Annotated in this window: 46 protein-coding genes and 2 pseudogenes; 26 read left to right on the plus strand and 22 right to left on the minus strand. The window is 72.5% G+C overall.

Translation table 11 applies throughout. The features are described from left to right. Positions 1-18: 18 nt before the first annotated feature. From IG88_RS0104215 to IG88_RS0104275, 13 genes and pseudogenes are all read left to right on the plus strand, one after another. On the plus strand, positions 19-1344 hold the full coding sequence (locus IG88_RS0104215) for a DUF6716 putative glycosyltransferase (protein ID WP_031035071.1): 1326 nt from the start codon (positions 19-21) through the stop codon (positions 1342-1344). A gap of 32 nt (positions 1345-1376) precedes the next feature. Further along, on the plus strand, positions 1377-2633 hold the full coding sequence (locus IG88_RS0104220) for an N-acylneuraminate cytidylyltransferase (RefSeq protein ID WP_031035074.1): 1257 nt from the start codon (positions 1377-1379) through the stop codon (positions 2631-2633). A 13-nt stretch (positions 2634-2646) separates the two neighbouring features. Further along, the gene (locus tag IG88_RS0104225; RefSeq protein WP_031035076.1) at positions 2647-3585 is read left to right on the plus strand and encodes an N-acetylneuraminate synthase family protein; all 939 of its coding nucleotides are present in this window, start codon (positions 2647-2649) and stop codon (positions 3583-3585) included. Positions 3586-3628: 43 nt separating this feature from the next. Beyond that, complete coding sequence (locus IG88_RS0104230; RefSeq protein WP_031035079.1) at positions 3629-4696, plus strand: hypothetical protein; 1068 nt, start codon at positions 3629-3631, stop codon at positions 4694-4696. Between the two features lie 287 nt (positions 4697-4983). Next, entirely contained in the window at positions 4984-6216 is a 1233-nt protein-coding gene (locus IG88_RS0104235; RefSeq protein ID WP_031035081.1) for a M20 family metallopeptidase, read from the plus strand. 195 nt (positions 6217-6411) lie between these two features. Then, a pseudogene (locus IG88_RS38315) lies at positions 6412-7184 on the plus strand (BMP family lipoprotein). 307 nt (positions 7185-7491) lie between these two features. Then, positions 7492-8294 (plus strand): annotated as a pseudogene (locus IG88_RS38320) (BMP family lipoprotein). Between the two features lie 228 nt (positions 8295-8522). Continuing rightward, positions 8523-10136: an ABC transporter ATP-binding protein gene (locus IG88_RS0104250; protein ID WP_031035083.1), complete on the plus strand. Its 1614-nt coding sequence runs from the start codon at positions 8523-8525 to the stop codon at positions 10134-10136. After that, a complete protein-coding gene (locus IG88_RS0104255; protein WP_031035086.1) occupies positions 10136-11260 on the plus strand; it encodes an ABC transporter permease in 1125 nt (374 codons plus the stop codon). Before IG88_RS0104250 ends, IG88_RS0104255 begins: the two co-directional genes overlap by 1 nt. Beyond that, on the plus strand, positions 11257-12531 hold the full coding sequence (locus IG88_RS0104260) for an ABC transporter permease (protein WP_031035088.1): 1275 nt from the start codon (positions 11257-11259) through the stop codon (positions 12529-12531). The genes IG88_RS0104255 and IG88_RS0104260 overlap by 4 nt, the downstream gene beginning before the upstream one ends. After that, the gene (locus tag IG88_RS0104265; RefSeq protein WP_031035091.1) at positions 12528-12920 is read left to right on the plus strand and encodes a cytidine deaminase; all 393 of its coding nucleotides are present in this window, start codon (positions 12528-12530) and stop codon (positions 12918-12920) included. Before IG88_RS0104260 ends, IG88_RS0104265 begins: the two co-directional genes overlap by 4 nt. A gap of 24 nt (positions 12921-12944) precedes the next feature. Beyond that, on the plus strand, positions 12945-14228 hold the full coding sequence (locus IG88_RS0104270; protein ID WP_031035093.1) for a thymidine phosphorylase: 1284 nt from the start codon (positions 12945-12947) through the stop codon (positions 14226-14228). Positions 14229-14325: 97 nt separating this feature from the next. After that, entirely contained in the window at positions 14326-14910 is a 585-nt protein-coding gene (locus IG88_RS0104275) for a Uma2 family endonuclease (protein WP_031035095.1), read from the plus strand. 1 nt (position 14911) lies between these two features. On the opposite strand, the gene IG88_RS0104280 is transcribed toward IG88_RS0104275, so the two are convergent. Continuing rightward, positions 14912-15832 carry an AEC family transporter gene (locus IG88_RS0104280; protein ID WP_031035098.1) on the minus strand — a complete coding sequence of 307 codons (921 nt, stop codon included), beginning with the start codon at positions 15830-15832 and terminating at the stop codon, positions 14912-14914. A 134-nt stretch (positions 15833-15966) separates the two neighbouring features. Here IG88_RS0104280 and IG88_RS0104285 point away from each other — a divergent pair, with 134 nt between their 5' ends. Next, complete coding sequence (locus IG88_RS0104285) at positions 15967-16353, plus strand: STAS domain-containing protein (RefSeq protein ID WP_078861393.1); 387 nt, start codon at positions 15967-15969, stop codon at positions 16351-16353. Here IG88_RS0104285 and IG88_RS0104290 read toward each other — a convergent pair. Next, positions 16246-17250, minus strand: a complete 1005-nt coding sequence (locus IG88_RS0104290) for a sigma-70 family RNA polymerase sigma factor (RefSeq protein WP_031035102.1) — start codon at positions 17248-17250, stop codon at positions 16246-16248. The two genes, IG88_RS0104285 and IG88_RS0104290, sit on opposite strands and share 108 nt — an antisense overlap. A 127-nt stretch (positions 17251-17377) precedes the next feature. Next, on the minus strand, positions 17378-18685 hold the full coding sequence (locus IG88_RS0104295; RefSeq protein WP_031035104.1) for an MFS transporter: 1308 nt from the start codon (positions 18683-18685) through the stop codon (positions 17378-17380). A 63-nt stretch (positions 18686-18748) separates the two neighbouring features. On the opposite strand from IG88_RS0104295, the gene IG88_RS0104300 reads away from it, so the two are divergent. Further along, positions 18749-19702, plus strand: coding sequence for a LysR family transcriptional regulator (locus tag IG88_RS0104300; RefSeq protein ID WP_031035106.1), 954 nt, complete (start codon positions 18749-18751; stop codon positions 19700-19702). Between the two features lie 24 nt (positions 19703-19726). Here IG88_RS0104300 and IG88_RS0104305 read toward each other — a convergent pair whose 3' ends face one another. Next, positions 19727-20488, minus strand: coding sequence for an alpha/beta hydrolase (locus tag IG88_RS0104305; protein WP_031035108.1), 762 nt, complete (start codon positions 20486-20488; stop codon positions 19727-19729). Positions 20489-20634: 146 nt separating this feature from the next. Between IG88_RS0104305 and IG88_RS0104310 the strand changes: the two genes are divergently transcribed. Together IG88_RS0104310 and IG88_RS0104315 are read left to right on the plus strand one after the other, a co-directional pair. After that, the gene (locus IG88_RS0104310; protein ID WP_031035110.1) at positions 20635-21804 is read left to right on the plus strand and encodes an adenosine deaminase; all 1170 of its coding nucleotides are present in this window, start codon (positions 20635-20637) and stop codon (positions 21802-21804) included. A gap of 141 nt (positions 21805-21945) precedes the next feature. Further along, positions 21946-22314 (plus strand): hypothetical protein, encoded by a 369-nt coding sequence (locus IG88_RS0104315; RefSeq protein ID WP_031035112.1) that lies wholly within the window; start codon positions 21946-21948, stop codon positions 22312-22314. Between the two features lie 82 nt (positions 22315-22396). Here the strand turns inward: IG88_RS0104315 and IG88_RS0104320 are convergent, their stop codons facing one another. The 5 genes from IG88_RS0104320 to afsQ1 all read right to left on the minus strand — a co-directional run bounded on the left by IG88_RS0104320 (position 22397) and on the right by afsQ1 (position 26213). Then, the gene (locus IG88_RS0104320; RefSeq protein WP_030400387.1) at positions 22397-22600 is read right to left on the minus strand and encodes a PspC domain-containing protein; all 204 of its coding nucleotides are present in this window, start codon (positions 22598-22600) and stop codon (positions 22397-22399) included. A 95-nt stretch (positions 22601-22695) separates the two neighbouring features. Beyond that, entirely contained in the window at positions 22696-23247 is a 552-nt protein-coding gene (locus IG88_RS0104325; RefSeq protein WP_031035114.1) for a VanZ family protein, read from the minus strand. An 88-nt stretch (positions 23248-23335) separates the two neighbouring features. Then, a complete protein-coding gene (locus tag IG88_RS0104330; protein WP_031035116.1) occupies positions 23336-23947 on the minus strand; it encodes a hypothetical protein in 612 nt (203 codons plus the stop codon). Continuing rightward, on the minus strand, positions 23947-25539 hold the full coding sequence (locus IG88_RS0104335) for a sensor histidine kinase (RefSeq protein ID WP_031035117.1): 1593 nt from the start codon (positions 25537-25539) through the stop codon (positions 23947-23949). Before IG88_RS0104335 ends, IG88_RS0104330 begins: the two co-directional genes overlap by 1 nt. Beyond that, the gene (afsQ1, locus tag IG88_RS0104340; RefSeq protein WP_003974066.1) at positions 25536-26213 is read right to left on the minus strand and encodes a two-component system response regulator AfsQ1; all 678 of its coding nucleotides are present in this window, start codon (positions 26211-26213) and stop codon (positions 25536-25538) included. Before afsQ1 ends, IG88_RS0104335 begins: the two co-directional genes overlap by 4 nt. Positions 26214-26421: 208 nt before the next feature. On the opposite strand from afsQ1, the gene IG88_RS0104345 reads away from it, so the two are divergent. Then, on the plus strand, positions 26422-27162 hold the full coding sequence (locus tag IG88_RS0104345) for a SigE family RNA polymerase sigma factor (protein WP_031035120.1): 741 nt from the start codon (positions 26422-26424) through the stop codon (positions 27160-27162). A gap of 201 nt (positions 27163-27363) precedes the next feature. Here IG88_RS0104345 and IG88_RS0104350 read toward each other — a convergent pair whose 3' ends face one another. Further along, positions 27364-27966 carry a uridine kinase gene (locus tag IG88_RS0104350; RefSeq protein WP_031035122.1) on the minus strand — a complete coding sequence of 201 codons (603 nt, stop codon included), beginning with the start codon at positions 27964-27966 and terminating at the stop codon, positions 27364-27366. A gap of 192 nt (positions 27967-28158) precedes the next feature. Between IG88_RS0104350 and IG88_RS0104355 the strand changes: the two genes are divergently transcribed. Continuing rightward, a complete protein-coding gene (locus IG88_RS0104355; RefSeq protein ID WP_031035124.1) occupies positions 28159-28569 on the plus strand; it encodes a hypothetical protein in 411 nt (136 codons plus the stop codon). 181 nt (positions 28570-28750) lie between these two features. Further along, positions 28751-30757, plus strand: coding sequence for a bifunctional serine/threonine-protein kinase/glutamate ABC transporter substrate-binding protein (locus IG88_RS0104360; RefSeq protein WP_031035126.1), 2007 nt, complete (start codon positions 28751-28753; stop codon positions 30755-30757). 118 nt (positions 30758-30875) lie between these two features. On the opposite strand, the gene IG88_RS0104365 is transcribed toward IG88_RS0104360, so the two are convergent. The 3 genes from IG88_RS0104365 to deoC are packed head-to-tail and all read right to left on the minus strand — an operon-like array spanning position 30876 to position 34268. Further along, positions 30876-31772 carry an aldehyde dehydrogenase family protein gene (locus IG88_RS0104365; protein WP_031035128.1) on the minus strand — a complete coding sequence of 299 codons (897 nt, stop codon included), beginning with the start codon at positions 31770-31772 and terminating at the stop codon, positions 30876-30878. Next, positions 31765-33279: an aldehyde dehydrogenase family protein gene (locus IG88_RS0104370; protein WP_234331996.1), complete on the minus strand. Its 1515-nt coding sequence runs from the start codon at positions 33277-33279 to the stop codon at positions 31765-31767. Before IG88_RS0104370 ends, IG88_RS0104365 begins: the two co-directional genes overlap by 8 nt. A 5-nt stretch (positions 33280-33284) precedes the next feature. Continuing rightward, the gene (gene deoC / locus IG88_RS0104375) at positions 33285-34268 is read right to left on the minus strand and encodes a deoxyribose-phosphate aldolase (RefSeq protein WP_031035133.1); all 984 of its coding nucleotides are present in this window, start codon (positions 34266-34268) and stop codon (positions 33285-33287) included. 161 nt (positions 34269-34429) lie between these two features. Between deoC and IG88_RS0104380 the strand changes: the two genes are divergently transcribed. After that, the gene (locus IG88_RS0104380) at positions 34430-35110 is read left to right on the plus strand and encodes a PH domain-containing protein (RefSeq protein ID WP_031035135.1); all 681 of its coding nucleotides are present in this window, start codon (positions 34430-34432) and stop codon (positions 35108-35110) included. Between the two features lie 105 nt (positions 35111-35215). Here the strand turns inward: IG88_RS0104380 and IG88_RS0104385 are convergent, their stop codons facing one another. The 3 genes from IG88_RS0104385 to IG88_RS0104395 form a co-directional block, all read right to left on the minus strand. Further along, positions 35216-36874 carry a phospho-sugar mutase gene (locus IG88_RS0104385; RefSeq protein WP_107452029.1) on the minus strand — a complete coding sequence of 553 codons (1659 nt, stop codon included), beginning with the start codon at positions 36872-36874 and terminating at the stop codon, positions 35216-35218. Positions 36875-37202: 328 nt separating this feature from the next. Next, positions 37203-38027, minus strand: coding sequence for a purine-nucleoside phosphorylase (locus IG88_RS0104390; protein ID WP_030400902.1), 825 nt, complete (start codon positions 38025-38027; stop codon positions 37203-37205). Between the two features lie 94 nt (positions 38028-38121). After that, positions 38122-38559, minus strand: a complete 438-nt coding sequence (locus IG88_RS0104395) for a gamma-glutamylcyclotransferase (RefSeq protein ID WP_030400901.1) — start codon at positions 38557-38559, stop codon at positions 38122-38124. Positions 38560-38631: 72 nt separating this feature from the next. On the opposite strand from IG88_RS0104395, the gene IG88_RS0104400 reads away from it, so the two are divergent. Together IG88_RS0104400 and IG88_RS0104405 are read left to right on the plus strand one after the other, a co-directional pair. After that, positions 38632-40080, plus strand: coding sequence for an NAD(P)H-quinone dehydrogenase (locus tag IG88_RS0104400; RefSeq protein ID WP_031035139.1), 1449 nt, complete (start codon positions 38632-38634; stop codon positions 40078-40080). A 179-nt stretch (positions 40081-40259) separates the two neighbouring features. Next, a complete protein-coding gene (locus tag IG88_RS0104405; protein ID WP_063760576.1) occupies positions 40260-41246 on the plus strand; it encodes a DeoR/GlpR family DNA-binding transcription regulator in 987 nt (328 codons plus the stop codon). Between the two features lie 85 nt (positions 41247-41331). Here the strand turns inward: IG88_RS0104405 and IG88_RS0104410 are convergent, their stop codons facing one another. Next, positions 41332-43104, minus strand: a complete 1773-nt coding sequence (locus IG88_RS0104410) for an acetyl/propionyl/methylcrotonyl-CoA carboxylase subunit alpha (RefSeq protein ID WP_031035144.1) — start codon at positions 43102-43104, stop codon at positions 41332-41334. A gap of 374 nt (positions 43105-43478) precedes the next feature. Here IG88_RS0104410 and IG88_RS0104415 point away from each other — a divergent pair, with 374 nt between their 5' ends. Beyond that, on the plus strand, positions 43479-43961 hold the full coding sequence (locus IG88_RS0104415) for a hypothetical protein (RefSeq protein ID WP_037835254.1): 483 nt from the start codon (positions 43479-43481) through the stop codon (positions 43959-43961). On the opposite strand, the gene IG88_RS0104420 is transcribed toward IG88_RS0104415, so the two are convergent. The 4 genes from IG88_RS0104420 to IG88_RS0104435 form a co-directional block, all read right to left on the minus strand. After that, positions 43930-44550, minus strand: coding sequence for a nucleoside triphosphate pyrophosphatase (locus tag IG88_RS0104420; protein WP_031035148.1), 621 nt, complete (start codon positions 44548-44550; stop codon positions 43930-43932). The genes IG88_RS0104415 and IG88_RS0104420 overlap by 32 nt on opposite strands. Positions 44551-44582: 32 nt before the next feature. Then, the gene (mmpB, locus tag IG88_RS44910; protein WP_037835257.1) at positions 44583-44711 is read right to left on the minus strand and encodes a morphogenic membrane protein MmpB; all 129 of its coding nucleotides are present in this window, start codon (positions 44709-44711) and stop codon (positions 44583-44585) included. Positions 44712-44882: 171 nt separating this feature from the next. Beyond that, positions 44883-45089 (minus strand): acyl-CoA carboxylase subunit epsilon, encoded by a 207-nt coding sequence (locus IG88_RS0104430; protein ID WP_031035150.1) that lies wholly within the window; start codon positions 45087-45089, stop codon positions 44883-44885. Positions 45090-45098: 9 nt separating this feature from the next. Beyond that, positions 45099-46691: an acyl-CoA carboxylase subunit beta gene (locus IG88_RS0104435; RefSeq protein ID WP_031035153.1), complete on the minus strand. Its 1593-nt coding sequence runs from the start codon at positions 46689-46691 to the stop codon at positions 45099-45101. 110 nt (positions 46692-46801) lie between these two features. Between IG88_RS0104435 and IG88_RS0104440 the strand changes: the two genes are divergently transcribed. Both IG88_RS0104440 and IG88_RS0104445 read left to right on the plus strand, forming a co-directional pair. Then, positions 46802-47677: a biotin--[acetyl-CoA-carboxylase] ligase gene (locus IG88_RS0104440; RefSeq protein ID WP_031035155.1), complete on the plus strand. Its 876-nt coding sequence runs from the start codon at positions 46802-46804 to the stop codon at positions 47675-47677. Positions 47678-47792: 115 nt separating this feature from the next. Continuing rightward, a complete protein-coding gene (locus IG88_RS0104445) occupies positions 47793-48938 on the plus strand; it encodes an adenylate/guanylate cyclase domain-containing protein (RefSeq protein WP_031035157.1) in 1146 nt (381 codons plus the stop codon). A 288-nt stretch (positions 48939-49226) separates the two neighbouring features. Here IG88_RS0104445 and IG88_RS42320 read toward each other — a convergent pair whose 3' ends face one another. After that, on the minus strand, positions 49227-49961 hold the full coding sequence (locus IG88_RS42320; RefSeq protein WP_051851747.1) for a hypothetical protein: 735 nt from the start codon (positions 49959-49961) through the stop codon (positions 49227-49229). Positions 49962-50065 lie beyond the last annotated feature (104 nt).

A 50065-nucleotide genomic window follows, 5' to 3' on the forward strand; every position in this document is an offset into this window, starting at 1 on the left:
CTTTTTAACGTCTACGGCGTGCCAGCAAGTGCAAAGAATTCCCTGCGGGTCGCCGTTCTGGCGGACTCCGACACCCGGTGGAAATGGGGCGCGCTCACCGCGAGCCGCCTCGGCCCCGGGGACACGGAGATCCACCTCGACGGCTACCTCCTGCGCGGCCGCGCCACCCCCACCGCCCGCCAGCTCCGGGAGGTCGGGGTCGACGCGGACTCGCTCCGCGAGGTGACCGCCGGCGAGTTCCTGCGCGCCATGGCGGGCGCCGGGGACGGGAAGCCGTACGACGTCCTGGTCCTCGCCCTGGTCGGCGGGGGCGTCCAGGCGATGCTGCACGGGCTCGGCCGCCTCTGGCGCGACCGCGCCGAGCGGCCCGTGGTCGTCACCGGCTACGTCGGCGTCGTCTACGAGAAGCTCGCCGACGGCCTGCTGCTGCGCCACGGCGCCGACCTCGTCCTCGCCAACTCCCGCCAGGACGCGGAGCGCTTCCGCGCGGTGTACGAAGGGGTCGGTGCCGACGCCTCGGCGGTGACGGAGGTCGCGCTGCCGTTCCTCGGCGGAGCCGCCCACACCGGTGAGCACGACCCGTACACGGTCGTCTTCGCCGCCCAGCCCTCCGTCCCGGACCGCCGCGAGGACCGCGCCTACCTCCTCGAGAGGCTGATCCGGCACGCCCGCCTCCACCCCGGGCGGGAGGTCCTGCTCAAGCTGCGCTCCAGGCCCGGCGAGCACACCACGCACATCGAGGAACTGCCGTACCAGAAGCTGGTGCAGCGGGCCGACCCGCCGCCCAACTTCCGCCTGGTCTACGGGCACATGGGCGAGGTTCTCGACCGCACCGACCTGCTGGTCACCGTCAGCTCGACGGCGGCCCTGGAATCCCTGCACCGCCGCATCCCCACCGCCGTCCTGACCGACCTCGGGGTGCGCGAGGCGCTCGGCAACCACCACTTCGTGGGCTCCGGCTGCCTCGTCTCCTGGGACCGGCTCGACGCGGGCCACCGCCCGGAGCCCGACCCGGAGTGGGTCGCCCGGCAGGGCGTGGCGGCCGACGGCGGCTACGACACCGCCTTCGACGCGGCCCGCACGCGCATCGCCGCGCTCCTCGCCCGGCCCGGCGGACTGCCCCCGCTCGCCCCCTACTACACGCCGGCCACCGCCCCCGGCTACCTGCCCGGCATCCTCGCCCGCCACCACCTCGCCCCGGACGGCAGCCCGCTGCCCGGTGCGCCCGCCGCCGACCGCGGCCCCGGCCCGGTGCGGCAGATCGTGCGCCGCGCGGCCCGCGGCGCCTACCGGCACGGCGTCCAGCGGGTCGCCCCGGTGATCCGGCGGATGGGGGAGCTGTGACCGGCCCGAACCGTCTCCAAGGAGTACCGCCCATGTCCCCACCGGAAGCGGGCCGGAGCGCCGACGTGCGCCGCGTGCTCGCCGTGATCCCCGCGCGCGGCGGCTCCAAGGGAGTGCCCGCGAAGAACCTCGCCCCCGTCGGCGGCGTCCCCCTGGTGGTCCGCGCGGTGCGCGAATGCCGGGCCGCCCGCCACGTGACGGACGTCGTCGTCTCCACCGACGACCGGGCCATCGCCGCCGCGGCCCGCGAGGCCGGCGCCGAGGTCGTCCTGCGGCCCGCCGCCATCGCCGGGGACACGGCCACCTCCGAGGCCGCCGTCCTGCACGCCATGGACACCCACGAGGCCCTGCACGGCACCGCCGTCGACGTGGTGCTGCTGGTCCAGTGCACCAGCCCCTTCCTGGTCCGCGAGGACATCGACAGGACGGCCCGCGCGGTCGCCGAGGACGGCGCGGACACCGCCGTCACCGTCGCCCCCTTCCACGGCTTCGTCTGGCGGGACGGCGACGCCCCGGCCGACGGCGGCCACGGCGTCAACCACGACAAGGCGTACCGCCCCCGGCGCCAGGACCGCCCCCAGGACCTGCTGGAGACCGGCGCCGCCTACGCCATGGCCGCGCCCGGCTTCCGCGAGCACCGGCACCGCTTCTTCGGCCGCACCGAACTGGTCCGCACCGACCCGGCGCGCGTCCTGGAGATCGACGACCCGCACGACCTGGCCCGCGCCCGCGCCCTGGCCCCGCTCCTCGACGCGGCGCGGCCCGGCGCCCTGCCGACCGCCGACGACGTCGACGCGGTCGTCCTCGACTTCGACGGCACCCAGACCGACGACCGGGTGCTGATCGACTCCGAGGGACGGGAGTTCGTCTCCGTGCACCGCGGCGACGGGCTCGGCATCGCCGCCCTGCGCCGCAGCGGCCTCGCGATGCTGATCCTGTCCACGGAGGTGAACCCGGTCGTCGCCGCCCGCGCGCGCAAGCTCAAGCTGCCCGTGCTGCACGGCATCGACCGCAAGGACCTCGCCCTCAAGCAGTGGTGCGAGGAACAGGGCATCGCGCCCGAACGCGTCCTCTACGTCGGCAACGACGTCAACGACCTCCCGTGCTTCGCCCTCGTCGGCTGGCCCGTGGCGGTCGCCGGCGCCCACGACGCCGTACGCGGCGCGGCCCGCGCGGTCACCACCGTGCCCGGCGGCGAAGGCGCCGTACGGGAGATCGCGACCTGGCTCCTGGGCCCGTCGCTCGACGTCCCCGCAGCCTCCACCCCCACCCCCACCCCGTCCACGTAAGGAACCCCCAGTCATGAGCACCGACTCCCGCATCCGCACCTTCGGCACCCGCGAGGCCGGACCCGGCCGCCCCGTCTACATCACCGGCGAGATCGGCATCAACCACAACGGCGACCTCGAGAACGCCTTCAAGCTGATCGACGTGGCCGCCGAGGCCGGCTGCGACGCCGTCAAGTTCCAGAAGCGCACCCCGGAGATCTGCACCCCGCGCGACCAGTGGGACATCGAGCGGGACACCCCCTGGGGCCGGATGACGTACATCGACTACCGCCACCGCGTGGAGTTCGGCGAGGACGAGTACCGGCAGATCGACGACTACTGCAGGTTCAAGAACATCGACTGGTTCGCCTCCCCGTGGGACACCGAGGCCGTCGCCTTCCTGGAGAAGTTCGACGTCCCCGCCCACAAGGTCGCCTCCGCCTCCCTGACCGACGACGAGCTGCTGCGCGAACTGCGCGCGACCGGCCGCACGGTCATCCTCTCCACCGGCATGTCCACCCCGAAGCAGATCCGCCACGCGGTCGAGGTCCTCGGCAGCGACAACATCCTCATGTGCCACGCCACCTCGACCTACCCGGCGCAGGCCGAGGAGCTGAACCTGCGGGTCATCAACACCCTCCAGCAGGAGTACCCGAACGTCCCGATCGGCTACTCCGGCCACGAGACCGGCCTGCAGACCACGCTGGCCGCCGTCGCCCTCGGCGCCACCTTCGTCGAACGCCACATCACCCTCGACCGCGCCATGTGGGGCTCCGACCAGGCCGCCTCCGTCGAGCCGCAGGGCCTGACCCGTCTGGTGCGCGACATCCGCACCATCGAGGCCTCCCTCGGCGACGGCGTCAAGAAGGTCTACGACTCGGAGCTGGGCCCGATGAAGAAGCTGCGCCGCGTCACCGGCGTCGTCGCCGAGGCGGAGATCGCCGCCGCCGCGGGCGAGCCCGTCTCCGTCTGACCACCGCCCACCGAGTCACTCACGACGGGACGGTCCCCCACCGATGAGCCCCCGCGCCGGGAACGCCGGCCCCCGCACTCTCGCCTTCGTCGAGAGCCCGGTACAACTGCTGAACGTGCTGGAGTGGGCGCACACCCGCGCACCCGGCGCGGAGCTCACCCTCGTGGTCCTCTCGCCCGTCGACCCGATGACCCGCGGCCAACTGCGCCGCATGGCGGAACTGGCCCGCCAGGAGGGCCACGAGATCCGCTGGGAGGAGGCACGCGGCGGTGCCACCGCCCCCTTCCGCACGGTCGGCGGCCTGACGGCCCTGCTGCGCCGGGCGGAGCGGATCGTGCTGGGCGACCCGTTCTCCCGCTACGTGCAACTGCTCCTCACCATCACCCGCGCCCACGACCTCGTCGTCGTCGACGACGGCACGGCCACCATGGAGTTCGTCACCCAGCTCGCCCACGGCGAACGCCTGGTGCGCTGGCACCGCAAGGGCAGCCGCCCCGGCCCGCGCGACCTGCTGTTCGCCCCCGTCTCCCGCTCCGCCCGCCACCGCCTCACCCCGGCCCCGGACCGGCAGGTCTCGGTCTTCTCCTCGATGCCCATCGAGGACGTCCCCGACGGCGTCACCGTCACGGCGAACGACTTCACCTGGACCAGGGCCCGCTTCGGTCCGCCCCGCATCACCAAGGGCGCCGACATGGTCGGCACCTCCCTGGTGGAGACCGGCGTCGTCGACGCCGACCGCTACGTGGCCGCCGTACGCGGCCTGGCGCACGGACACGGGGCCGCCCGCTACTTCGCCCACCGCCGCGAGAGCGCCGAGAAGCTGCACCGGCTGGCCGTGGAGACCGGCCTGCAGATCGTCCGCCCCGACCTCCCCCTGGAGCTGATCGCCCGCCGGGGCCCGATCGGCCGCACCGTCCTCAGCTTCCCCTCCACCGTGGTCCACACCCTCCCGCTGGCCCTGGCCGGCACCGAGGTCCGCGTCGCCGTCTGCGACATCGACCCCGCCTGGCTCACCGCATCGGCCTCACCGAGGGCCGGCGGTTTCCTGAACGGCGTCACCCACTCCGCACGCGACGTGCACCGGCTGTCGGCGGTGGCGGGGGCGGGGTAGACGGGAGCGCCATCGGGTCCCCGCCGGGCCGGGTCCGGGCGGGCGCGGCGGGTCCCGCACGCGGACGGCTCCGGCGTGGCCCAGCCGTGGCGTGGTATGCGTGAGGGGAGCAAGTACACAGCAAGGACGGGACCGGGTGCCGAGGCCGAAAACGGGTGAGGATACCCACCCCCGTTGAGAGCCATGCGCCGAGCGGCCAACTTTCTTCCCCTGACGGGCTGAAATTTTGTTGATCGAGGGGCAGTTGACTACTGCGGCGTCCTACCCTTCAGAGGGTGAACGTGTTGATGTCCCCAGAGTCCGAGGCCGACACTCCCGGTGAAGCCGTGCTGCCCGGCACCGTTCCGGACGCGCTGCGTGCGGAGCTCGTGGCCTTCCGCCGCGACCTCCACATGCACCCCGAGCTGGGCAACCAGGAGTTCCGCACCACCGCCGCGATCAAGGAACGGCTGGAGCGGGCCGGTCTGAAACCGCGCGTGCTGCCCATCGGCACCGGGCTCGTCTGCGACATCGGCACCGACTCGGGACAGTGGTCCGGCGGGCCGCGCATGCTGGCCCTGCGGGCCGACATCGACGCCCTGCCCATCCCCGACAGCAAGACCGACTGCGCCTACCGCTCCCAGGTGCCCGACCGCGCCCACGCCTGCGGGCACGACGTGCACACCACCGTCGTCCTCGGCACCGGCCTGGTCCTCGCGGCCCTGCACGAACAGGGCCTGCTGCCCCGTCCCGTGCGGCTGGTCTTCCAGCCGGCCGAGGAGGTGCTGCCCGGCGGCGCCGCCGACGCCATCGAGGGCGGCGCGCTGGAGGGGGTGCGGCGCATCCTCGCCGTGCACTGCGACCCCCGCGTGGACGCCGGGAAGATCGGGCTCAGGGTCGGCCCGATCACCTCCGCCTGCGACCGCATGGAGATCGCCCTGAACGGCCCCGGCGGTCACACGGCCCGCCCGCACCTCACCACCGACCTGGTCACCGCGGCCGCCCGCGTCGCCACCGACGTGCCCGCGCTCGTCGCCCGGCGGGTGGACAGCCGCAGCGGGCTCGCGCTGACCTGGGGACGCATCGAGTCCGGTCACGCGCCGAACGTCATCCCGCAGCACGCCGAACTCGCCGGGACCGTGCGCTGCCTCGACCTCGACGCCTGGCGGCAGGCGCCCGACCTGGTCATGGGCGCCATCGACGAGATCGCCAACCTCTACCGGGCCAAGTCCGAGATCACCTACGTCCGCGGCGTCCCCCCGGTCGTCAACGAGGTCACCAGCACCGAGCTGCTCCAGGCCGCCATGGCCGCCCGGCGCGGCACCGACGCCGTCGAGAGCACCGAGCAGAGCCTCGGCGGCGAGGACTTCTCCTGGTACCTGGAGCACGTGCCCGGCGCCATGGCCCGCCTCGGCGTCCGCCCGCCCGGTGAACGCACGGTCCGCGACCTCCACCAGGGCGACTTCGACGTGGACGAGCACGCCATCACGGTCGGCGTGGAACTGTTCACCGCGGCGGCGCTCATCGACGCCGTGCAGTAGGCGGCGCGGCGGGCGGCGCGGGAGCGGATGCGGGGGTAAGTCCCCCTTCGATCCGGTCGTTAACAGGGGGGTAACCGGCCAGCGGCACGAATGGATAACGGCGCCGCACAACCCCGTTCCCAGGAGTTTCTACGCGCGTTAATGTGCGCCGAACCGAGCGCCCGCTGCGGGGCTTTGGAGAATGGGGAACTTCAGATGCGTCGGATATCGAGACTCACCCGCGTCGCGGTGGGGGTCGCCTCGCTCGCCCTCGCCGCCACGGCCTGCGGCGGCACCAGCAGCGAGGGCGGCGACGGCGGCGGTGACGACAAGGGCCTCGCCATCGCGTACGACGTCGGCGGCAAGGGCGACCAGTCCTTCAACGACGCGGCGTACGCCGGTCTGGAGAAGGCCAAGCAGGAGTTCGGCTACAAGACCGCCGACATCGAGCCCACCGACGGCGAGACCGACGCCGACAAGGAACAGCGCCTGACCTCCCTGGCCAAGCAGGGCTACAACCCCGTGATCGGCGTCGGCTTCGCCTACGGCCCGGCGATGAAGGCGGTCGCCGCCAAGTACCCGGACACCACCTTCGGCATCGTCGACTCCGTGGTCGAGGGCAAGAACGTGGCCTCCCTCGTCTTCGCCGAGAACGAGGCCTCCTACCTGGCCGGTGTCGCCGCCGCCAAGGCCACCAAGACCAAGACGGTCGGTTTCGTGGGCGGTGTGGACGTCCCGCTGATCCACAAGTTCCAGGCCGGTTACGAGCAGGGCGTCAAGGACACCGACCCGGCGCGGTCTTCGCGCTGGCCAAGTCCGTCGAGGACGACAAGCCGCTCACCGGCACCCACACCTTCGACCTGAAGTCCGACGGCGTGGGCCTGTCCGACAGCAACCCGGCGTTCGCCGGGATCGCGGGTGCCAAGGAGGCCGTGGAGAAGGCCAAGACGGGCATCGTCGACGGCTCCATCAAGGTCGCCACCGAGTAACCGCGGCCACGCCACGCAACCGGCGAAGCGGACGGGCGCCCCCGGGCACCCGTCCGCTTCGCCACATCGCGGCCCGGGGGCCCGCCGCGTCCCCGCGCACCGCCTCCGGCCCGTCCCGGCGTCACCCTCCGCCACCCTCCGTTCGCTTCCGGCAAGCCCCGCGCCCCCGTTCGTCCCGCCTTGCTCACGGGCGGATAACAAGGTGGACAGAAGGGGTTTTCAGGCAGGTCTACGCGCGTTAATCTGCGGCGGAAGCCAGCGCCGCAGCCGAACCGTCCCCGGCGCTTGTACGACAGGAGCACCAGACATGCGCCGGATTTCCCGGATCACGGTCGCAGGCGCAGCGACCGCCTCCCTGGCCCTCGCCCTCGCCGCCTGCGGTGGCACCTCGACCGACTCCGGCTCGGAGTCCAAGGGTGACAAGGGCCTCGCCATCGCGTACGACGTCGGCGGCAAGGGCGACCAGTCCTTCAACGACGCCGCGTACGCCGGTCTGGAGCAGGCCAAGAAGGAGTTCGGCTACGACACGGCCGACGTCGAGCCCACCGACGGCGAGACCGACGCCGACAAGGAGCAGCGCCTGACCTCCCTGGCCAAGCAGGGCTACAACCCGGTCGTCGGCGTCGGCTACGCGTACGCCGCCGCCATGAAGAAGGTGGCGGAGAAGTACCCGGACACCACCTTCGGCATCGTCGACGACGCCACGATCGAGGCGAAGAACGTCGCGGACCTGGTCTTCAACGAGCAGGAGGCCTCCTACCTGGCCGGTGTCGCCGCCGCCAAGAGCACCAAGACCAAGACGGTCGGTTTCGTGGGCGGTGTGGACGTCCCGCTGATCCACAAGTTCCAGGCCGGTTACGAGCAGGGCGTCAAGGACACCGACCCACTTCGGCCACCAAGGACGTCGCCAAGGCCGTGTACAGCCTCGCGAAGTCGGTCGAGGACGGCAAGCCGGAGACCGGTATCGTTCGGGGCGACCTGAAGTCCGGCGAGGTCGGTCTCTCGGACTCCAACCCGAAGTTCGCGGACGACGCCGAGCTCCAGGCAGCCATCAAGTCGGCCAAGGAGAAGATCATCAGCGGCGAGATCAAGGTCAAGGACACCCCCTGACACCCGCACCACCTCGCACCGCGTGCAACCGCGCCGGCCCAGCCGCTCGGCGGGGTACGGGGAGAGCGCCCTCCGGGGCGTGTCTCCCCGTACCCCGTCGTGTCGACGTGCCGCCGCCGCTTTGAGATGCCGTAGGGGCGCTACGCGCGTAGACGGCCCCCGTCCCCAGGAGAGTGCGCCATCAACGCGTCCAGCAGCCCTCCGGCCGGAGCGGCGGTCAACGAACCGGTGACCGCCGTCGAACTCGCCGGGATCACCAAGCGCTTCCCCGGCGTCGTGGCCAACCACGACATCCACCTCACCGTCCGCAAGGGCACCGTCCACGCCCTCGTCGGCGAGAACGGCGCCGGCAAGTCGACGCTGATGAAGATCCTCTACGGCATGCAGAAGCCGGACGAGGGCACCATCGCGATCGACGGCGAGAAGGTCTCCTTCTCCTCGCCCGCCGACGCCATCGCCCGCGGCATAGGCATGGTCCACCAGCACTTCATGCTCGCCGACAACCTCACGGTCCTCGAGAACGTGGTCCTCGGCAGCGAGAAGCTCCACGGCATCGGCTCCCGGGCCCGCCGGAAGATCAAGGAGATCTCCGAGCGGTACGGCCTCGGCGTGCGCCCCGACGTCCTGGTCGAGGAACTCGGCGTCGCCGCCCGCCAGCGCGTGGAGATCCTCAAGGTCCTCTACCGCGGCGCCCGCACGCTGATCCTGGACGAGCCCACGGCCGTCCTGGTGCCGCAGGAGGTGGACGCCCTCTTCGACAACCTGCGCGAGCTGAAGGCCGAGGGCCTCTCCGTCATCTTCATCTCCCACAAGCTGGGCGAGGTCCTCTCGGTCGCCGACGACATCACCGTCATCCGCCGCGGCACCACCGTCGGCACCGCCGTCCCCGCCGAGACCACGCCCCGTCAGCTCGCCGAGCTGATGGTGGGCAGCGAGCTGCCGACGCCTGAGACGTCGGAGTCCACGGTCACCGACCGCGCGGTCCTCACCGTCGAGTCGCTGCGGCTGGCCGCGCCGGGCGGCAAGGCCCTGCTCGACGACATCTCCTTCACCATCCACGCCGGTGAAGTCCTCGGCATCGCCGGTGTCGAGGGCAACGGGCAGACCGAACTGGTCGACGCGCTCATCGGCCTGCGCCACGCCGACTCCGGCACCATCCGCTTCCTCGACCAGGACATCACCGCGCTGCCCACCCGCAAGCGCCGCGAGCAGGGCGTCGGCTACATCCCCGAGGACCGCCACCGCCACGGACTGCTCCTGGAGGCCCCCCTCTGGGAGAACCGCATCCTCGGCCACGTCACCGAGAAGCCCAACAGCAAGGGCGTCTGGCTGGACCTGAAGAACGCCCAGCAGGACACCCGCCGCATCGTCGAGACGTACGACGTCCGCACCCCCGGCATCGACGTCACCGCCGCCTCCCTGTCCGGCGGCAACCAGCAGAAGCTGATCGTCGGCCGCGAGATGAGCCACGACCCGCGCTTCCTCATCGCCGCCCACCCCACCCGAGGTGTGGACGTCGGTGCGCAGGCCGCGATCTGGGACCACATCCGCGAGGCCCGCCGCGAGGGCCTGGCCGTGCTGCTGATCTCCGCCGACCTGGACGAGCTGATCGGCCTGTCCGACACCCTCCGCGTGATCTACGACGGCCGGCTGGTCGCGGACGCCGACCCGGCCACCATCACCCCCGAGGCCCTCGGCTCGGCGATGACCGGCGCCGCCTCCGGACACCTGGAAGACGAAGAGACCCCCGAGACCCCGGCCGACGCGGCCGGCTCCGCGAAGTCCGCGGCGCCCCCCGCGCCCTCCGCGTCCCCCGAGTCTCCGGAAGACGAGGCCCGCTGATGAAGAAGTTCGACAAGGAGCGCGTGCTCCTCGCGGTGGCCGGACCGGTCATCGCGCTCGCCGTGGCCTTCGTGCTCAGCGCGATCGTCCTGGTCGCCTCGGGCAAGAGCCCGGTCGAACCGTTCGCGCTGATGTTCGAGCAGGCGGGTTTCTCGGACATCCAGGTCCTGATCGTCAACCAGGCGTCGATGTACTACATCGCGGCCCTCGCGGTGGCCATCGGCTTCCGGATGAACCTGTTCAACATCGGCGTCGACGGCCAGTACCAGCTCGCCGCCATGACGGCCGCGATCGTCGGCGCCCACGCCGACCTGCCGGCCGCCCTCCAGGTCCCGCTGCTGCTGCTGACCGCCGTCCTCACCGGCGCGTTCTGGTCCGGCATCGCCGGCGTCCTGAAGATCACCCGCGGCGTCAGCGAAGTCGTCGCGACGATCATGCTCAACTCCATCGCCACCGCCGTCATCGGCTACCTCTGGCTGCCCGACGTCTTCGGCGTCAAGATCGGCAACAACAACACCACCGGCGAGATGCACGAGTCCGGCTGGATCCCCGGCATCGACATGGGCGCCTCCGGCGAGATCTACGGCCTGGTGATCCTCGCCGTCCTCCTCGGCATCGGCTACTGGCTCGTCCTCAACCGCACCCGCTTCGGCTTCGACCTGCGCGCCTCCGGCGCCTCCGAGTCCGCCGCCGCGGCCAGCGGTGTGGACCCCAAGCGCATGGTGCTCACCGCGATGCTCCTCTCCGGCGGCCTCGCCGGCCTCGCGGGCCTGCCCATCCTGATGGGCGACACGCACACCTACAGCCTCAACTTCCCCACCGGCATCGGCTTCCTCGGCATCGGCATCGCCCTGCTCGGCCGCAACAGCCCGGTCGGCATCGCCTTCGCCGCCCTGCTGTGGGCCTGGCTCGACAAGGCCTCGCCCGAGCTGGACTTCCACGGCTACGACAAGGAGATCGCGGTCATCATGCAGGGCCTGATCGTCCTCTCGGTCGTCGTCTCCTACGAGGCCGTCCGTGAGTGGGGCCTGCGCCGCCAGCAGCGCCGGGTCGGCGCGGAGCTGGCCGCCGGTCACGTCCTGGGCGCCACCGACAACCCGAAGAAGGAGGTGGCCGGCCGATGACCGCTCCGACCACAGCGACCGACGTCAACCAGCCCTCGCTGCAGCCCACGGCGCCGACCGGCCGCCGCGTGTCGCTGCCCGTCCTGATGCTGGTCATCGCCGGAGCCCTGGCGCTGACCTCGATCGTCCGCCTGATCACCGGCGCCAACGGCATCACCAACGTCAGCCAGATGTCCACCGCGCTCCAGCTCGCCGTGCCGATCGGCCTCGCGGGCCTGGGCGGACTGTGGGCCGAGCGCGCGGGCGTCGTCAACATCGGCCTCGAGGGCATGATGATCCTCGGCACCTGGTTCGGTGCCTGGGCCGGATTCCAGTGGGGTCCGTGGACCGGCGTCCTCGTCGGCATCGTCGGCGGCTGCCTGGGCGGCCTGCTGCACGCCATCGTGACGATCACCTTCAACGTCAACCACATCGTCTCCGGCGTGGCCATCAACATCCTCGCCCTCGGCGCCACCCGCTACCTCGCCCCGCTCGCCTTCGAGGGCCACCAGGGCGGCTCGGCCAAGCAGTCCCCGCCCGTCGACTCCCTCGGGCACTTCTCGATCCCGGGGCTGTCGGACTGGCTGGAGAGCCTCAACAACCAGCACTGGTTCTTCGTCTCGGACATCGCCGGGCTGCTCGGCGGCCTGGTCACCAACGTCTCCTGGCTGACCCTGCTCGCGGTCGCCCTGATCCCCGCCACCTGGTGGATCCTGTGGCGCACCCCGTTCGGCCTGCGGCTGCGCTCCTGCGGCGAGAACCCGGTCGCGGCCGAGTCCCTCGGCGTCAACGTCTACAAGTACAAGTACCTCGCCGTGATCATCTCCGGCGGTCTGGCCGGCCTCGGCGGCGTCTTCCTCTCCATCGTGGCCAACCCCTTCTACCTGGAGGGCCAGACCAGCGGCCGCGGCTACATCGGCCTCGCCGCGATGATCTTCGGCAACTGGATGCCGGGCGGCCTCGCCATCGGCGCCGGTCTCTTCGGCTACACCGACAGCCTCAACCTGCGCGGCGGCTCGGCCAACGTGCACGCCCTGCTGCTGCTCGGCGCGCTGCTGCTCCTCGTCGGCGCCATCTGGCTGGCGGTCCGCAAGAAGTACGTCAAGGCCGCGATCACCTTCGTCGTCGGCGCCCTCGTCTTCGCCTGGTACGCCGGCACCAACGAGGTCCCCAACCAGGTCGTCTCCGCCACGCCGTACGTCGTCACGCTCGTCGTCCTCGCCCTGTCCGCGCAACGGCTGCGGATGCCCAAGGCGGACGGCATGCAGTACCGGAAGGGACAGGGCAAATGACGGACGTCGACTGGGGGGCGCTGCGCACGGCGGCCCGGGAGGCGATGGCCCGGGCCTACGCCCCTTACTCCGGGTACGCCGTGGGCGCCGCGGCCCTGGTCGACGACGGCCGCACCGTCACCGGCTGCAACGTGGAGAACGCCAGCTACGGCATCGGCCTGTGCGCCGAGTGCGGGCTGGTCTCCCAACTGCGGCTGACCGGCGGGGGCCGGCTGACGCACTTCGTCTGCGTGGACGGCGGGGGCGAGGTACTCGTCCCGTGCGGCCGCTGCCGGCAGCTCCTGTTCGAGTTCGGCGGCCCCGAGATGCTGCTGGAGACCCCGGAGGGGGTCCTGCCCCTGTCCCGGATGCTCCCGCAGGCATTCGGCCCCGACCACCTCACCAAGTAGCAACTCTCGTTAGGACAGCCAGACATGGCCATGGACGTCATCTCCGTCATCCGCACCAAGCGGGACCGCGGCGAACTCAGCGGGGAGCAGATCGACTGGGTCATCGACGCGTACACCCGCGGCGAGGTGGCCGACGAGCAGATGTCCTCGCTCGCGATGGCGATCCTGCTCAACGGCATGAACCGCGGCGAGATCGCCCGCTGGACGGCCGCGATGATCGCCTCGGGCGAGCGCATGGACTTCTCGTCCCTGTCCCGCCCGACCGCCGACAAGCACTCCACGGGCGGCGTCGGCGACAAGATCACGCTGCCGCTGGCCCCCCTGGTGGCGGCGTGCGGCGCGGCCGTCCCGCAGCTCTCCGGCCGCGGCCTCGGCCACACCGGCGGCACGCTCGACAAGCTGGAGTCGATCCCCGGCTGGCGCGCCCTGCTCTCCAACGAGGAGATGCTGGACGTCCTGGACGGGGTGGGCGCCGTGATCTGCGCGGCCGGTGACGGCCTGGCCCCCGCCGACAAGAAGCTCTACGCCCTGCGGGACGTCACCGGCACGGTCGAGGCGATCCCGCTGATCGCCTCCTCCATCATGTCCAAGAAGATCGCCGAGGGCACCGGCTCGCTGGTCCTGGACGTGAAGGTGGGCTCCGGCGCCTTCATGAAGACGATCGAGGACGCCCGCGAGCTGGCCGCCACGATGGTCGGCCTCGGCACCGACCACGGCGTGAAGACGGTCGCGCTGCTCACCGACATGGCCACCCCCCTCGGCCGTACCGCGGGCAACGCCCTGGAGGTCCGCGAGTCGGTCGAGGTCCTGGCCGGCGGCGGCCCCGCGGACGTGGTCGAGCTGACCCTCGCCCTGGCCCGCGAGATGCTCGACGCGGCGGGCATCGAGGACGCCGACCCGGCCAAGGCGCTGGCCGACGGTTCCGCGATGGACGTCTGGCGCCGCATGATCGCGGCCCAGGGCGGCGACCCGGACGCGCCGCTGCCCACCTCGAAGGAACAGCACGTGGTGAAGGCCGGTGCCTCCGGCGTCCTGACCCGCCTCGACGCCTACGACATCGGCGTCGCCGCCTGGCGCCTGGGCGCGGGCCGCGCCCGCAAGGAGGACCCGGTGCAGGCCGCCGCGGGCGTCGAACTCCACGCCAAGCCCGGCGACACGGTCACCGAGGGCCAGCCCCTCCTCACCCTCCACACCGACACCCCGGACCGCTTCGCGTACGCGCTCGCGGCGGTGGAGGGCGCGTACGACGTCGCCCCGGCCGGCACGGACTTCACCGCCTCGCCGGTGGTGCGGGAACGTATCGCCTGACCTGGGGTTTCGTCTTTCGGGTGAACGGGATCGGTAGACCAGTGCCGGTCCCGTTCGGCATGCTGGGATCGGTGACGCACCGATGGGAGAACCCGCCGTGAGCGCACTCACCGTGAGCGAGGAGCCCGACCAGAACTGGGGCGACCTCGTCCGGTTCTGGGAGGAGATGGATTGGCCCGAGGGCAGCAAGGTGGAGATCATCGAGGGGATCATCACCGTGTCACCAGCTCCGGGACTGCCTCACAACGGCATCACCGGTCGAATTCAGCGCCGTTTGTACTCGGTGATCCCTGACCGATGGGGGATCTACCAGACCCTCGCGCTCTCGGTGCCGTCCCGCCTCGGGATGCTCATCCCGGATCTCGTGGTGACGCAGTTGCCGGACCACACGGAGTCCGACACCCACATCCCCGCCGCTCTCGCGGAACTCGTCGTCGAGGTCACCTCCAAGTCCAACGCCCGGCACGACCGCATCAGCAAGCCCGCCGCCTACGCCACCGCGGGGATCCCCCTCTACCTCCTCGTCGACCGCTGGGCACCCGGCGGCCCCACCGCGACGCTGTACGGCGAACCGAAGGGTGACGTCTACCGGGTGCTGGGCGCCGCGAAGTTCGGCGCCCCCCTCACCCTCCCCGCACCCTTCGACCTGACCATCGACACCAGCGAGTTCCCCGAGGCCTGACTCAGCCGAGGACCGTCGCCACCCCCACCAGCACCGGCACGGACACCACCGTCGACACCAGGATCGCGTCGCGGGCCAGGCGTTCGCCGACCCCGTAGGTCGACGCGTACGTGTACAGGTTCTGCGCCGCCGGCAGCGCCGACGTCACCACCACGTCGAGGAGTTGGGCGCCCCGCAGACCGAAGACACCCGACGCCAGCGCCCAGGCCACCGCCGGCTGGCCCACCGCCTTCAGGGCGACCGCGAGCAGCACCGGCCGCCGTTCCTCGCCCCGCAGCGGCATCGTGGAGCCGCACAGCCCGATGCCGAAGGCCAGCAGCACCGCCGGGACCGACATGTTGCCGATCAGGGTGATCGGGTCCATGACCGCGCCCGGAACCTCGAAGCCGCTCGCGGCCACCGCGACCCCGGCGAGCGAACCCAGCGCGATCGGATTGCGCAGCGGCGTCAGCACCCGCCGCCACAGGGGGCCCTGCGCACCCCCGCGCGACAGGTCCAGGATCGTCACCGCCACCGGCGTCACCAGCACCAGTTGGAACAGCAGCACCGGCGCCACCAGCGAGGCGTCGCCCAGGACGTACACGGCGATCGGGATGCCGAGGTTGCCGGAGTTGACGTAGCCGGAGCAGAGCGCCCCGATCGTCGTACGGCCCACGCCCCAACCGCGTACGACGCCCACCGCGACGAACGCACCGGCCACCGCCACCGTGGACAGGGCCGTCACCAGGAGCCGGGCGGAGAAGACCACCGACAGGTCGGCCGTCGCGAGGGTCGTGAACAGCAGGGCCGGTGACGCCACGTGGAAGGCGAGCTTGGTCAGCACCTCCCGGCCCTGGGGACCGAGGTGGCCGCGCAGACCGAGCAGATAGCCCACCCCGATCACCACCGCGATGACCGCGAACCCGGTCAGCACCCCCTGCACGGCACCTCCTCGCGGACGGCGAGGCGGGTACCGGGCGGCGCGGCGGGGACGGGAGAGGGTATGTGGGGCATACAGCGAACCCTCTGGTGCAGGGCACGCCCAGGTCAATGTGATCCCCGACGGCCTCGGCACCGATGACTTCCCGGCCCGTGCCGGGTCTACCGCACGTGGACGCCGTGACACCCGCCGTACTCGTGCTGCCGGGGCCCGTCTCCCGAGGGGAGACGCCCCGGTTCTGCGACGAGGTGCGCGCGCTGCTGGAAACCACCCGGGCCGGGGTGGTCGTCTGCGACGTCGGCGGCCTCGGACCGCCGGGGCTCGCCGTCGTCGACCTGCTGGCCCGCCTGGAGCTGACCGCCCGGCGGGCCGGGGGCCGGATCCGGCTGCGCGACCCCGATCCGGCCCTGCACGCCCTACTGGACCTCGTCGGCCTCCGCTTCGAGACGGAGCGGCAGGCCGAACAGCGGGAACCACCGCTTGGTGTCGAGGAAGCAGTGGAACCCGGTGATGCGGCCGTCTGAGATCTCCAGCACCTGGACCGCCCACGGCGCGAAGCCGCCCGCCTCCGGGTCGGGCTTGTAGTGCGCGAAGGCCGGCAGCCCGTTGGCCTCCACCCGCACCAGGCGGGAGCCCGCGCACGCGGCGCCGAGCGTGGTCATGAAGCCGGTGATGTCCGCCGGACCGGCCAGCCACAGGTCGAACGGCGGCATCGTCATGACCGCGTCCTCGTGCAGCAGCGCCGTCAGCGCCGTCATGTCGTACCCCTCGAAGGCCGCGACATAGCGCTCCAGGAGCTTCTGCTGCTCCTCGTCCAGCGGGTCCGACACCGCCGCGTCGGCTCCCCGGTCCGCCCGCTCGGCGAGGGTGGCGCGGGCGCGCTGCAGGGCGCTGTTGACGGAGGCGACCGACGTGCCGAGCAGCTCGGCCACTTCGCTCGCCCGCCACGCGAGCACCTCGCGCAGGATCAGCACCGCCCGCTGCTTGGGCGGCAACTGCTGCAGGGCCGCCATGAAGGCGAGCCGCACGGACTCCTTGGCGACCGCGGCCTCGGCCGGGTCCGAGGTCTGCGGCAGCACGCGCGCGTCCGGCATCGGCTCCAGCCAGGTGTGGTCCGGGCGGGGGGACAGGGCGGCCTGGGCGAGCGGTGTCGACTCCGTCAGGTCCATCGGGCGCGCCCGCTTGTTGCCCGCGCTCAGCATGTCCAGGCAGACGTTGGTCGCGATCCGGTACAGCCACGAGCGCAGGCTGGAGCGGCCCTCGAACTTGTCGTAGCTCCGCCAGGCGCGCACCAGGGTGTCCTGCACCGCGTCCTCGGCCTCGAAGGAGGAGCCGAGCATGCGGTAGCAGTACCCCGTCAGCTCGGGCCGGTGCTTCTCCAGCGCGGAGTCCAGCTCCGTGGTCACGGTGCCGTTGGTCATCGTCCACCCACCCCTGTGGCGTCCCGTCGTGCGCGTCTTCGCGCCTCGCACTCCGGAAGCTACCGCAGGGGACTGACATTGGCCTGTGCAGTGAAGGAAGGCGCAGGTCAGGGAGGGGTGCGAAGTCTCAGCGGGAGAGGCCGAGCGCCTTCACCGGGGCCTTGCCGGTCTGCCGGCGGGCGGCCAGCGAGCCGGAGACCGTGATCACCACGACCCCCAGCACGGCGAGGGCCCCCACCGCGACCGTCCCGGCCCAGCCGGCGGAGTGGAAGGCCACCGCGCCGACCGTGCTGCCCGCGCTGGAGCCCACGTAGTAGGCGGACTGGTACAGCGCGGAGGCCTGGGCGCGCCCGTGCCGGGCGGTCCTGCCGACCGCCGAGGAGGCCACCGCGTGCCCGGCGAAGAAGCCCGCCGTGATCAGTACCAGGCCGAGCAGGACCAGGGGCAGCGAGGGCGCCAGGGACAGCAGCAGGCCCGCCGCCGTCGTGCCCGCGCCCAGGTACAGCGCCCCGCGGCGGCCGAGGCGGCCCACCAGGCGGCCCGCCGTCGACGCCGAGACCGTGCCGACCAGGTAGACCAGGAAGATCGAGCCGATGAGTCCCTGCGGGAGGGAGAAGGGCGCCTCGGTCAGGCGGTAGCCGATCACCGTGTAGACGCCGCCGAACACCGTCATGAACAGCGCGCCGATCGCGTACAGCCGGCGCAGCAGCGGGTCGGCGAGGTGGTCGCGGACGGTGCGGACCAGGACCCGCGGGCGCAGCGAGCCCGGCGTGAAGTGCTTCGGCGCCGGGAGCAGCAGCCGGAAGGCCACCGCGCACGCCACCGCGACGAGGCCGATCACCCCGACCGCGACCCGCCAGCCCCACTCCTGGGCGACCCAGCCGGTGATGACCCGGCCGCTCATCCCGCCCACGCTGTTGCCCGCCACGAACAGGCCGATCGCGGTGACCAGCGCCCGCGGCCGCACCTCCTCGGCGAGGTACGCCGTCGCCGAGGCCGGCAGCCCGGCGAGCGCCGCGCCCTGCACCGCCCGCAGCGCGACCAGCGCCGGCAGCGAGGGCGCGAAGGGCACCAGCAGCCCGACGGTCACCGCGAGGGCCAGCGAGGCCGTCATGACCGTACGCCGTCCGAACCGCTCCGACAGCGCGCTCATCGGCAGCACGAACACCGCGAGGCCCCCGGTCGCGGCGGCCACCGTCCAGCTCGCGTCGCTCGCCGTGACGCCCAGGTCGCCCGAGATCAGGGGCAGCAGGGCCTGGGTGGAGTAGAGGAGCGCGAAGGTCGCGACACCGGCGAGGAACAGCGCGAGGCTCATCCGGCGGTAGCCGGGGCCGCCCGGCGCCATGCGCGTGTCGGAGGGGGCGGGGTCGTCGGGGGCGGTGACTGCGGGCGCGGCGTCCACGCTGGTGGACGCCCCGGTATCGGCGGGAGTCATGCCCCGAAGGTACGAAGCCCCTTACTCATCCGTCCAATGCATGGAATGGGCATAATCGTTCCCATGGTGCATCAGCAAAGCTCACGGTCCCGCCTGTCACCGTCCGGTGACACGGAAGACATCGTCGCGCTGCTCGCGCCCCGCCTCGCGCACTTCGCCGGCGTGGCCCGCACCGAGCACGTCACCCGCGCCGCCCAGGAGATGAACGTCCCGCAGTCGACCCTCTCGCGCGCCCTGGTGCGCCTCGAAGAGGACCTCGGCGTCGACCTGTTCGTGCGCCGCGGCCGCACCCTCGCGCTGACCGTCGCCGGGCGCACCTTCCTCGGCTCCGTCGAACGCGCCCTCGCCGAGGTCGAGCGCGCCGCCGACGAGGTGCGCGCCGACGCCGACCCGGCCACCGGCAAGGTCGCCTTCGGCTTCCTGCACACCATGGGCGCCGAGACCGTCCCCGGCCTGCTGCACGCCTTCCGCGCCGACCATCCCCGCGTCCGCTTCAGCCTCGTGCAGAACTACGGCGAGGCCATGCTGGAGCGGCTGCGCGCGGGGGAACTGGACCTGTGCCTGACCTCCCCGGTCCCCGACGCCCCCGACCTGGTCGCCCGCCGCCTCGACGAGCAGAAGCTGCGCCTGGTCGTGCCGGCCGACCACGCGCTGGCCGGGCGCAGGCGCATCCGCCTCGCCGAGGCGGCCGACGAGACCTTCGTGACCCTGGAGCCCGGGTACGGCCTGCGCCGCATCACCGACGCCCTGTGCAAGGAGGCCGGGTTCCGGCCCAGGGTGGCCTTCGAGGGGGAGGAGGCGGAGACGCTGCGCGGCCTGGTCGCCGCCGGGCTCGGCGTCGCCCTGCTGCCGCCGCCCGCCGTGCCCCGCCCCGGCGTGGCCGAACTGACGGTCACGGCCCCGCGCGCCGCCCGCGAGATCGGCGTGGCCTGGCTGGCGGGACGCACGGACACGCCACCCGTCGCGGCGTTCAAGAGGTTCCTGCTGTCGCGGCGGGGGAACCTGCTCCCGTCCTGATCCCCCCGGCCACCGGGCACGGGGCTACCGCCGCAGCGACTTCCCGAACCCCGCCGCGAGCGGCATCCGCAGCCCCAGCGGCGGGGGAGCGGCCAGGGCGTCCTCCACCGGACGGGAGAAGGACTGCCCGAACAGCGCGCCCATCACGAAGTCCTCGGCCAGCGAGGCCACTTCGTCCCGGTACTGGCGCAGTCCGTGCCCGTCGGAGTGCACCTCGAACCGGCACACGGAACGGTTCGCCTTCTTCGCCCGGGAGGCGAGCCGGAACGACAACTCCGGGTCGCTGTGCCCGTCGTTCGTGCCGTGCACGATCAGCACCTGCCGCCCGGCGAGCTGCTTCACCGGTTCGGGTGGCGCGGCCATGTCGTCCTCCGGCAGCCAAGGGGCGATCGCCAGCACCGAGTTGACGGCCTCGTGCCCGGCCGCCCGCAGTGCCGCCCGGCCGCCCATGCCGATGCCGAGCAGGCACAGCGGCACGTCGCCGTAGCGCCGTACCGCTTCGTCCGCGGCCCATTCGGCGTCCCGGGCGAGATGCGCCGCGGCGCCGTTCCAGCCGCGGTAGCGGTAGTGCACGGCATGGGTGGCCAGTCCCTCCTCCCGCCCCGCGCGCGCCAGTCTGCGTCCCAACGCCCGTACGGACGCGGCCGCGAGCAGCGCGGAGGGCCTGCGGTCGGAGACCTCCTCGCCGCCGGGGAGCAGCAGCACCGCACCGCTCACCCCCGTCCCCACCGGACCGGGTGCCCGTCCCAGCCGGGCCCGACGGACCGGCGTCGCTTGCTGTGCCATGACAGAACATTCTCAGAAGACCGGGTGTACGGAACCCGTCCAGGCCATCACCGTTACATATCGGCCGGTCCGTGAGGCCCGGCGTCCGCTCCACGCGTCCGGCCGTTCGCCCGGTGCTCTACGCGCGTAGGAGTTAGAGTGCGGAAATGACGAGCCAGAGCACCGCGAAGACCAGTGCGAGGACGCCGACGCCGGACCACGTCCGCCGCGCGCCGAAGGTTCTGCTGCACGACCACCTCGACGGCGGGCTGCGTCCCGGCACCGTCGTCGAACTCGCCCGCGAGACCGGCTACCCGGACCTCCCGGAGAGCGACGCCGGCCGGCTCGGCACCTGGTTCCGGCAGGCCGCCGACTCCGGGTCCCTGGAGCGGTACCTGGAGACCTTCTCCCACACCGTCGGCGTCATGCAGACCCGCGACGCCCTGGTCCGGGTCGCCGCCGAGTGCGCCGAGGACCTCGCCGAGGACGGCGTGGTCTACGCCGAGGTGCGCTACGCCCCCGAGCAGCACCTGGAACGGGGGCTGACCCTGGAGGAGGTCGTCGAGGCCGTCAACGAGGGCTTCCGGGAAGGGGAGCGGCGCGCGCGGGAGAACGGCCACCGCATCCGGGTCGGCGCCCTGCTCACCGCGATGCGGCACGCCGCCCGCTCGCTGGAGATCGCGGAACTCGCCAACCGCTACCGCGACCTCGGCGTCGTCGGCTTCGACATCGCGGGCGCCGAGGCCGGCTACCCGCCCACCCGGCACCTGGACGCCTTCGAGTACCTGAAGCGGGAGAACAACCACTTCACCATCCACGCCGGCGAGGCCTTCGGGCTGCCGTCCATCTGGCAGGCACTCCAGTGGTGCGGCGCCGACCGGCTCGGGCACGGGGTGCGCATCATCGACGACATCCAGGTCCACGAGGACGGCTCGGTCGAGCTCGGCCGCCTCGCCTCCTACGTCCGGGACAAGCGGATCCCGCTGGAGCTGTGCCCCAGTTCCAACCTCCAGACCGGCGCCGCCGACTCCTACGCCGAGCACCCCATCGGGCTGCTGCGCCGGCTCCACTTCCGGGTCACCGTCAACACGGACAACCGGCTGATGTCCCACACCAGCATGAGCCGCGAATTCGAGCACCTTGTCGAGGCGTTCGGTTACACGCTCGACGACATGCAGTGGTTCTCCGTCAATGCGATGAAATCAGCGTTCATTCCTTTCGATGAACGACTGGCCATGATCAATGACGTCATCAAGCCCGGATATGCCGAGCTGAAGTCCGAATGGCTGTTCCAGCAAACCGCCTCCACCAGCGGCGATGCGGCGGGCGAGGGCTGACCGGGCGGGGACGGTAATACAGAAGCGCGGCCGGGTTTTCACAATCCGTACGCATTTCGATGTTTGCCGCCGGGGGTGGGGCATGTTTAACGTCGGGCCACCGCTCACATCCCCGTCACCCCATTACGAGGACGCATTTCCATGAAGCAGTCTGCTGCCAAGACCCTCGGTGTCGCCGCCCTCGGTGCCGCCTTCGCCGCCGCCGGTGCCGGCGCGGCCACCGCGGCCCCCGAGCTCCCGGACGCCGCGCAGACGGTGGACTCCGTCGCCCGCACCCTCCCCGCGGAGACCGTCTCCCAGGTCGCGCCCGGCGCGGGCAACGTGCTGGAGCAGGGCCGCAAGGTCTCCCACACCGGTCTGACCGTCGCGCAGCCGGTCGCCGAGCAGCTCGTCGCCGAGCAGGTCGCCGAGGGCCCGACCAAGCCGGTCGCCAAGCTGCTCGGCGGAGTGCCGCTGAAGGGCCTGCCCACCCAGGGCCTGCCGGTCAACGGCCTGCCGATCGGCGGCTGACCCGCCCCCCCCCGCACGCCCCGACGGGGCGCACCCGGACACCGGGTGCGCCCCGTCGGCGTACCAGAGGGGAGGTACGTCCTCACCAGGCCGTGCGGGCGGCCTTCTCCTCGGACGGGAGCAGGATCCACAGGGCCAGGTAGAGCAGGAACTGGGGACCGGGCAGCAGGCAGGAGACCAGGAAGATCACCCGCATCGTGCCGTTGGAGGTGCCGAAGCGCCGGGCCAGCGCGGCGCACACTCCGCCGATCATGCGGCCGTGGGTGGGGCGGGCGAGGCTGGACATCGCGGCTCCTTCGTGAGCGAGTGGGCGGGGCTGCCCTCCGGCTTCCCCTTCATCTGCCCTCCACGCTACGGAGACGAACGGCGCAAAGCGTCGCTCTACGGGGCGATACCGACCCTGGGAATCGTCGGGGTCCGACCCTGAGCCGGCTCCTCCTGGGGTACGTCCTGCCGCCCCTCCAGCCGGTACCGGCGACGGAGGCGGGCCCGGCCCGCGGGGACGACGGCGAGGTGCGCGAGAGCCGCGCCCACCGTGCTCAGCAGCACCGAGTCGATGTCGACGACCTGGCCGGGCACCCCGGTCTGCAGCAGTTCGACGCCCAGCGACAGCAGGGTGACCGCGGCCAGCGTGCGCAGCAGGGAGGCCAGCGGCGAGACGGCCGCCCGCCCGCCGGCCATCGGCAGCAGGACGCCCAGCGGCGCCAGCAGCGCCAGGCCGCCGCCGAGCGAACGCGCCGCCTCGGCCCCGCCCAGCGCCAGGTCCGCACGGATCCCGGCGAAGGGTTCGAGGTTCGGGGGCAGCACCCAGGGGACGTCCAGCGGACGCAGCGCGTACCAGGCGACGAACGCGAGATGTGCGACGAGGAGAACGCTTCCTGTCACACGGATGCGGAGCGCGACGCTGCCGCCGGGGAACCCATGACGCTGCACGCCCCCCTAGACGCGACCCGCGCGGCGCGTGGTTCCGGACCGTGCCCCGAAGGGATGAGTCCTGCGCCACACGGCCCCCGCCCGCGCCTCAGCCGGCCCGGACCTCCTCGGCCGGCGGTTCGTTGCTGCCGGGCCGGGAACGGACCTCGTCCGTGCAGGTGTAGCGGCGGACGGACCGGTCGGCGGGGCCGGCCAGGACCACGGAACCGTCGCCCTCGGCCGCGGCGGAGTCGGAGAAGGTGCACACGAGCTGCGCGAGGGCGTACGAGGTGAGGTCGTCGGGGTCGGTGCTCAGCCGCAGCGTGTCCTCCGGGTCGCCGGAGCGCGGTCCCGTCACGGTGATCCCGCGGCGCACGTCCGAGGTGTACCCGGCCTCCTTCTCCGCGGCCGACGGCTGCTTCGCCAGCTCGTTCACCAGCCCCTGGGCCACCAGTGCCCGCCGCCCCGCGTCCGACGCGCCGTCCGGCACCCGCACCGTGCGGTCCACGGCCACCAGCGAGGAGCCGCACAGCAGGAACACCCGCGCCGGCAGCCCGGCGGCCGCCCGCGTGGCCACGTCCGGCTCGGAGAGCGAACAGCGCACCCGTGAGGGCGCGGGACCGTAGTCCGTGGGCACCTCGGTGGCGCGGATGCCGCACCCGGTCAGCAGCACGGCCAGTGCCACGAGCCCGGTCGTGGCCGACAGCCGGCGTACGGTCATCAGACCTGTCCCTTCGCGTCCTTGCCCTGGTCGTCGCCGCCCGCGCGGTCCTCCCCGGCGGGCGGGGACGGGTCCTGCGGCAGCCTCAGCGTGAACACCGCGCCGCCCTCGGGGGAGTTCTCCGCGGTGATCTCACCGCCGTGGATGTGCGCGTTCTCCATGGCGATGGACAGGCCCAGCCCGCTGCCCTCGGAGCGCGGCCGGGAGGCGCTCGCCTTGTAGAAGCGGTCGAAGACGTGCGGCAGGACGTCCTCGGGGATCCCGGGCCCGTTGTCCCGCACCCGGATGACGATCTCGTCGTCGGCCCGCGTCACCGACACCCTGACCGGCGACCCGCCGTGCTTGAGGGCGTTGCCGATCAGGTTGGCGAGGATGACGTCCAGACGGCGCGGGTCGAGCCGGGCGTGGATGCCGCGCTCGGCCTCCAGCTCCACGGCGTCCAGCCAGGCCCGGGCGTCGATGCAGGCGGTGATCTGGTCGGCGACGTCGACGTCGTCCAGGACCAGGCGGGCGGTGCCCGCGTCGAAGCGGGTGACCTCCATCAGGTTCTCCACCAGGTCGTTCAGCCGCCGTGTCTCGCTCACCACCAGCCGTACGGCCGGCTCGACCATCGGGTCGAAGCTCCCGCCGCCGTCCTCGCCCGCGAACTCCAGCTCCTCCTCCAGCACCTCCGTCACCGCGGTGAGCGCCGTCAGCGGGGTGCGCAGCTCGTGGCTCATGTCGGCGACGAAGCGCCGGGAGGCCTGCTCGCGGCCCGCCATGTCCGCGACCCGCTTCTCCAGGTTCTCGGCGGCGTTGTTGAACGTGCGGGACAGGTCGGCCAGTTCGTCGGTGCCGGAGACCCGCAGCCGGGTGTCCAGCTTCCCCTCGCCCAGCCGCCGCGCCGCGACCCCGAGCCGGTGCACGGGCTTGAGCACGGTCGTCGCCAGGGCCTGCGCGAGCAGCGCGGAGCCGAGCAGGGCGAGCGCCGTGGCGATCCCCAGCGACCAGGCGAGCGAGTTCAGGTCCTTCGCCTCCGGCTCCAGCGACTTGAGCATGTAGCCGGTCGGCCCGCCGCCGATCACCCGGGTGCCGGCTATGAGGTACGGGGTGCCGTCGTCGGTGATCCGCTGCCAGTACAGGTGGTACGGGTGCTTGTTGGCCGAGGTGAGCTTCTGCTCCTTGTTCACCGCCGCGCGCAGCGACTGGGGCACGTCGGACAGCGCGAAGCCGCCGAGGCCGCCCGAACTGCCGTACACCGTCTTGCCGTCGGCGCCCCGGGCGACCAGCAGCACCGCGAACCGCTGGCTGCTGTTGGCCATCTGGCCCGCGGTGTGCTGCAACTCGTCCTGCGTGGGGTGCTCGGGCAGCGCGCCGGCCCGGCTCTGCATCTCCTGCTCGAAGTCGCCCAGCACGGCGTCCTGGGTGCGGGTGAGCACCGCCTCGCGGTTCAGCCAGTAGGCGATGCCGGACGCGGACACGGCCGCGGTGAGCGCGACCAGACCGAAGACGAGGACCAGTCGCAGGCGCAGGCTGGTGAAGCGCAGCCAGGACCAGACTCCCTTGCGAGCCGCGGCCAGGCCGCGCGAACCCCCCTGGTGTTCCTTGGTCACTGAGGCGGATCCAGCCGGTAGCCGACACCCCGCACGGTACGGATCAGGGTCGGGGACGACGGAACGTCCTCGACCTTGGCGCGCAGCCGCTGCACGCACGCGTCCACCAGCCGGGAGTCACCGAGGTAGTCGTGCTCCCACACCAGCCGCAGCAACTGCTGCCGGGACAGCGCCTGTCCGGGCCGCCGGCTCAGCTCCAGCAGCAGCCGCAGCTCGGTCGGCGTGAGCTGGAGGTCCTCGCCGTTCTTCGTCACGGTCATCGCCGAGCGGTCGATGACCAGGCTGCCGAAGCTCGCCGAGTCCGTCGACTCCCGCTCCCCGCGCCGCAGTACGGCACGGATCCGGGCGTCGAGGACCCGGCCCTGGACGGGTTTGACGACGTAGTCGTCGGCGCCCGACTCGAGACCGACGACCACGTCGATGTCGTCGTTGCGCGCGGTCAGCAGAATGATCGGCAACTGGTCGGTGCGCCGGATGCGACGGCACACCTCGAAGCCGTCGATGCCGGGCAGCATCACGTCCAGCACGATCAGGTCCGGCCGCTGCTCGCGCAGCAGTTTCAGACCGTCCTCACCACTGGCAGCGGTGGCCACCCGGTGGCCCTGGCGGGTCAGGGAGAGCTCCAGGGCCGTGCGGATGGCGTCGTCGTCCTCGATCAGCAACAGGGAAGGCACGCGCTCATTCTGGCCCATGAGGGGGTGGGTGTTCGACCTGCGGGTGCGGATGGGGTCCCACCACGGCGCCGGACTCTGTGAAGGAACGGTGGTGCGACCGTGACGGACCCCTGTGACAGCTCTGTGACAGTCGGCGGACACGGCCATGAAGTGACCCGGGCAGGCTTTTCGTCACAGGCAACCGGCAGTCCACGACGGGGGGCGCGAGATGAACACGCTGAAGGGCACCAACACCAGCGCAGTGGTCACGCGTCTGCACGACGTGCACGCACACCGGGGCCCGGAGAAGTCCGGTGCCGTGAGCGGGCGGGGGTGCGCTCGCGGCACCGGGCGTCAGCACACCGCGTACATGACGGTGGTTGACGCGAACACGGGGGAAGCGGGGAAGACGGGGAGCGCGGCGGGCCGGGGGGAGCGCCGTTCCCTGTCGGAGGCGGAGTTCACCGCGTACGTGCAGGAGCGCCGCTCCTCCCTGTACGCGACCGCCTACCATCTGACCGGCGACCGCTTCGAGGCCGAGGACCTGCTGCAGAGCGCGCTGTTCTCGACCTACCGGGCGTGGGACCGGATCACCGACAAGGCGGCGGTCGGCGGATACCTCCGCCGCACCATGACCAACCTGCACATCAGCGCCTGGCGGCGCCGCAAGCTCAACGAGTACCCGACCGAGGAACTGCCGGAGACGCCCGGCGACACGGACGCGATGCGCGGCACCGAACTGCGCACGGTCCTGTGGCAGGCGCTGGCCCGGCTCCCCGAACTCCAGCGCACCATGCTGGTCCTGCGCTACTACGAGGGCCGGACCGACCCGGAGATCGCGGACATCCTCGGCATCAGCGTCGGCACGGTGAAGTCCAGCATCTGGCGGTCGCTCCGCCGGCTGCGCGAGGACGACGTCCTCAGCTTCGGCCGTGACCGTGAGGACGCCTTCGGCGAACTGGTCGCCTGAGGGCAGGGGGCGGGGGCCCCGTGAAAAAAAATCCGGTCCGGGGTGTATCAGGGGGTGGGGACCGGACTCTTACTCACGGGGAAGCACCACGGGGGAACGACGGGGGACACGGGGGACGGGGATCACGGGGGATCCACGGGGGAGTGGAAAGGGAGCGGGACTGGAGGGCCGGGGGGTCCGTCCAGTCCCGCTTCCGTGTGTTCAGGCCGCCGTACGGCTGGTGGCGCACCGGCCCGCCGCCGCGGCGGCCAGGCGTCCCATCGCCTCGTCCCGGTCGCACACGTGGGCGCCCAGGGCCGACTGCCGGGCGACGACCGACCGCTCCTGCCGCATCAGCCGCCAGCCCCTGCGCAGCAGGAACGGCACGGACTTGCGGCCCTCGCGCAGGTCCCGCAGGAAGCGCCGGCGGAAGGTGGTCACGGGACCCCGGCTCAGGCACAGCGCGTCGGCCAGTACGCCCAGTTCGCGGCAGCGGTCCACCAGTTCCGCGGCGAAGATGCCCTCGGCGAGGAACAGCGGCGTCCGCCCGATGTCGACCGCCTCCTGGCCGGTGCGGGCGCTGAGCGAGATGTCGTAGACGGGCACGTCGGTACGGCCCGTGCGGCACAGCTCCCCGATGGCGGCGAGCGCCGCGTCCGCGTCCCACGACGCCGGGTGGTCCCAGTCGATGTCGGAACTGAGCGGCACGGTCGGCAGCGTCGGGTCGGTGCCCTCCTTGTAGAAGTCGTCGAGGCGCAGCACCGGGAGGCCGGAGTGCGCGGCGAGGAGGGACTTGCCGGAGCCGGAGGGGCCGCAGAGCAGCACGACTCGCGTCGGTATGGGCGGATGGGAGCTCACGGGACACCAGTCTGAGGCATCCGGGGGCTCTCGTACGACCCCGCGGGTGGACTTTGCAGCACGCGTCACATCCCGAGGGCGCCGCGCGGTGACCTGATGACGGTGCGCACTGTTGTCAGGGCAGTCCGTAGCAATCCACACCAAGAGGTGGCAGCAGCGATGGCCCGACACGCGTCCCCCCGCACCACGCACGCACAGCGCGCCCTGATCGCCCTCGCGACCGCCGGAACCGCCCTGGCCGCAGGGTCGGCCACGGCCTCCGCGGCGGACGGCGGCGGCGAAACGATCGCGGGCCTGGCCCACACCCGCCCCACGTCCCTGGGCAACATCGACCCGCAGGCGGGTCTGGCGGCCGTCACCGGCACCGTCGGCTACGTCACCGGCCCGGTCGCCGACCTCAAGCCCAACCCGCTGGCCGGCACCGGCGTCGACCCGCTGGACAACGGCGTCGGCACCAAGGTCGCCGACTTCCGGCCGCTGACCTCCACGGCCCTGACGGGGCCGGTCGCGCAGGCCCCGTCGGTCGGCAGCGTGCCGGTGGTGGGGCAGGTGACGGAGCTGCTGCGCTGAGGCAGCGCGTGCGCGTCGGGCCGCGGTCTCCGCGAGGGGCCGCGGCCCGGCTGTGCCGCCGTGCCGCCAGGGCACCGGCGTGCCGCGCCGGTTCGCCGCGGCCGCTCGCCCCGAGGACTCCGCGGGGAGGCCGTCTAATCTGTGTGCTTCACGAATCGGGTAAGAGGTGCAAGGGGGCCGTGTGCACGACGACGACGGATTCAGCGGGGCCGGCGGCGGTACTGGCGGTCGGCCCGAGGACCGGCGGCCGGCCGACCCCACCGTGATCGAGGGCCGCTACGAGCTGCTGGAACCCATCGGCAGCGGCGGCATGGGCGAGGTCTGGAGGGCCCACGACCGGCGGCTGCGCCGGTTCGTCGCCGTGAAGGGGCTCCTCGACCGCAGGGCCACGACGCCGGACACGCAGAAGGCGGCGATGCAGCGGGCCCGCCGTGAGGCGGAGGCACTCGCCAAGATCGAGCACCAGAACGTGGTCACGGTCCACGACCAGATCGAGACCGCCGACCAGGTCTGGATCGTGATGAAGCTGCTGGAAGGACGGTCGCTGGCCGACCTGTTGCGCCGTGACGGGGTCCTCGGCGTGCCCAGGGCCGCGGACATCGGTCTCCAGATGGCCCAGGGCCTCAGGGCGGTGCACGAGGCGTCGGTGCTGCACCGCGACGTCAAGCCGGGCAACGTCCTGGTGCGGGACGGCGGCCAGGTGGTCCTGGTGGACTTCGGCATCGCCACCTTCGAGGGCGCCGACCGGGTCACCCGGTACGGCGGAGTCATCGGCACGCCCCCCTACCTGGCGCCCGAACTCTTCGCCCCCGCGAGTCCCGGCCCCACGCCCGCCTCCGACCTGTGGGCGCTGGGCGTCACCCTCTACGAGATGGTCGAGGGACGCCTGCCCTTCGGCGGCGGCGAGGTCTGGGAGGTGCAGGCCCGCATCCAGCAGTCGCCGGACCCGGTGCTCCGCTACGCCGGTCCCCTCGGACCCGTCATCCAGGGGCTGTTGGCCACGGACCCCGCCGGCCGCCTGGACGCCGCCACGGCCGAGGCGATGCTCCGGGAGGTCCTCGCGGACCCGGGCACACCGGTCCCCACCCGGGCCGCCACCCCCGTACCTCCGCCCGAGCCCCGGCCCACGCCGGCAGCGGCCGTACCGGCACCCGCTGCCTCCGCCCCGGCCGTCCCCTCCGAGCCCGCGCCCGCGCCCGCATCCGGACCGGCCGTGGCGCCGGCGGCGTCGGACGCAGGGCGCCGCGGGCGGTTCCGTGCCTGGAAGGTGGCGGCGGCCGCGGCGTGCGTCGTGCTGCTGGCCGGCGGCGGCTGGCTCCTCTCCCAGGGCGACTCCGGGGGCAAGCAGGACGACGCCTCCGGCGAACAGGGCGGCGGACCCGCCGGGGGTGACCCGGCGAAGGCGTGGGAGCAGTGGAAGGACGCCAAGAAACGGCTGGCGATCGGCGCCAAGGAGGATCAGCCCGGACTGAGCTTCTACAACAAGGACACCGGCGTGTGGAGCGGGTTCGACATCGACATCGCCTACGCCCTCGCCGGAAGACTGGGCTACGACCGGGACCAGGTCGACTTCTACGGCGTGACCACGGCCAACCGGGCGAGCAAGCTGAAGAACGGCGAAGTGGACCTGGTCATCGCCTCGTACAGCATGACTCCCGAGCGCGAGAAGAAGGACGGCATCCGTTTCGTCGGCCCCTACTACAACGCGGGCAGCAGCCTCCTCGTGCGCAAGAACTCCGCGAAGTACGAGCTCAACGAAGCAGCCGACGTGGAGGAGAAGCAGGTCGAGGTGTGCACGGCCCGGGACTCCACGTACGCGGCCCGGTTGCAGAAGGAGGGGTACACCACCGGGAAATGGCAGCCCGACACCTACAAGGAGTGCGTGGAACGGCTGCTGGACAAGCGCTCGAGCGTGTACGCGGTCGCCTCGGACGACGTTCTCCTCGCGGGGTACGCCCAGAACGACCCGGCGCATCTGAAGCTGCTGCCCAGCGGCGCGGGCACGGAACCCTACGGGGTGGCGATGCGGAAGGGCGACCCTCTCCTGAAGAGCAAGGTGTGCTCGGGGCTCCAGGAGATCCTGGCCGGAAAGGAGTGGTCGGAGATGTACATGAAGGACCTGTCCCCGCTGACGGGACGGAAGACCGCGCCGAGAAAGCCCGAGCTGACGCCGTGCTCTGGTGAGTGAGCGGAGCCGGCGGCCTGGCGGGCCCGCGGTTCCTCCGGACGGAGAGGAACCGCGGGCCCGCGGGGGAGGCGGTCAGTAACCCCGCGGGGCAGGTGGTCAGCAACCCCGCGGGAGGCGGTCAGTAGGACGAACCCGACGCGCCCAGCGCGCCCGTCGGGTGCCAGACCGTCTTCGTCTCCAGGAACGCCGTCATGCGCTCGGTGCCCGGGGTCGCCGACCAGTCGACCTCGTCCACAGGCTGTGGACGCAGGACGCGCTTCAGGTTGTCCGCCGCCGCGGTCTCCAGCTCCTTGGCCAGCGCCTCGTCGGCGCCCGCCAGGTCGATCGCGTTGACGTCCTGGTGCGCGGCGAGCGGGGCGGCGATCTCCGCCGTACGGCCGGAGAGGACGTTGACCACGCCGCCGGGGAGGTCGGAGGTGGCCAGGACCTCGCCCAGGGAGAGGGCGGGCAGGGGCGACTTCTCCGAGGCCACCACGACCGCCGTGTTGCCCGTCGCGACGACCGGGGCGACCACCGAGACCAGGCCCAGGAAGGACGACTCCTGCGGGGCCAGGACGGCGACGACGCCGGTCGGCTCCGGGGAGGAGAGGTTGAAGAACGGGCCCGCGACCGGGTTGCCGCCGCCGACCACCTGGGCGATCTTGTCGGTCCAGCCCGCGTACCAGACCCAGCGGTCGATCGCGGCGTCCACCTGTGCCGCCGCCTTCGGCTTCGACAGGCCCTCCGCGTCGGCCACCTCCGCGACGTACTGGTCGCGCCGGCCCTCCAGCATCTCGGCGATGCGGTAGAGGACCTGGCCACGGTTGTACGCCGTCGCGCCGGACCAGCCGCCGAACGCCTTGCGCGCGGCGACCACCGCGTCCCGGGCGTCCTTGCGGGAGGAGAGCGGCGCGTTCGCCAGCCACTTGCCCTTTGCGTCGGTCACCTCGTACACCCGGCCGCTCTCGGAACGCGGGAACTTCCCGCCGACGTACAGCTTGTAGGTCTTCAGTACGGAAAGTCGTGCGTCAGACATCGAGGTACGCCTCCAGGCCGTGGCGGCCGCCCTCGCGGCCGAAGCCCGACTCCTTGTACCCGCCGAACGGCGAGGTCGGGTCGAACTTGTTGAACGTGTTGGACCAGATCACACCCGCGCGGAGCTTGTTCGCGACCGCCAGGATGCGCGAGCCCTTCTCCGTCCAGATGCCCGCCGACAGGCCGTACGGCGTGTTGTTGGCCTTGGCGACCGCCTCGTCCGGCGTGCGGAAGGTCAGCACGGACAGGACCGGGCCGAAGATCTCGTCGCGGGCGATGGTGTGTGCCTGGGTGACGTTCGTGAAGAGCGTCGGGGCGAACCAGTAGCCGTTCTCCGGGAGTTCGCAGGCCGGGGACCAGCGCTCGGCGCCCTCCGCCTCGCCCTGGTCGGCGAGGGCGGTGATCCGGGCCAGTTGCTCGGCGGAGTTGATCGCGCCGATGTCGGTGTTCTTGTCCAGCGGGTCGCCCAGGCGGAGGGTGGTGAGCCTGCGCTTGAGGGAGTCGAGGAGTTCGTCGTGGACCGACTCCTGCACCAGGAGGCGGGAGCCCGCGCAGCAGACCTGGCCCTGGTTGAAGAAGATGCCGTTGACGATGCCCTCGACGGCCTGGTCGATCGGGGCGTCGTCGAAGACGATGTTGGCGCCCTTGCCGCCCAGCTCCAGGGTGAGCTTCTTGCGGGTGCCCGCCACGGTGCGCGCGATCTGCTTCCCCACGGCCGTGGAGCCGGTGAAGGCGACCTTGTTCACGTCCGGGTGGGCGGTCAGCGCGGCTCCGGCGCGGCCGTCGCCGGTGACGATGTTGACGACGCCCTTGGGGAGCCCGGCCTGGCGGCAGATGTCCGCGAAGAACAGGGCGGAGAGGGGGGTCGTCTCGGCGGGCTTCAGGACCACCGTGTTGCCAGTGGCCAGGGCCGGGGCGATCTTCCACGCCAGCATCAGGAGCGGGAAGTTCCACGGGATGACCTGGCCCGCGACGCCCAGCGGGCGCGGGTTCGGGCCGTAGCCGGCGTGGTCGAGCTTGTCGGCCCAGCCCGCGTAGTAGAAGAAGTGCGCCGCCACCAGGGGGAGGTCCGCGTCGCGGGTCTCCCTGATCGGCTTGCCGTTGTCGAGGGTTTCCAGAACGGCCAGTTCGCGGCTGCGTTCCTGGATGATGCGGGCGATGCGGAAGAGGTACTTCGCGCGCTCCGCGCCGGGCAGCGCCGACCACTTCTCGAACGCCCTGCGGGCGGCCTGCACGGCGCGGTCGACGTCCGCCTCGCCGGCCTCGGCGACCTCGGAGAGGACCTCCTCGGTGGACGGCGAGACGGTCTTGAAGACCTTGCCGTCGGCCGCCTCGGCGAACTCGCCGTCGATGAACAGGCCGTAGGAGGGGGCGATGTCGACGACCGCGCGGGACTCGGGGGCCGGGGCGTAGTCGAAGGCGGACGCGGACGCGGGCGTGGGCGCGGGCGCGGGCGTGTGCGTGTGCGTCGACGCGGGGGTGGTTGCGGGTTCGGGTGCGGGTGCCATGGGGATCAGTCCACCGTCACGTAGTCGGGGCCGGAGTAACGGCCTGTGGCCAGCTTCTGGCGCTGCATCAGCAGGTCGTTCAGCAGCGAGGAGGCGCCGAAGCGGAACCAGTGGTTGTCCAGCCAGTCCGCGCCCGCGGTCTCGTTGACCAGGACCAGGAACTTGATCGCGTCCTTCGCGGTGCGGATGCCGCCGGCCGGCTTCACACCGACCTGGACACCGGTCTGCGCGCGGAAGTCGCGGACCGCCTCCAGCATCAGGAGGGTGTTGGCGGGCGTCGCGTTGACCGCCACCTTGCCGGTCGAGGTCTTGATGAAGTCCGCCCCGGCCAGCATGCCGAGCCAGCTCGCGCGGCGGATGTTGTCGTACGTCGACAGCTCGCCGGTCTCGAAGATCACCTTCAGGCGGGCCGACGTGCCGCAGGCCTCGCGCACGGCGACGATCTCGTCGTACACCTTCATGTAGTCGCCCGCGAGGAAGGCCCCGCGGTCGATGACCATGTCGACCTCGTCCGCGCCCGCCGTCACGGCCTCGCGCACGTCGGCCAGCTTGACGGCGAGCGAGGCCCGGCCGGCCGGGAACGCCGTGGCCACCGAGGCGACCTTCACGCCGGACCCGGCGACGGCCTTCTTCGCGGTGGGCACCATGTCGGGGTACACGCAGACGGCGGCGGTGGCGGGTGCCGTGCGGTCGGTCGGGTCGGGACGGACCGCCTTCGCGCCGAGCGCCCGGACCTTGCCCGGGGTGTCCGCGCCTTCCAGCGTCGTCAGGTCGACCATCGAGACGGCCAGGTCGAGGGCGTAGGCCTTCGCGGTGGTCTTGATGGAACGGGTGCCGAGCGAGGCGGCGCGCGCCTCCAGGCCGACCGCGTCGACGCCGGGCAGGCCGTGGAGGAAGCGGCGCAGCGTGCTGTCGGACGCGGTGAGGTCGGCGAGTCCGTGTGCGGGGCCGTTCGCGGGGCCCTGTGCGGCGGGTGCAGTGGTGGGCATGGTCACCAGGTGAGCATATCTACGCGCGTAGCGGTCTGTACAGCCCTTGGGGTGGGTTGGGGGTGGTGTGGGGTGGGGGTGCGTTGTGGTGGGTGGGGTGCTGGAGGTGCGGTGATGGTGCGGTGTCGGGGTCGGTTGGGCTTTCGGGCACAATCGGCTGCATGACGACCCCCGAGCCGCAGTCGCCCTCGCCGCAGCCGTCGGCACCCGTGTTCAAGGACCGGGTCTACCGCTCGCCCGCAGGTATCGCCGGAGGCGTGCTGGTGCTCGCCCTCGCGCTGTGGCTCGGCATCGACGCCCTGGTCGCGGGCGAGGGGAACACCCGCTGGAAGGCGCTCGCGGCGCTGGTCTTCCTCGTGCCGCTCGTCGCCGCCTACACCGTGCGGCCCGCCGTCTTCGCGAACGAGGACCGGCTGCGGGTGCGCAATCCGTTCCGCGTGATCGTGCTCCCCTGGGCGGAGGTGGCCTCCTTCCGGTCCGCCTACTCCAACGAGGTCTTCGCCGAGGGCGGCGCCAAGTACCAGCTCTGGTCCATTCCCGTCTCGCTGCGGGGGCGCAAGAAGGCCGCGCGGCAGGAGGACCGGCGGGCGGCCGGTGGTGCCGGGCGCAGGCGCGGGGGTCTGTTCGGGGGCGCGGGGCAGTTCGGGTCCGACGCCGCCGTGACGGACGGGCCCGTGCGGGCCCAGGGCGACAAGACCATGGACGAGCTGCGTGAACTGTGGGAGGCGCGGAAGGACGCGGCGAGCTCCAAGGGCGAGGTGACCGTGCGGTGGGCCTACGAGATCGTCGTGCCGGTGCTCGCCGGAGCGGTGGCGCTGGCGGTGCTGCTCGGGGTGGGGTGACGGTCCGCTTCTCCGCGTGTGCGGGTTGCGGGGTGCGGGTCGCGGGGTGCGGGTTGCGGGTTGCGGTGAGTTCGTCCGGGGGCCCTTCGCGGGCCCCCGGTGGTGTCAGATGCCGGCTGCTGTCGACAGGTCCTGCTTGAGGGCCGTCAGGAGGTCCGTCGCCTTCGTGCGGGCCGCCGGGAGGTCGGCGTGCGCGGCGACCGGGACGACCACCTCCAGGTAGCACTTCAGCTTGGGCTCCGTACCGCTCGGGCGGACGATCACCCGGGCACCCTCGAGCGTGTAGCGCAGGCCGTCCGTGGGCGGCAGCGTGTCCGTGCCCCGGGTGAGGTCCTCGGCCCTGGTCACGGGGAGGCCCGCCAGGGTCGTCGGGGGCTGTTCGCGCAGGCGGTGCATCGCGGCGGCGATGAGGGAGAGGTCCTCCACGCGGACCGAGAGCTGGTCGGTGGCGTGCAGGCCGTGCTCCACGGCGATGTCGTCCAGGAGGTCGAGGAGCGTGCGACCCTCCGTCTTGAGGACCGAGGCCAGTTCCGTGATCAGGAGGGCCGCGGTGATGCCGTCCTTGTCGCGGACGCCTTCCGGGTCGACGCAGTAGCCGAGCGCCTCCTCGTAGCCGTAGCGGATGTTCTCCACGCGGGCGATCCACTTGAAGCCGGTGAGGGTTTCGACGTGGGGGACGCCGGCCTTCGCGGCGATGCGGCCGAGGAGGGAGGACGACACGATCGACTCCGCGAACGTGCCCTGTGCTCCGCGGGTGACCAGGTGGGCGGCGAGGAGGGCGCCCACCTCGTCGCCGCGGAGCATGCGCCAGCCTGCGGCGACGGTGGGATCGGGTACGGCCACCGCCAGGCGGTCGGCGTCCGGGTCGTTGGCGATGACCAGGTCGGGGGCGGGGGTCGTGGCGCGGGCCTGCGCGAAGGCGAGGTCCATCGCGCCGGGCTCCTCCGGGTTGGGGAAGGCGACGGTGGGGAAGTCCGGGTCGGGGTCGGCCTGCTCGGTGACGAGGACCGGCCGCGGGAAGCCGGCGCGTTCGAAGGCGGCGCGGAGGGTGTCCTTGCCGACGCCGTGCATCGCGGTGTAGACGGTGCGGGCGGTGCGGGGGGAGTCCTCGGCGAGGACGGCGTCCGTGCGGGCGAGGTAGGCGTCGAGGACGTCGTCGGTCAGCGTCTGCCAGCCGGTCGCGGGGCGGGGGACGTCGTGGAGGGTGCGTACGGCGTCGATCTCCGCGGCGATCTCTGCGTCGGCCGGGGGCACGATCTGGGAGCCGTCGCCCAGGTACACCTTGTAGCCGTTGTCGCGGGGCGGGTTGTGGCTGGCGGTGACCTCCACGCCGGCGACGGCGCCGAGGTGGCGGATCGCGAAGGCGAGGACGGGGGTGGGGAGGGGGCGGGGGAGCACGGCGGCCCTCAGGCCGGCGCCGGTCATCACGGCGGCGGTGTCGCGGGCGAAGTCCTCGGACTTGTGGCGGGCGTCGTAGCCGACGACGACCAGGCCGTCGGTGTGGCCCTGCTTCTTCAGGTACGCGGCGAGGCCGGCGGCGGCGCGGATGACGACCGAGCGGTTCATGCGCAGGGGGCCGGCGCCGAGTTCGCCGCGGAGGCCCGCGGTGCCGAACTGGAGGGTGCCGGAGAAGCGGGCGGTGAGCTGGGCGTGGTCCTCGGCGTCGATGAGGCGGGCGAGTTCGGCGCGGGTGTCCGGGTCGGGGTCCTCGGCCAGCCATGCCCTGGCTCGTGCGAGGAGGTCGTCGTCGGTTGCGTCTTGCACGTCGGTCAGCCTCTCGGGGGTCGGTGTGGTGTGGGGTGCGGGGTGCGGGGTGACTGCGGCGCCTATGGGGGGTGCCTGCGGCGCCTGTGCGGGTTGGGTGGGGGTGCGCGTAGCGCGGTGCGGTGGGTTGTGGGTCGGGGTCGCGCCGGGGGGTGTCCGTCCTCGGAACGGCGCGGAATCGGTCGGCCACAGATGTGAACTCCGTTGACGCGCCAACCGCTGCGGGCGGACACCCCCCGAACGCGCGGCACCCCGCCGGCGCCGGGCTCGCAACCCCGCTCCGCGCCCGCACCGGGGCACCCCGCGACGCCGGACCAGCGCGGCGTCGCTACAGGCGGCCCAGGACCTGGGTCAGCAGCGTTCCCATGCGGGCGGCGGAGTCGCGGCCCGCCTGGAGGACCTCCTCGTGGTTGAGGGGCTCGCCCGTCATGCCCGCGGCCAGGTTGGTGACCAGGGAGATGCCCAGCACCTCCGCGCCGGCCTCGCGGGCCGCGATCGCCTCCAGGACCGTGGACATGCCCACCAGGTCGGCGCCGATGACGCGGGCCATGCGGATCTCGGCCGGGGTCTCGTAGTGCGGGCCGGGGAACTGGGCGTAGACACCCTCCTCCAGCGTGGGGTCGACCTCCTTGCACAGCGCGCGCAGGCGCGGGGAGTAGAGGTCGGTGAGGTCGACGAAGTTGGCGCCGACGATGGGGGAGGTGGCGGTGAGGTTGATGTGGTCGCTGATCAGGACCGGCTGGCCGGGGCGCATGCCCTCGCGCAGGCCGCCGCAGCCGTTGGTCAGGATGATCGTCTTGGCGCCGGCGGCGACGGCGGTGCGGACGCCGTGGGAGACGGCGGCCACGCCGTGGCCCTCGTAGTAATGGGTGCGGCCCAGGAAGACCAGCGCGCGCTTGTCGCCGATGGAGTACGAGCGGATCTTGCCGCCGTGCCCCTCCACCGCCGGCTTGGGGAAGCCCGGCAGGTCGGTGACCTGGAGATCGGCCTCGGGGGCGCCCAGGGCGTCCACGGCCGGTGCCCAGCCGGAGCCCATCACGAGGGCGACGTCGTGGGTCTCGGCGCCGGTGAGTTCACGCAGGCGGGCCGCGGCGGCGTCGGCGGCGGCGTAGGGGTCGCCCTGGATGTCGTCCGGAAGAAGAGATGCGTTCACGCCGATGAGGGTAGCCGGTTTGCGGCTACGCGCGTAGATGTCGGAGGTCACGGGATGGTGGTTTTTGGGTTGGAGGTTTCGCCAGGCGGTGCCCTCAGCAGGGGCGCTTGCGCAGTTCCATGACGTAGTCGTGGGGGGCGCCCGCCGATTCGGCGGCGTCCGCGATCTCGCCCAGGTAGCGGGCCGAGGGCAGGCCGCCCTCGTAGGCGTTCAGGACGTAGGTCCAGGCACCCTCCTCGCCGTCGAGGGTGTGGGCGCGGACGCGGGTGCGGCGGTAGATGTCCAGGCCGACGCCCTCCCAGCGGTCGAGGGAGTCCTCGTCCATGGGCGCGATGTCGTAGAGGGAGACGAAGACCTGGGAGATCGGGTCCTCGACGAGGGTCGCCAGGGCGCCCTCCCAGCCCATGTGCTCGCCCCCGAAGGTCAGCCGCCACCCGTTCAGCCAGCCGGTGGCGCGCAGCGGCGAGTGGGGGGCGCGGCGGGTCATCAGCCGCGCGTCGAGGTTGCCGGCGTAGGCGGCGTAGAGCGACATGAGGGGAAGGGTACGTGGCGCCGTGGGCGCAGGGGTGGCCCCGGGCGGCCGGTCGTTGAAGGGTGCGGGACAATGGAGTACGTGACTCGGATCGTGATCATTGGCGGCGGACCCGGCGGATACGAAGCGGCGCTGGTGGCCGCTCAGCTCGGCGCGGAGGTGACCGTCGTCGACTGCGACGGTCTGGGCGGGGCGTCGGTGCTGACCGACTGCGTGCCGTCCAAGACCCTCATCGCCACGGCTGAGGTGATGACCACCTTCGACTCCTCCTACGAGGAGCTGGGGATCATCGTCGCCGACGACACCCCGCCCATGGAGCAGGCCGCCCGGGTGGTGGGCGTCGATCTGGGCAAGGTCAACCGGCGGGTGAAGCGGCTCGCGCTGGCGCAGTCGCACGACATCACCGCCTCCGTGACCCGGGCAGGTGCGCGGGTCGTGCGCGGGCGCGGGCGGCTGGAGGGCATGCAGGCGCTCGACGGGTCCCGCAAGGTCGTGGTGCGGGCCGCCGACGGGAGCGAGGAGACCCTCACGGCGGACGCGGTGCTCATCGCCACCGGCGGGCACCCGCGGGAGCTGCCGGACGCGCGGCCCGACGGGGAGCGCATCCTGAACTGGACCCAGGTGTACGACCTGGACGAGCTGCCCGAAGAGCTGATCGTCGTCGGGTCCGGTGTGACCGGTGCCGAGTTCGCCGGGGCCTACCAGGCGCTCGGGTCGCGGGTCACCCTCGTGTCGTCGCGCGACCGGGTGCTGCCGGGTGAGGACCCGGACGCCGCGGCCGTGCTGGAGGACGTGTTCCGGCGGCGCGGGATGAACGTGATGTCGCGGTCCCGGGCCCAGTCCGCCAAGCGGGTGGGGGACCGGGTGGAGGTGACGCTGTCCGACGGGCGGGTCATCACCGGGTCGCACTGCCTGATGGCCGTCGGTGCCATTCCCAACACGGAGGGGATGGGGCTGGAGGAGGCGGGCGTCGTGCTCAAGGACTCCGGGCACATCAAGACCGACAAGGTCTCGCGGACCTCCGCCCCCGGCGTGTACGCCGCCGGTGACGTCACCGGCGTCTTCGCGCTCGCCTCCGTGGCGGCGATGCAGGGGCGGATCGCCATGTACCACTTCCTCGGGGACGCGGTCACCCCGCTGAACCTCAAGACCGTCTCGGCCAACGTCTTCACCGACCCCGAGATCGCCACCGTCGGCTACTCGCAGGCCGACGTGGACGCGGGCAGGATCGACGCCCGCGTGGTGAAGCTGCCGCTGCTGCGCAATCCGCGCGCCAAGATGCAGGGCATCCGGGACGGCTTCGTCAAGATCTTCTGCCGGCCCGGTACCGAGATCGTGGTCGGTGGTGTGGTGGTGGCGCCGCGCGCCTCCGAGCTCATCCATCCGATCTCGATCGCCGTCGACAACAACCTGACGGTCGAGCAGATCGCCAACGCCTTCACCGTCTACCCCTCGCTGTCCGGGTCGATCGCCGAGGTGGCGCGGCAGTTGCACACCCGCAAGGCCGGCGGGGAGGGCTGACCCGGCGGCCTTGCGGCCGGTTATGGCTCCCGCCGGTCACGGGGAGTCGCGGCCCTTGCGGGTGGCATAGGCGGGCGGGGTAGGCGCGTATACCACTTCCCGCGGTGGCATGCGAACAACTTCTGTTATTCGGCGCATACTGCTGAAAGCAGACGGTCGTTGGGGTTACTGTCAGTTTCGTGTTCGCTGCAGAACGTCGCCAATTGATCCTCGAAATGGTGCGAGCGAACGGGGCCGTGTCGCTCCGTGAGCTCGCCCGCGTCGTCCAGACCTCCGAAGTGACCGTACGGCGGGACGTGCGCGCACTGGAGGCAGAAGGACTCCTCGACCGCCGGCACGGCGGTGCGGTACTGCCGGGCGGGTTCACGCGAGAGTCCGGCTTTCCGCAGAAGTCCCATCTCGCGACCGCCGAGAAGACGGCCATCGCCGATCTCGCCGCGAGCTTCGTCGAAGAGGGCGAAGCCATCGTGGTGGGGGCGGGTACGACGACGCAGGAGCTGGCCCGCCGGCTCGCGCGGGTGCCCGGGCTGACGGTCGTCACCAACTCACTGCTGGTGGCCCAGGCCCTCGCCCATGCCAACCGGGTGGAGGTCGTCATGACCGGTGGCACGCTCAGGGGGTCGAACTACGCCCTGGTGGGGTCGGGTGCCGAGCAGTCGCTGCAAGGGCTGCGGGTCTCCAAGGCATTCCTGTCCGGGAGCGGGCTCACCGCCGAGCGGGGGCTGTCCACCTCCAACATGCTGTCGGCCTCCGTCGACCGGGCGCTGGTCCAGGCCGCGGCCGAGGTCGTCGTCCTCGCCGACCACTCCAAGCTGGGCACGGACACCATGTTCCAGACCGTGCCGACCGACGTCATCACCCGTCTGGTCACCGACGAGTCGCCGGGCCACGACGACCGCGCCGCCACCGAGCTCCAGGCCCTGGCCGACCAGGGCGTGCAGATCGCGGTGGCCGGGGCGTCGGGGGGTGGTGCGGGGAGCGGCAGCGGGGCGTCGGGGGCCTCGGGGGGTGATGCCGTGGCCCGTCAGCAGCGCCGGGACGTGCCGCTTCCGGGGCCGCGCCGACAGGTTCCGGGTGCGGGCGCGGGGCTGCGGCCGGCCGCCGCGCTGGGTGAGCAGAACGGCGGGGTGGAGCGGGCGCGCGTCGCCGACCTGCGCCGCCGGTAGCCGGGCGGGGGCTCCGTCCGCCGGGCAGTGACAGGGGCGTCCGGCGGACCGGACCGGTCCGCCGGACGCCCCTGTCGTGTGCCGCTCAGTCCTTGATCTCGCAGATCGCGGCGCCGGAGGTGACGGAGGCGCCGATCTCCGCGCCCAGGCCCTTGACGGTGCCGGACTTGTGGGCGTTGATCGGCTGTTCCATCTTCATCGCCTCAAGCACGACGACCAGGTCGCCCTCCTGGACCTCCTGGCCCTCCTCGACGGCGACCTTGACGATGGTGCCCTGCATCGGCGAGGCGAGGGTGTCGCCGGAGACCGCGGGGCCGGACTTCTTCGCCGCGCGGCGCTTGGGGCGGGCGCCGGCCGCCAGGCCGGTGCGGGCCAGCGACATGCCGAGCGAGGACGGGAGGGAGACCTCCAGGCGCTTGCCGCCGACCTCGACGACGACGGTCTCGCGGCCGCTCTCCTCGTCCGCCTCGGTGTCGGCGGGCGCGGTGAAGGGCTTGATCTCGTTGACGAACTCGGTCTCGATCCAGCGGGTGTGGACCGTGAAGGGGTCCGCGGAGCCGGTGAGCTCGGGGGCGAAAGCGGGGTCGCGGACGACCGTGCGGTGGAAGGGGATGGCCGTGGCCATGCCCTCGACGGTGAACTCGTCCAGGGCGCGGGCGGCGCGCTCCAGCGCTTCCTTGCGGGTGCGGCCGGTGACGATCAGCTTCGCCAGCAGGGAGTCCCACGCCGGGCCGATCACCGACCCGGACTCGACGCCCGCGTCCAGGCGGACGCCCGGGCCGGTCGGCGGGTCGAAGCGGGTGACGGCGCCGGGGGCGGGGAGGAAGCCCCGTCCGGGGTCCTCGCCGTTGATGCGGAACTCGAAGGAGTGGCCGCGCAGGACGGGGTCGTCGTAGCCCAGTTCCTCGCCGTCGGCGATGCGGAACATCTCGCGGACCAGGTCGATGCCGGCGACCTCCTCGGTGACCGGGTGCTCGACCTGCAGGCGGGTGTTGACCTCCAGGAAGGAGATCGTGCCGTCCATGCCGACGAGGAACTCCACCGTGCCGGCGCCGACGTAGCCGGCCTCCTTCAGGATCGCCTTGGAGGCCGAGTAGAGCTGCTCCGTCTGGGCGTCGGAGAGGAAGGGGGCGGGAGCCTCCTCGACCAGCTTCTGGTGGCGGCGCTGCAGGGAGCAGTCGCGGGTGGAGACGACGACCACGTTGCCGTGGGTGTCGGCCAGGCACTGGGTCTCCACGTGGCGGGGCTTGTCGAGGTAGCGCTCGACGAAGCACTCGCCGCGGCCGAAGGCGGCCACGGCCTCGCGGACCGCGGAGTCGTACAGCTCGGGGACCTCGTCCAGGGTGCGGGCGACCTTCAGGCCGCGTCCGCCGCCGCCGAAGGCGGCCTTGATCGCGATCGGCAGGCCGTGCTCCTTGGCGAAGGCCACGACCTCGTCCGCGCCGGACACCGGGTCCGGGGTGCCCGCGACCAGGGGCGCGCCGGCGCGCTGGGCGATGTGCCGGGCGGCGACCTTGTCGCCCAGGTCGCGGATGGCGTGCGGGGGCGGGCCGATCCAGATCAGACCGGCGTCCAGGACCGCCTGCGCGAACTCCGCGTTCTCGGAGAGGAATCCGTAGCCGGGGTGGATGGCGTCCGCGCCCGACTCGCGCGCGGCTTTCAGGACCTTCTCGATGTCCAGATAGCTGGTCGCGGGGGTGTCACCACCCAGGGCGAACGCCTCATCAGCGGCGCGGACATGCAATGCGTCCCGGTCCGGGTCCGCGTAGACGGCCACGCTCGCGATCCCGGCGTCCCGGCAGGCCCGGGCCACGCGGACAGCGATTTCGCCACGGTTGGCGATGAGCACCTTGCGCACGATTGAGGCTCCCTCCTTGAAACAAGCCGAGTTTAGGGACTGCCGACACGACACTTCGACCCGTCCCCAATGGTGAGCTTGCCCACACGGAGCGTGATTCGAGGCCGGCTCGACCCGCGAGAACCCTTGGTAGCACCGCCCTGCGCAGGTCTCCTGGGCAAACCCTAGTCCTCCCGTGTGGCCAAGGTCTCTGTAAGGGCGTGCCGCGGGCCACTGGGTTTCTTTGTGGAGTCCCTACTAATGGCCCAATGATTCTTTGCTCTCGACTGAACCCTTGTGGCGAGGTTTACCCGTTAGTAGCGTTCGGGGCGTCTCGAACGTACTTGGGGTAACGGCTGTCCTGTGCGGCAGTGGTCGAAAGTGGGTGGGGACCGGTGTCAGTGCGCAGGCCGGTGGCGTGGACCGTGGCGGTCGTGTTCCTGGTGGAGGCGGTCGGCGTCGCGGCGCTGAACTGGTTCCTGGGGGTGGTCGTCGACCGGCAGGAGATGTCGCTGGCCGGGCTCGACCCGGACACGATGTCCGTCTCCTCGAAGATCGGCGGGGTCGTCTTCGGGCTGTACTTCGCGCTGTGCGGCCTGGTCGCGCTGCTCGTGGCGGTGCGCGACCGCGCGCCCGCGGGGCTCGGCCGGATCCTGCTGATCAGCGCCGCCGTGGTGCACGGCCTGCTCGGCGCCTTCGCCTGGGGGCTGGTCGGACCCGGCGCCTTCATTTTCATGATCGTCGTACTGGGGCTCGTCGTGCTGCTGCTGATGACGTACGACGTCCGGGAGGAGCCCGCCGCCGGCCGGCGGCCCGAGGACGGCAAGGGCGACGACGGCTCCCCGGTCAGTCCTCCGCCGGCGCCCACAACTCCGTGATGCCGGTGCCCAGCTCGGCCAGGAGCCGCCGCAGCAGGGGCAGGCTGAGGCCGATGACGTTGCCGTGGTCGCCCTCGATGCCGTCGATGAACGGCGCCGAGCGGCCGTCCAGGGTGAACGCCCCCGCGACGTAGAGGGGCTCCCCGGAGGCCACGTAGGCGGCGATCTCGTCGTCGGTCGGCTCGCCGAAGCGGACGACGGTGGACGCGGTCGCCGAGACGTGGCGGCCGGAGGCGGTGTCCCAGACGCAGTGGCCGGTCTGCAGCGTGCCCGCCCGGCCGCGCATCGCCTTCCAGCGCGCGGTGGCCTCCTCGGCGTCGGCCGGCTTGCCGAGTGCCCGGCCGTCCAGGTCGAGCACCGAGTCGCAGCCGATCACCAGGGCGCCGTGCACCTCGGGCCTGGCGGCCACCACGGACGCCTTGGCCTCGGCCAGGGCGAGGGCCAGCTCGGCGGGGGTGGGCGCGGTGACGGCCTCCTCGTCGACGCCGCTCACCAGCACCTCGGGGGCGAGACCGGCCTGGCGCAACAGGCCGAGCCGGGCCGGGGACTGGGAGGCGAGGACGAGCCGGCGGCGGGGCTGAGCAGTCATGGGGTCAGATTAGCCACCCGGGCGGGCCGGGCTCACTCCAGGCCGATCACGATCATCGCGAGGACCATGGCCAGCGCCAGGAAGAAGCTCAGCCGCCGCAGCATGTCCTGCATGTCGCGCAGTTCCTCGGGCGGCTCGTCGTCGGGGTCGGACCAGAGCATGCCACCAGCGTGGGGCCCGGCCGGGGGGCGGGGCTTGAGTACGGGTACCTAAATCGGGGCGCGGGGTTGTGGTTCCGTGCACACCTAAATCGGGGCGCGGGGTTGTGGTTCCGTGCGCTCACGCGGCGGGGCCGCACGTCGGCACGGCCCCGCGCCCCCGGGTGTCCGGCCTCACCCGGGCCAGAACGTACGGGTCCAGGACGCCGGGCCCGGTTGCGGGAGGCGGGTCGCCGCGATGCGGGACGGGTCCGACCAGGCGTCGCGCGGGGACTCGGCGGGGGACGGCTCCGCCGCCGTCGCCGCGCGGGCCCTGACCACCGTCAGTGCCGCGGCCAGTTCTTCCGGGGTGGGGTTGCCCCGTACGACCTTGATGGTCACAGCGGCTCCTTACAGGGGGATGTTGCCGTGCTTCTTCGGGGGCAGGTTCTCCCGCTTGGTGCGCAACTGGCGCAGACCGCGGACGATGTGGCGGCGGGTGTCGGACGGCATGATCACCGCGTCGACGTAGCCGCGCTCGGCCGCCGTGTAGGGGTTGAGGAGGGTGTCCTCGTACTCCTGGATCAGGCGGGCGCGGGTGGCCTCGGCGTCGTCACCCGCGTCGGCGATGGTGCGCCGGTGCAGGATGTTGACCGCGCCCTGGGCTCCCATCACCGCGATCTGGGCGGTGGGCCAGGCCAGGTTGAGGTCGGCGCCCAGGTGCTTGGAGCCCATGACGTCGTAGGCGCCGCCGAAGGCCTTGCGGGTGATGACCGTGATGAGCGGGACCGTGGCCTCGGCGTAGGCGAAGATCAGCTTGGCGCCGCGCCGGATGATGCCGTCGTGCTCCTGGTCCACGCCCGGCAGGAAGCCGGGGACGTCCACGAAGGTGAGGACGGGGACGTTGAAGGCGTCGCAGGTGCGCACGAAGCGGGCCGCCTTCTCGGAGGCGGTGATGTCCAGGCACCCGGCGAACTGCATCGGCTGGTTGGCGACGATGCCGACCGGGCGGCCCTCCACGCGGCCGAAGCCGGTGAGGATGTTCGGCGCGAAGAGGGGCTGGGTCTCGAAGAACTCGGCGTCGTCCAGGACGTGCTCGATGACCGTGTGCATGTCGTACGGCTGGTTCGCGGAGTCCGGGACGACCGTGTCCAGCTCGGCGTCCTCGTCCGTGACCGCGAGGTCGGCCTCCTCGGGGAAGGCCGGGGGCTCGGAGAGGTTGTTGGACGGCAGGTACGACAGGAGCTGCTTGACGTACTCGATCGCGTCCTTCTCGTCGCCGGCCATGTGGTGGGCCACGCCCGAGGCGGTGTTGTGGGTGCGGGCGCCGCCCAGCTCCTCGAAGCCGACGTCCTCGCCGGTGACGGTCTTGATGACGTCGGGACCGGTGATGAACATGTGGCTGGTCTGGTCGACCATCACCGTGAAGTCGGTGATCGCGGGGGAGTAGACCGCGCCGCCCGCGCACGGGCCGACGACCAGGCTGATCTGCGGGATGACGCCCGAGGCGTGGGTGTTGCGGCGGAAGATCTCGCCGTAGGCGCCGAGGGAGGCCACGCCCTCCTGGATGCGGGCGCCGCCCGAGTCGTTGATGCCGATCACCGGGCAGCCGGTCTTCAGCGCGAAGTCCATCACCTTGACGATCTTCTGGCCGTAGACCTCGCCCAGCGCGCCGCCGAAGACGGTGAAGTCCTGGGAGAAGACGGCGACGGGGCGGCCGTCGACGGTGCCGTAGCCGGTGACGACGCCGTCGCCGTAGGGGCGGTTGGCGTCCAGGCCGAAGTTGGTGGAGCGGTGCCGGGCGAACTCGTCCAGCTCGACGAAGGAACCCTCGTCGAGGAGGAGGTCGATGCGCTCACGAGCCGTCAGTTTGCCCTTGGCGTGCTGTTTCTCGACGGCGCGTGCGGAACCGGCGTGCGTCGCTTCCTCGATACGGCGCCTGAGATCCGCGAGCTTGCCCGCGGTCGTGTGGATGTCGGGCTGCTGCTCTTCCGGCTCGGACATCGGGATGCGGCTCCCTGCCTGCTCAAAAGGGGGGACGGTTACTCGTTCGTAGAGTAGTGGGGGGCCCTCCGTTCGGCAGTGCGGTGTTTCCCACACCTAGGGTGGGTTGCATGACGCCCCGCGAATCCTCCTCCCCGGACGACGCCCGCCACAGCCGGTGGTCCGACCTGGACCGGCCGCCCCTCAGCCGCACGTCGCTGCGGCGGGGCCTGGTACGGGAGGGCGGGCTGTGGCGGCAGGTGGACGTGGTGCAGCGCACCGGGTCCACCAACTCCGACCTCGTGGCGCGGGCCGCCGCGGGGGACCTGGCGGAGGGCGTGGTCCTCGTCGCCGAGGAGCAGAGCGCCGCGCGGGGGCGCCTGGACCGGCAGTGGACGGCGCCGCCGCGCTCCGGGCTGTTCTTCTCCGTCCTGCTGCGGCCCGTCGAGATCCCCGTGGCCCGCTGGGGCTGGCTGCCGCTGCTCACCGGCGTCGCCGTGGCGACCGGGCTCTCCCGCGCCGCGGGCGTCGACACCGCCCTGAAGTGGCCCAACGACCTGCTGGTGACCGTCGGCGACGAGGAGCGCAAGGCCGGCGGCATCCTCGCCGAGCGGGCCGGCGACGACGGTGTCGTCATCGGCGTCGGCATCAACGTCTCGCTCCGCGCCGACGAGCTGCCGGTCGCCCGGGCCGGTTCGCTGGCGCTGGCCGGAGCCGTGAGCACCGACCGGGACCCGTTGCTGCGGGCGGTGCTGCGGTCGCTGGAGGACTGGTACGGGCGCTGGCGCGGGGCCGGGGGCGACCCGGCGGCCAGCGGGCTCCAGGAGACGTACGCGGCGGGCTGCGCGACCCTCGGGCGGATGGTGCGCGCGGAGCTGCCGGGCGACCGGTCGCTCGTCGGGGAGGCGGTGGCCGTGGACGGCGACGGGCGGCTGGTGATCGCGACGGAGGCGGGGGTGCGGGAACCGGTGGGAGCGGGGGACATCGTGCACCTGCGGTTGGCGTGAGCGCGGCCCCGGGGCACCCCCGGAGTACGGGACGCACGGGAGTGAGCTGGGGCACACCTGACGTAAAGTTGGGGCCGGTCGAACCTGACCGCGGCAGATCGGAAAGGCAACAGGCGTGACCGTCGACGACACCGGCTCCGGCGCGGACGGGGACGGCCGGGTGGACCCCGAGCCCGCCCCGGACTCCGCCGACCCCGGCGATGACCCGCTCGCGCTGCGCCTCGAAGGGCTGATCCTGGGCGCCGAGCGCCGCTACACGCCCTTCCAGGCCGCCCGCAGCGCGGGAGTCTCCATGGAGCTGGCCTCGCGTTTCTGGCGGGCCATGGGCTTCGCCGACATCGGTCAGGCCAAGGCGCTCACCGAGGCCGACGTGCTCGCCCTGCGGCGGCTGGCCGGCCTGGTGGAGGCGGGACTGCTCAGCGAGGCGATGGCCGTCCAGGTCGCCCGGTCCACGGGGCAGACCACCGCCCGGTTGGCCGAGTGGCAGATCGACTCCTTCCTGGAGGGCCTGACCGAGCCCCCGGAGCCCGGGATGACGCGCACCGAGGTGACGTATCCCATCGTCGAACTGCTCCTCCCCGAGCTGCAGGAGTTCCTGGTCTACGTCTGGCGGCGCCAGCTCGCCGCCTCGGCCGGCCGGGTGGTCCAGGCCGGGGACGACGAGGAGATGGTCGACCGGCGGCTCGCGGTCGGTTTCGCGGACCTGGTCGGCTTCACGCGGCTGACCCGGCGGATGGAGGAGGAGGAACTCGGCGAGCTGGTCGAGGCGTTCGAGACCACCTCCGCCGACCTGGTGGCCGCACGCGGCGGCCGGCTGGTCAAGACCCTCGGCGACGAGGTGCTCTACGCCGCCGACGACGCCGGCACGGCCGCCGAGATCGCACTGCGGCTCATCGAGACGATGGCCAACGACGAGACCATGCCGGAACTGCGCGTCGGCATCGCCTTCGGCACGGTCACCACCCGGATGGGCGACGTCTTCGGCACCACCGTCAACCTGGCCTCCCGGCTCACCTCGATAGCCCCGAAGGACGCGGTCCTCGTCGACTCGGCCTTCGCGGAGGAGCTGATCCGCACCGGGGACGCCCCCGCCTCGGAGGCCGCGGCCGCCGAGGAAGCGGCCGCCGCGGAGAAGGAGGGCGAGGAGCCGCCGGTCTACCGCTTCGCGCTGCAGCCGATGTGGCAGCGTCCGGTGCGCGGTCTGGGCGTGGTCGAGCCGTGGCTGCTCACGCGCCGGAGCGACGGCGACGGGGAGCCGTAGGCCGCCGACAGCCGGCGGCTCAGTCGGTGAGCAGGCCGGCCGATGACCGGTACGCACAGGCCCGGAATGTCGTGTTCCGGCACCGGTGGCGTGCTGTGGGCGCTGGCGGCGGTGTGGTCGGCGCGGGGCGGGCCGGCGGCCGGTCCGAGTGCGACGGGGAGCCGTAGGTCGTCGGGAGTCCTGGGCCGTCGGGAGTCCTGAGCCGGTGGTCGGTCCGAGTGGGGCGGGCAGCCGTAGGCCGTCGGGAGTCCCGGCCGTCGGGAGTCCTGGGTCGGCGGAGTCGGCTGTTCAGCCGGTGAGTAGGTCGACGCACAGGCCGATGACCGGTACGCACAGGCCGGGATCGTCGGGTTCGGGCACCGGTGGCGTGTTGTGGGGTGCCGGCGGCGGTGTGGTCGGGGCGGGGCGGGGCGGCGGCCGGTCCGAGTGGGGCGGGCGGGCGGTGCTCGGGGCGGGGGCGCGAGGCCGCTCGCCCTCTTCCTCCCGCTCGTGGTCCTCTTCCGGTTGCTTCTCGCGCGCGTGCCCCTCTCCCGGCTCCCGGTCCCCGGAGGCGTCCGGCCCGTCCGGGGCGCCGGTGGCCGGGGTGCCGCTCGTGGACGGGGCCGGTACGAGGCCGGGTATGAGACCCGGTCCGGGGGAGCCGCCGAGGCCGCCCATGACGGACGTCGCGACAGGGACCGGGCCGGGCTCCCCGCCTCCCGCGTCCGCGGCGCCGGACGCCGCGGACCGGTCGTCGCGGGCGGTGTCCCCGCCCACGTCCTCCGTGCGCGGCGCCGCCCCGGCACGGAGGCCGCCGCCCGTGTCACCGGGCGGTTCGGGCAGCAGGCGTACGAGGCTCAGGGCACCGGCCGCCAGGGCGAGGCCGCCGGCGAGCAGCAGTACCTTGCGGGGGCGTGGCCTGCGGTGCCGGCCGCGGCGGGACCACGCGTACCGCGGCGGTTCCGGCCGCGCGCCGGTCCTCGTGCCCGTGGCCGGAGCACAGGTCGTCGGTGTGCCGGTCGTCGGTGTGCCGGTCGTCGTCATGGTCCCTCCGTAAGTTGTTGGTCGGCCCGGGAGGGCCGGGTGTGGCTTATGGTTCTCTGCCTTCAGTGGCTTCCGAGGAGTGGCCGCCCGGCTCTCCGGGGCGC

The sequence above is a fragment of the Streptomyces sp. NRRL F-5650 genome, assembly GCF_000721365.1.
In the GTDB taxonomy this organism is placed as follows: domain Bacteria; phylum Actinomycetota; class Actinomycetes; order Streptomycetales; family Streptomycetaceae; genus Streptomyces; species Streptomyces ardesiacus.

Excerpts from the sequence above, each read along its gene's own strand:
- IG88_RS0104220 (WP_031035074.1), top strand. The coding sequence starts at position 1,377 with ATGTCCCCACCGGAAGCGGGCCGGAGCGCCGACGTGCGCCGCGTGCTC.
- mmpB (WP_037835257.1), bottom strand. The coding sequence starts at position 44,711 with ATGCTCTGGTCCGACCCCGACGACGAGCCGCCCGAGGAACTGCGCGAC.
- IG88_RS0104290 (WP_031035102.1), bottom strand. The coding sequence starts at position 17,250 with ATGACCAACGGCACCGTGACCACGGAGCTGGACTCCGCGCTGGAGAAG.
- IG88_RS0104370 (WP_234331996.1), bottom strand. The coding sequence starts at position 33,279 with ATGGCACCCGCACCCGAACCCGCAACCACCCCCGCGTCGACGCACACG.
- IG88_RS0104330 (WP_031035116.1), bottom strand. The coding sequence starts at position 23,947 with ATGACCGTACGCCGGCTGTCGGCCACGACCGGGCTCGTGGCACTGGCC.
- IG88_RS0104345 (WP_031035120.1), top strand. The coding sequence starts at position 26,422 with ATGAACACGCTGAAGGGCACCAACACCAGCGCAGTGGTCACGCGTCTG.
- IG88_RS0104230 (WP_031035079.1), top strand. The coding sequence starts at position 3,629 with ATGAGCCCCCGCGCCGGGAACGCCGGCCCCCGCACTCTCGCCTTCGTC.
- IG88_RS0104285 (WP_078861393.1), top strand. The coding sequence starts at position 15,967 with ATGACTTCCCGGCCCGTGCCGGGTCTACCGCACGTGGACGCCGTGACA.
- IG88_RS0104305 (WP_031035108.1), bottom strand. The coding sequence starts at position 20,488 with ATGGCACAGCAAGCGACGCCGGTCCGTCGGGCCCGGCTGGGACGGGCA.
- IG88_RS0104435 (WP_031035153.1), bottom strand. The coding sequence starts at position 46,691 with ATGTCCGAGCCGGAAGAGCAGCAGCCCGACATCCACACGACCGCGGGC.
- IG88_RS42320 (WP_051851747.1), bottom strand. The coding sequence starts at position 49,961 with ATGACGACGACCGGCACACCGACGACCGGCACACCGACGACCTGTGCT.
- IG88_RS0104235 (WP_031035081.1), top strand. The coding sequence starts at position 4,984 with ATGTCCCCAGAGTCCGAGGCCGACACTCCCGGTGAAGCCGTGCTGCCC.
- IG88_RS0104315 (WP_031035112.1), top strand. The coding sequence starts at position 21,946 with ATGAAGCAGTCTGCTGCCAAGACCCTCGGTGTCGCCGCCCTCGGTGCC.
- IG88_RS0104420 (WP_031035148.1), bottom strand. The coding sequence starts at position 44,550 with ATGACTGCTCAGCCCCGCCGCCGGCTCGTCCTCGCCTCCCAGTCCCCG.
- IG88_RS0104400 (WP_031035139.1), top strand. The coding sequence starts at position 38,632 with ATGGAGTACGTGACTCGGATCGTGATCATTGGCGGCGGACCCGGCGGA.
- IG88_RS0104265 (WP_031035091.1), top strand. The coding sequence starts at position 12,528 with ATGACGGACGTCGACTGGGGGGCGCTGCGCACGGCGGCCCGGGAGGCG.
- deoC (WP_031035133.1), bottom strand. The coding sequence starts at position 34,268 with ATGCCCACCACTGCACCCGCCGCACAGGGCCCCGCGAACGGCCCCGCA.
- IG88_RS0104355 (WP_031035124.1), top strand. The coding sequence starts at position 28,159 with ATGGCCCGACACGCGTCCCCCCGCACCACGCACGCACAGCGCGCCCTG.
- IG88_RS0104270 (WP_031035093.1), top strand. The coding sequence starts at position 12,945 with ATGGCCATGGACGTCATCTCCGTCATCCGCACCAAGCGGGACCGCGGC.
- IG88_RS0104440 (WP_031035155.1), top strand. The coding sequence starts at position 46,802 with ATGACGCCCCGCGAATCCTCCTCCCCGGACGACGCCCGCCACAGCCGG.
- IG88_RS0104260 (WP_031035088.1), top strand. The coding sequence starts at position 11,257 with ATGACCGCTCCGACCACAGCGACCGACGTCAACCAGCCCTCGCTGCAG.
- IG88_RS0104395 (WP_030400901.1), bottom strand. The coding sequence starts at position 38,559 with ATGTCGCTCTACGCCGCCTACGCCGGCAACCTCGACGCGCGGCTGATG.
- IG88_RS0104225 (WP_031035076.1), top strand. The coding sequence starts at position 2,647 with ATGAGCACCGACTCCCGCATCCGCACCTTCGGCACCCGCGAGGCCGGA.
- IG88_RS0104300 (WP_031035106.1), top strand. The coding sequence starts at position 18,749 with ATGGTGCATCAGCAAAGCTCACGGTCCCGCCTGTCACCGTCCGGTGAC.
- IG88_RS0104310 (WP_031035110.1), top strand. The coding sequence starts at position 20,635 with ATGACGAGCCAGAGCACCGCGAAGACCAGTGCGAGGACGCCGACGCCG.
- IG88_RS0104320 (WP_030400387.1), bottom strand. The coding sequence starts at position 22,600 with ATGTCCAGCCTCGCCCGCCCCACCCACGGCCGCATGATCGGCGGAGTG.
- IG88_RS0104380 (WP_031035135.1), top strand. The coding sequence starts at position 34,430 with ATGACGACCCCCGAGCCGCAGTCGCCCTCGCCGCAGCCGTCGGCACCC.
- IG88_RS0104255 (WP_031035086.1), top strand. The coding sequence starts at position 10,136 with ATGAAGAAGTTCGACAAGGAGCGCGTGCTCCTCGCGGTGGCCGGACCG.
- IG88_RS0104365 (WP_031035128.1), bottom strand. The coding sequence starts at position 31,772 with ATGTCTGACGCACGACTTTCCGTACTGAAGACCTACAAGCTGTACGTC.
- IG88_RS0104295 (WP_031035104.1), bottom strand. The coding sequence starts at position 18,685 with ATGACTCCCGCCGATACCGGGGCGTCCACCAGCGTGGACGCCGCGCCC.